General features: G+C 73.2%; 40 protein-coding genes, 1 tRNA gene and 1 pseudogene (2 of these 42 cut by a window edge). 15 read left to right on the top strand and 27 right to left on the bottom strand.

The genetic code is table 11. The features are described from left to right. From rsmA to rsmI, 5 genes are all read right to left on the bottom strand, one after another. Positions 1-448, bottom strand: the 5' portion of a protein-coding gene (gene rsmA / locus IH61_RS0118810) for a 16S rRNA (adenine(1518)-N(6)/adenine(1519)-N(6))-dimethyltransferase RsmA (RefSeq protein WP_031071205.1). The gene continues 434 nt to the left of window position 1, outside the view; 448 of the gene's 882 nt are visible here — the first part of the coding sequence; its start codon is at positions 446-448; the stop codon falls past the left edge of the window. Positions 449-499: 51 nt separating this feature from the next. Then, positions 500-1,378: a TatD family hydrolase gene (locus tag IH61_RS0118805; protein ID WP_031071202.1), complete on the bottom strand. Its 879-nt coding sequence runs from the start codon at positions 1,376-1,378 to the stop codon at positions 500-502. A 1-nt stretch (position 1,379) separates the two neighbouring features. Then, complete coding sequence (metG, locus tag IH61_RS0118800) at positions 1,380-2,999, bottom strand: methionine--tRNA ligase (RefSeq protein WP_031071200.1); 1,620 nt, start codon at positions 2,997-2,999, stop codon at positions 1,380-1,382. A gap of 83 nt (positions 3,000-3,082) precedes the next feature. Beyond that, positions 3,083-3,508: a hypothetical protein gene (locus IH61_RS47765; protein WP_199823347.1), complete on the bottom strand. Its 426-nt coding sequence runs from the start codon at positions 3,506-3,508 to the stop codon at positions 3,083-3,085. A gap of 235 nt (positions 3,509-3,743) precedes the next feature. Next, the gene (gene rsmI, locus IH61_RS0118790; RefSeq protein WP_031071197.1) at positions 3,744-4,601 is read right to left on the bottom strand and encodes a 16S rRNA (cytidine(1402)-2'-O)-methyltransferase; all 858 of its coding nucleotides are present in this window, start codon (positions 4,599-4,601) and stop codon (positions 3,744-3,746) included. A 96-nt stretch (positions 4,602-4,697) separates the two neighbouring features. Here rsmI and IH61_RS0118785 point away from each other — a divergent pair, with 96 nt between their 5' ends. Together IH61_RS0118785 and IH61_RS41025 are read left to right on the top strand one after the other, a co-directional pair. After that, positions 4,698-6,536 (top strand): dolichyl-phosphate-mannose--protein mannosyltransferase, encoded by a 1,839-nt coding sequence (locus IH61_RS0118785; RefSeq protein WP_420713958.1) that lies wholly within the window; start codon positions 4,698-4,700, stop codon positions 6,534-6,536. 176 nt (positions 6,537-6,712) lie between these two features. Next, positions 6,713-8,485 (top strand): penicillin-binding transpeptidase domain-containing protein, encoded by a 1,773-nt coding sequence (locus IH61_RS41025; protein ID WP_037972997.1) that lies wholly within the window; start codon positions 6,713-6,715, stop codon positions 8,483-8,485. 99 nt (positions 8,486-8,584) lie between these two features. Here IH61_RS41025 and IH61_RS0118775 read toward each other — a convergent pair whose 3' ends face one another. From IH61_RS0118775 to IH61_RS0118750, 6 genes are all read right to left on the bottom strand, one after another. Further along, positions 8,585-9,997 (bottom strand): glycosyltransferase 87 family protein, encoded by a 1,413-nt coding sequence (locus tag IH61_RS0118775; protein WP_051837393.1) that lies wholly within the window; start codon positions 9,995-9,997, stop codon positions 8,585-8,587. 138 nt (positions 9,998-10,135) lie between these two features. Continuing rightward, positions 10,136-11,626 (bottom strand): amino acid permease, encoded by a 1,491-nt coding sequence (locus tag IH61_RS0118770; protein WP_420713957.1) that lies wholly within the window; start codon positions 11,624-11,626, stop codon positions 10,136-10,138. Between the two features lie 218 nt (positions 11,627-11,844). Then, positions 11,845-13,350 carry a penicillin-binding transpeptidase domain-containing protein gene (locus IH61_RS0118765; protein WP_234327239.1) on the bottom strand — a complete coding sequence of 502 codons (1,506 nt, stop codon included), beginning with the start codon at positions 13,348-13,350 and terminating at the stop codon, positions 11,845-11,847. Beyond that, positions 13,347-14,687, bottom strand: coding sequence for an FtsW/RodA/SpoVE family cell cycle protein (locus IH61_RS0118760; protein WP_031071186.1), 1,341 nt, complete (start codon positions 14,685-14,687; stop codon positions 13,347-13,349). Before IH61_RS0118760 ends, IH61_RS0118765 begins: the two co-directional genes overlap by 4 nt. A gap of 178 nt (positions 14,688-14,865) precedes the next feature. Next, positions 14,866-15,573 carry a hypothetical protein gene (locus tag IH61_RS0118755; protein ID WP_031071184.1) on the bottom strand — a complete coding sequence of 236 codons (708 nt, stop codon included), beginning with the start codon at positions 15,571-15,573 and terminating at the stop codon, positions 14,866-14,868. Beyond that, entirely contained in the window at positions 15,570-16,421 is an 852-nt protein-coding gene (locus IH61_RS0118750) for an ABC transporter ATP-binding protein (protein ID WP_037972994.1), read from the bottom strand. The genes IH61_RS0118755 and IH61_RS0118750 overlap by 4 nt, the downstream gene beginning before the upstream one ends. A gap of 125 nt (positions 16,422-16,546) precedes the next feature. On the opposite strand from IH61_RS0118750, the gene IH61_RS0118745 reads away from it, so the two are divergent. Further along, entirely contained in the window at positions 16,547-17,878 is a 1,332-nt protein-coding gene (locus tag IH61_RS0118745) for a VWA domain-containing protein (protein WP_051837389.1), read from the top strand. A gap of 2 nt (positions 17,879-17,880) precedes the next feature. Continuing rightward, positions 17,881-18,756, top strand: a complete 876-nt coding sequence (locus IH61_RS0118740; protein ID WP_031071178.1) for a hypothetical protein — start codon at positions 17,881-17,883, stop codon at positions 18,754-18,756. Between the two features lie 121 nt (positions 18,757-18,877). Here IH61_RS0118740 and IH61_RS0118735 read toward each other — a convergent pair whose 3' ends face one another. The 10 genes from IH61_RS0118735 to IH61_RS0118690 form a co-directional block, all read right to left on the bottom strand. Further along, positions 18,878-20,521, bottom strand: a complete 1,644-nt coding sequence (locus IH61_RS0118735) for a DUF2079 domain-containing protein (RefSeq protein WP_078911218.1) — start codon at positions 20,519-20,521, stop codon at positions 18,878-18,880. A gap of 1 nt (position 20,522) precedes the next feature. After that, a complete protein-coding gene (locus tag IH61_RS0118730; protein ID WP_051837386.1) occupies positions 20,523-21,767 on the bottom strand; it encodes a glycosyltransferase 87 family protein in 1,245 nt (414 codons plus the stop codon). 242 nt (positions 21,768-22,009) lie between these two features. Beyond that, positions 22,010-22,083, bottom strand: a tRNA-Ala gene (locus tag IH61_RS0118725). A gap of 72 nt (positions 22,084-22,155) precedes the next feature. Then, the gene (locus IH61_RS0118720; protein ID WP_031071172.1) at positions 22,156-23,175 is read right to left on the bottom strand and encodes a hypothetical protein; all 1,020 of its coding nucleotides are present in this window, start codon (positions 23,173-23,175) and stop codon (positions 22,156-22,158) included. 150 nt (positions 23,176-23,325) lie between these two features. Further along, complete coding sequence (locus IH61_RS0118715) at positions 23,326-23,934, bottom strand: GNAT family N-acetyltransferase (RefSeq protein WP_031071171.1); 609 nt, start codon at positions 23,932-23,934, stop codon at positions 23,326-23,328. A gap of 20 nt (positions 23,935-23,954) precedes the next feature. Further along, complete coding sequence (locus tag IH61_RS0118710) at positions 23,955-24,500, bottom strand: MogA/MoaB family molybdenum cofactor biosynthesis protein (RefSeq protein ID WP_078911217.1); 546 nt, start codon at positions 24,498-24,500, stop codon at positions 23,955-23,957. Beyond that, entirely contained in the window at positions 24,497-24,937 is a 441-nt protein-coding gene (gene moaC / locus IH61_RS0118705; protein ID WP_051837402.1) for a cyclic pyranopterin monophosphate synthase MoaC, read from the bottom strand. Before moaC ends, IH61_RS0118710 begins: the two co-directional genes overlap by 4 nt. Positions 24,938-25,073: 136 nt before the next feature. Further along, positions 25,074-26,411: a gephyrin-like molybdotransferase Glp gene (gene glp / locus IH61_RS0118700; RefSeq protein WP_031071165.1), complete on the bottom strand. Its 1,338-nt coding sequence runs from the start codon at positions 26,409-26,411 to the stop codon at positions 25,074-25,076. Between the two features lie 27 nt (positions 26,412-26,438). Continuing rightward, a complete protein-coding gene (galU, locus tag IH61_RS0118695) occupies positions 26,439-27,359 on the bottom strand; it encodes a UTP--glucose-1-phosphate uridylyltransferase GalU (RefSeq protein WP_031071164.1) in 921 nt (306 codons plus the stop codon). Positions 27,360-27,410: 51 nt separating this feature from the next. After that, positions 27,411-28,289, bottom strand: coding sequence for a GGDEF domain-containing protein (locus IH61_RS0118690; protein ID WP_051837381.1), 879 nt, complete (start codon positions 28,287-28,289; stop codon positions 27,411-27,413). A gap of 63 nt (positions 28,290-28,352) precedes the next feature. Here IH61_RS0118690 and IH61_RS0118685 point away from each other — a divergent pair, with 63 nt between their 5' ends. Beyond that, the gene (locus tag IH61_RS0118685) at positions 28,353-28,928 is read left to right on the top strand and encodes a 5-formyltetrahydrofolate cyclo-ligase (protein ID WP_031071161.1); all 576 of its coding nucleotides are present in this window, start codon (positions 28,353-28,355) and stop codon (positions 28,926-28,928) included. Positions 28,929-29,024: 96 nt separating this feature from the next. Here IH61_RS0118685 and IH61_RS0118680 read toward each other — a convergent pair whose 3' ends face one another. Further along, on the bottom strand, positions 29,025-31,742 hold the full coding sequence (locus tag IH61_RS0118680) for a penicillin acylase family protein (RefSeq protein ID WP_031071159.1): 2,718 nt from the start codon (positions 31,740-31,742) through the stop codon (positions 29,025-29,027). Positions 31,743-32,029: 287 nt separating this feature from the next. Here IH61_RS0118680 and IH61_RS0118675 point away from each other — a divergent pair, with 287 nt between their 5' ends. From IH61_RS0118675 to mscL, 4 genes are all read left to right on the top strand, one after another. Beyond that, the gene (locus IH61_RS0118675) at positions 32,030-33,514 is read left to right on the top strand and encodes a potassium/proton antiporter (protein WP_031071157.1); all 1,485 of its coding nucleotides are present in this window, start codon (positions 32,030-32,032) and stop codon (positions 33,512-33,514) included. A 337-nt stretch (positions 33,515-33,851) separates the two neighbouring features. Then, on the top strand, positions 33,852-35,201 hold the full coding sequence (locus IH61_RS0118670) for an MFS transporter (protein WP_420713954.1): 1,350 nt from the start codon (positions 33,852-33,854) through the stop codon (positions 35,199-35,201). A gap of 68 nt (positions 35,202-35,269) precedes the next feature. Further along, a complete protein-coding gene (locus IH61_RS44645; RefSeq protein WP_078911215.1) occupies positions 35,270-35,575 on the top strand; it encodes an FmdB family zinc ribbon protein in 306 nt (101 codons plus the stop codon). A 575-nt stretch (positions 35,576-36,150) separates the two neighbouring features. Next, positions 36,151-36,567: a large conductance mechanosensitive channel protein MscL gene (gene mscL, locus IH61_RS0118660; protein WP_031071153.1), complete on the top strand. Its 417-nt coding sequence runs from the start codon at positions 36,151-36,153 to the stop codon at positions 36,565-36,567. 21 nt (positions 36,568-36,588) lie between these two features. On the opposite strand, the gene IH61_RS0118655 is transcribed toward mscL, so the two are convergent. Further along, positions 36,589-36,792: a hypothetical protein gene (locus tag IH61_RS0118655; protein WP_037972993.1), complete on the bottom strand. Its 204-nt coding sequence runs from the start codon at positions 36,790-36,792 to the stop codon at positions 36,589-36,591. 112 nt (positions 36,793-36,904) lie between these two features. Next, on the bottom strand, positions 36,905-37,876 hold the full coding sequence (locus IH61_RS0118650; protein WP_031071149.1) for a sigma-70 family RNA polymerase sigma factor: 972 nt from the start codon (positions 37,874-37,876) through the stop codon (positions 36,905-36,907). A 412-nt stretch (positions 37,877-38,288) separates the two neighbouring features. On the opposite strand from IH61_RS0118650, the gene IH61_RS47015 reads away from it, so the two are divergent. Then, the gene (locus IH61_RS47015) at positions 38,289-39,080 is read left to right on the top strand and encodes a phosphatase PAP2 family protein (protein WP_051837379.1); all 792 of its coding nucleotides are present in this window, start codon (positions 38,289-38,291) and stop codon (positions 39,078-39,080) included. A 124-nt stretch (positions 39,081-39,204) separates the two neighbouring features. Here the strand turns inward: IH61_RS47015 and IH61_RS0118640 are convergent, their stop codons facing one another. The 3 genes from IH61_RS0118640 to IH61_RS0118630 form a co-directional block, all read right to left on the bottom strand. Next, positions 39,205-39,756, bottom strand: coding sequence for a TetR/AcrR family transcriptional regulator (locus tag IH61_RS0118640; protein WP_267884032.1), 552 nt, complete (start codon positions 39,754-39,756; stop codon positions 39,205-39,207). Positions 39,757-39,848: 92 nt separating this feature from the next. Beyond that, positions 39,849-41,426 carry an MFS transporter gene (locus tag IH61_RS0118635; protein ID WP_031071142.1) on the bottom strand — a complete coding sequence of 526 codons (1,578 nt, stop codon included), beginning with the start codon at positions 41,424-41,426 and terminating at the stop codon, positions 39,849-39,851. 196 nt (positions 41,427-41,622) lie between these two features. Further along, positions 41,623-42,405 carry a thioesterase II family protein gene (locus tag IH61_RS0118630; protein WP_031071141.1) on the bottom strand — a complete coding sequence of 261 codons (783 nt, stop codon included), beginning with the start codon at positions 42,403-42,405 and terminating at the stop codon, positions 41,623-41,625. 343 nt (positions 42,406-42,748) lie between these two features. On the opposite strand from IH61_RS0118630, the pseudogene IH61_RS49970 reads away from it, so the two are divergent. The 5 genes and pseudogenes from IH61_RS49970 to IH61_RS0118605 all read left to right on the top strand — a co-directional run. Beyond that, positions 42,749-45,988: pseudogene (locus tag IH61_RS49970) on the top strand (type I polyketide synthase); the annotation flags it as partial. Positions 45,989-46,002: 14 nt separating this feature from the next. Further along, a complete protein-coding gene (locus IH61_RS0118620) occupies positions 46,003-54,510 on the top strand; it encodes a type I polyketide synthase (protein ID WP_063763225.1) in 8,508 nt (2,835 codons plus the stop codon). A gap of 120 nt (positions 54,511-54,630) precedes the next feature. Then, a complete protein-coding gene (locus IH61_RS0118615) occupies positions 54,631-55,791 on the top strand; it encodes an acyl-CoA dehydrogenase family protein (RefSeq protein ID WP_031071135.1) in 1,161 nt (386 codons plus the stop codon). Between the two features lie 223 nt (positions 55,792-56,014). Continuing rightward, entirely contained in the window at positions 56,015-56,848 is an 834-nt protein-coding gene (locus IH61_RS0118610) for a hypothetical protein (protein WP_031071133.1), read from the top strand. A gap of 31 nt (positions 56,849-56,879) precedes the next feature. Next, a protein-coding gene (locus tag IH61_RS0118605; RefSeq protein ID WP_031071130.1) for a non-ribosomal peptide synthetase crosses the window boundary here: on the top strand, positions 56,880-57,671 show its beginning. Its footprint extends 2,535 nt past the window's final position; only the first 792 of its 3,327 coding nucleotides appear in the window; its start codon is at positions 56,880-56,882; its stop codon lies off the right edge, out of view.

Genomic DNA, 57,671 nt, shown 5'->3' with positions numbered 1-57,671 from the left:
GGAAGGTCGCCAGCATGTGCAGCAGGACGGGCACGGCCACGTTGTACGGCAGGTTGGCCACCAGCGCGGTCGGCGCCGGCCCGGGCAGCTCGGTGACCTCCATGGCGTCGCTGAACACCAGGTCGAAGGCGTCCGCCTTGCCCGGCATCCGCCCGGCCACGGTGTCCGGCAGGTGGCGCGCCAGCACGGGGTCGATCTCGACCGCCGTCACGTGCCGCGCGACGTCCAGCAGCGCCAGCGTCAGCGACCCGAGCCCCGGCCCGACCTCCACCACCGCGTCCTGCTCCGTCACCTCGGCGGCACGGACGATCCGCCGCACGGTGTTGCCGTCGATGACGAAGTTCTGCCCGCGCTGCTTGGTCGGCTTCACGCCGAACGCGGCCGCCAGCTCCCGAATGTCGGCGGCGCCCAGCAGGTGGCTGTCAGGGGTGGGTTCGGTGGTGCTCACCCGCCAAGGATATCGGCGCGGAGGGTGTCGGCCCGACCGGAAGGCCCCGGCTCAGTAGCCGAAGGCCCGGGCCGTGTTCTCCGCGATGGCGGCGGACAGCTCGTCCTCGTGCAGCCCCAGGGTGGCAGCCATGGAGCGGACCGTCACCGGGATGAGGTACGGGGCGTTGGGGCGGCCGCGGTAGGGGTGGGGGGTGAGGAAGGGGGCGTCGGTCTCGACGAGGACGCGGTCGAGGGGGGTGGCGGTGAGGGCGTCGCGCAGGGGCTGGTTGGCCTTGAAGGTGACGGGGCCGGCGAAGGAGAGGTACCAGCCGTGTTCCGCGCAGGTCTTGGCCATCTCGGCGTCGCCGGAGTAGCAGTGGAAGACGGTGCGCTCGGGGGCGCCCTCCTCCAGCAGGAGGGCGATGACGTCCTCGTGGGCGTCGCGGTCGTGGATGACCAGGGCCTTGCCGTGCCGCTTGGCCATCTCGATGTGCCGGCGGAAGGACTCCTTCTGGATCTCCACGCCCTCGGGCCCGGTGCGGAAGTAGTCCAGGCCCGTCTCGCCCACGGCGCGGACGTGCGGCAGGGCGGCCAGCGCGTCGATCTCGGCGAGGGCGGCGTCCAGCGCGGCCGCGCCCCCGGCCTGGCGCTTCTGCCCGGACCAGCCGTCCGGATCCCCCAGGTGGATCCGCGGGGCCTCGTTGGGGTGGAGGGCGACGGCCGCGTGCACCTGCTCGAACCGGGCCGCCAGTTCGGCGGCCCAGTGCGAGCCGGGCACGTCGCACCCCACCTGGACGACGGTGGCGACGCCGACGGAGGCGGCGCGGGCCAGCCCCTCCTCCGGGGTGCCGGACTGCATGTCCAGGTGGGTGTGCGAGTCGGCCACCGCCACGGCCAGGGGTTCCGGCAGCGGCGGCGGGGTCGACCGGTCGTCGTCCTTCTTGGCCATGTCAGGCGGCCGGCTTCTCTTCGAGGCGGGGGAAGAGGATCTCGCCCTTGGTGACGGTGGCCCCGGCGGGCAGCCGGCCCCAGTCACCGGTGGTGGCGACGGTCTGCGAGGCGAGCGTGCCGAGGCCCTCGGCGGCGCCCAGCGAGTCCCACAGCTTCTCGGCGGTGGAGGGCATCACCGGGTTGAGCAGGACGGCGGTGCCGCGCAGCGCCTCGGCGGCGGTGTAGAGGATGGTGGCCAGGCGGGCCTGCCCCTCGGGCGACTCGTCCTTGGCGACCTTCCACGGCTCCTGCTCGGTGAGGTAGCCGTTGACCTGCTTGACGAAGTCGAAGATCGCCGCGATGCCGCCCGCGAAGTCCAGCTCCTCGCCGATCTTCACGTCGGCGATCGAGACGGCCTTGGCGAGCCCGTCCGCGATGGCCTGCTCGGCGTCACCGGCCGAAACGGAGGCCGGCAGCTTCCCGCCGAAGTACTTGCCGACCATCGCGGCGACCCGGGAGGCCAGGTTGCCGAAGTCGTTGGCGAGCTCGGAGGTGTACCGGGCGGTGAAGTCCTCCCAGGAGAACGAGCCGTCGGTGCCGAACGGGATCGCCCGCAGGAAGTAGTAGCGGTACGCGTCCACGCCGAAGTGCGAGGTGAGGTCGGTGGGCGCGATGCCGGTCAGGTTGGACTTGGACATCTTCTCGCCGCCGACCATCAGCCAGCCGTTGGCGACGACCCGCTTGGGCAGCGGCAGCCCGGCGGCCATCAGCATGGCGGGCCAGATGACGGCGTGGAAGCGCAGGATGTCCTTGCCGACCAGGTGGACGGAGGCGGGCCACAGCTCGGCGAAGCGCTCCGGGTCGCTGCCGTAGCCGGCGGCGGTGATGTAGTTCTGCAGCGCGTCGACCCACACGTACAGGACGTGCTTCTCGTCCCAGGGCAGCGGGACGCCCCAGTTGAAGGTGGAGCGGGAGATCGACAGGTCCTTGAGGTCCTGCTCGACGAAGCGCAGCACCTCGTTGCGGGCCGAGGCGGGCTGGATGAAGTCGGGGTTGGCCGCGTAGAACTCCAGCAGCTTCTCGGCGTAGGCGGAGAGGCGGAAGAAGTAGTTCTCCTCCTCCAGCCACTCGACGGGCCGCTTGTGCACGGCGCAGAGCTTCTCGTCCTCGGTGGCGCCGTCGAGCAGCTCGGAGGGGAGCTTGAACTCCTCGCAGCCGACGCAGTACGGGCCGGAGTAGCCGCCCTTGTAGATCTCGCCCTTGTCGAAGAGGTCCTGGACGAACTCCTGCACCCGGGCGGTGTGCCGATCCTCGGTGGTGCGGATGAAGTCGTCGTTGGCGATCTCCAGGTGCTGCCAGAGCGGCTTCCAAGCCTCCTCGACCAGCTTGTCGCACCACTCCTGCGGGCTGACGCCGTTGGCCTCGGCCGTGCGCATGATCTTCTGACCGTGCTCGTCGGTGCCGGTCAGGTACCACACCTTCTCGCCGCGCTGGCGGTGCCAGCGGGTGAGGACGTCGCCCGCCACGGTGGTGTACGCGTGGCCGAGGTGCGGGCGATCGTTGACGTAGTAGATCGGGGTGGAAACGTAGTACGTCGGGGCGTTCGCCCCGGTGGTGCTGTGGTCTGCTGTGGCCGCCATGGTCGGAAATCTTAGTCGCGTACGGGGGCCGTCCTCGACCGCGTTTCGCCCGCGGGAGGACGGCCCGCCTGCGCGCCCCGGCGTCAGCCGATCAGCCGCGACCAGAACCGGGCCCAGCGTCCGGCCGGCCTGACGGTTCCCTCCGCCGGGGGCGCCCCGGCCGGCTCGGCGTGCGCCGGGTAGCCGGGGGCGTGCTGCCAGGGCTGGTCGGCGACGGCGACCCGGCCCTCGCGCATGATGCGGACGGTGTGGCCGCCGCACCCCGGGCAGGTCGGCTTGAGCAGCGGGGACGGCACCCGGACACCGTTGGCGTGGTACTCGAACACGACGTGGCCGTCCTTGGACACGTGGTGCTCGATGTCGTACGCCTGCTCCCATCCGTACCCGCAGCGCAGGCACGCGAAGGAGTACGCCTCCCGCACGGTCTCGACGGGGGTGTGCGGTCGGCCGGCCAGGCCGGCGGTGCTCAGCGCGTTGCCCCCGAGGGGGCTGCCCACCATCTCGCTCATAGCCGTCTCCCAGCGCCCGCCGGACGCTCGCCCGGCTGGGTCTTTCCCTTCCAGGAAATGCCCGGACCGCCGCGGTGGACGCCCGTCTTGTGAAGTCTTGGAAGCGGATTGGAAGGCCCTATACAAAGGACGCGTTCCGAAGCGGAATCCGGTACCGAAACTTCAACTCAGTGGGCGTTTACCGGGGCCTTCCCTCCAAGGTACGACTCCCCTCGCGCCACGCAACCCCCGGAATTCACTGCTTTCCCGCGGCGTCCTTCTTCGCTGCCACGACGGCGTCGAACACCTCCCGCTTGGGCAGCCCCAGCTCCACGGCGACGGCCGCGATGGCCTCCTTGCGCCGCTCCCCGGCCTCCTCCCGCAGGGCCACCAGCCGGGCCAGGTCGGCCGGGGTGTGCTCCTGCGGCGCGGCGGGCGGGGCTCCGGCGACGACGACGGTGATCTCGCCCTTGACGCCGTCCGCCGCCCAGGCGGCCAGTTCGCCGATCGGGCCGCGCTTGACCTCCTCGTAGGTCTTGGTCAGCTCCCGGCAGACGGCGGCGGGGCGCTCGGGCCCGAAGGCTTCGGCCATCGCCGTCAGCGCCTCGGCGATGCGGTGCGGGGCCTCGAAGAAGACCATGGTGCGCGGCTCGGCGGCGACGGTGGCGAGCTGCCGGGCCCGGTCGCCGGTCTTGCGCGGCAGGAAGCCCTCGAAGGTGAAGCGGTCGACGGGCAGGCCGGAGAGGGCGAGCGCAGTGAGCACCGCGGAGGGCCCGGGCACGGCCGTGACCTTGACCTCGGCCTCGACGGCGGCCGCGACCAGCCGGTAGCCGGGGTCGGAGACGGAGGGCATCCCGGCGTCGGTGACCAGCAGCACCCGGGCCCCGCCGAGCAGTGCCTCGACCAGCTCCGGGGTGCGGCCCACCTCGTTGCCCTCGAAGTAGGAGACCACCCGCCCGGCCGGGGTCACCCCCAGCGCCTGGGTGAGGCGGCGCAGCCGCCGGGTGTCCTCGGCCGCGATCACGTCGGCCGTGGCCAGTTCGGTGAGCAGCCGGGGCGGGGCGTCCGAGACGTCGCCGATGGGGGTGCCTGCGAGAACGAGTACTCCTGTCACGGGCCCCATCCTTCCAGTTCCCGGACGGCGGGGCTTTTGGTGACGATTCGGTCAGCTTCCGAGGGAACGGACGCGCGTGCGAACCCCGCCCATACGATGTGGCGGATGAACGGAGACACGGCGGCTCGCACGCCCACTGGTACAGACCACACCGCGCAGGGCGGCGTCGGCCTGCCGGCCCCCCGTTCCCCGCAGGGTGCACCGGAGGACGGGCAGGCCCTCCAGGCCCCGCCGGGCGCCGGTACGGGCTGGACCGAACGGCTGGCCGCCTTCGGCTTCAGGGCCCGCCCGCAGGGCCCGGCCGCGCCCCTGACGGAGCGCCTGGTGCCGCCGATGCCGGACGGCCCCGGGGTGACGAAGCGCGACGTGGCGCAGTCCCCGCTGCTGCTGCGCCTGGGCCTGCGCCTGCCGCAGGGCCTCTGGTACTTCCTGTGCCGCTGGGCGGGCTGGCTGGGCCCGCTCGCGGTGGCGCTCTTCGCGGGCCTGCTGCGCTTCACCGACCTCGGCCAGCCGCACGCGATCATCTTCGACGAGACGTACTACGCCAAGGACGCCTACGCGCTCTGGCACGGCGGCTACGAGATCAACTGGCCCGAGGACGCCAACACCAAGATCATGACGCCGGGCGAGCCCGTGCCCTACCGCCCGATGGCCTCGTACGTGGTCCATCCGCCGGTGGGCAAGTGGATCATCGGCGTCGGCGAGCAGCTGTTCGGCATGAACCCCTTCGGCTGGCGCTTCTCGGTGGCCCTGCTGGGCACCCTGTCGGTGCTGATGCTGGCCCGGATCGCCCGCCGGATGTTCCGCTCCACCCTGCTGGGCTGCGTGGCGGGCCTGCTGCTCGCGGTGGACGGCCTGCACCTGGTGCTCAGCCGGGCGGCCCTGCTGGACCTGGTGGTGATGTTCTGGACCCTGGCCTCCTTCGGCTGCCTGGTGCTGGACCGCGACCACACCCGGGCCAGGCTGGCCGCGAAGCTCGGCGGCGTCGAGAACGCCGTCCTGGCGCAGCGGGTGAACCTGGGCTGGCGCCCGTGGCGGATCGCCGCCGGCGTCTGCATCGGCCTGACCTGCGCGACCAAGTGGAGCGGCCTGTACGTGGCGTTGTTCCTCGGCCTGATGGTGGTGCTCTGGGACGCGGGTGCCCGCCGGCTGGCCGGCGCCCCCCGCCCGTACGTGGCCGTGCTCACCCGGGACGTGCTGCCGGCCTTCGTCTCGATCATCCTGGTCGCGCTGGCCGTGTACATCACCTCGTGGTGGGGCTGGTTCGCCAGCAGCAACGCCCCCGGCCAGGGCGGCTGGGGCCGGGACTGGGCGGTCGGCCGCCCCACCGACTACCCGTGGATACCCGAGGGCCTGCGGGCCCTGTGGAACTACCACACGACGGTGTACCAGTTCCACACCAACCTGCACGACCCGCACACCTACCAGTCGAACCCGTGGTCCTGGCTGGTCCTGGGCCGGCCGGTGTCCTTCTACTACGGGTCCCCCAAGCTCGGCGAGGACGGCTGCACCGCCGCCAACTGCGCCCGCGAGGTGCTGGGCATCGGCACCCCGCTGCTGTGGTGGGCGGCCGTGGTGGCGCTGGTGTACTGCCTGTGGCGCTGGATCTTCCGCCGCGACTGGCGGGCCGGGGCGCTGCTGTGCGGCCTGGGCGCCGGCTACCTGCCCTGGTTCCTGTACCAGGAGCGGACGATCTTCCTCTTCTACGCGGTGGTGTTCGTCCCCTTCCTGGTGCTCGCGGTGACGATGCTGGTCGGCGCGCTGATCGGCCCGGCGACGGCCTCCCGGGACCGGCGGGCCATCGGTTCGGCGGCGGCCGGGCTGCTGGTGCTGATGATCGTCTGGAACTTCCTGTACTTCTATCCGCTCTTCACCGGGCAGACGATCCCGCTGGAGGACTGGCGCGCCCGGATGTGGTTCAACAGCTGGGTCTGACGGGGAATCCCGCACCCCAGCATCGTCCGTATGCGGTGCACGACACGTACCAGATCCGTCACAAGTCCCCGGCATTTCGTCGGCGCACCGACGGGCGCTGCCTAGGGTGGGGGGATAACCGCGTTTCCGGCCCGGCCGGCGGCGCCCGGCCGCGAGATCCCTGGGGGAGCTGCACCATGCGCAAAGGCGCCAAGATCGGCATCATCACCGGCGTTTCCGTCGCCGTCCTGGCGGGCGGGGGCTACGGCGCCTACAGCCTGATGGGCGGCTCGGACTCCACCTCCTCCGGCAAGAAGGCCCGTACGGTGGTCGCCGAGCCGCCCTCGGCCGAGCAGGCGGCCAGCGGCACCAAGGACTTCCTGGCGGCCTGGGCGGCCGGGGACCTCGCCAAGGCGGCCTCGCTGACGGACGACCCGGCCTCCGCCGAGAAGGCGCTGACGGCCTTCCGGGACGGGGTGAAGCCGAGCGCGCTGACCCTCTCCCCCGCGGGCCCGGCCACCCAGCAGGCGTTCGCCTCGGCCACCGGCTCCCCCTCCGCCGCGAAGCCCTCGGCCGGCGCCTCCGCCGGTGCCTCCGCAACGCCGTCCGCGGGTGCGACGCCCGCCGCCTCCGACTCGCCGTCCGCCGCCACCACGCCGGGGCCCACCGGCGTGCTGATGAGCTTCAAGGCGCGCGCCGAGTTCGCGGGCACCAGCCGGGTGTGGGACTACAACGGCTTCCTGAACGTCGTGAAGATGAGCGACGACACCCCGGCCGTGCACTGGGCGCCGACCGTGATCCACCCGCACCTGAACGCCACCGAGACCATCGCCGTCCAGCCGGTCTTCGCCCCGGCGGGCACCGTGGTGGACCGCAACGGCAAGCAGCTGCAGGGCGCCTCGCTCACCCCGGCGCTGCTCGGCGCCCTCCAGGACAACGCCCACAAGCTGCTGCCGCCGGACCCGGCCAAGGACCAGGACGCGGGCAGCGCGGTGGTGATCACCGACACCGCCGGCAAGGGCGCGACGGACAAGGTGTTCACCATCGTCGAGCCCAAGCCCGCCAAGCCGTTCAAGACGACCATCGACAACAACCTCCAGGCCGCGGCCGAGAAGGCGATGGCGGACCTGGGCGGCAAGCCCGGGTCGATCGTGGCGATCGAGCCCAGCACCGGCAACGTGCTGGCCTTCGCCAACTCCCCCTCCAGCGGCCAGAACCGGGCCTTCACGGGCCTGCTCGCGCCCGGCTCCACGATGAAGATCGTCACCTCGACGGCCCTGCTGGAGGCCGGGATCAACCCGGACACCGTGGTGGCCTGCCCGGAGAAGAGCAGCAACCCGGTCGCGATCCCGAACGACTTCCCGGGCGCTTTCCCGAACAACACCCTCCAGCAGGACTTCATGGTGTCCTGCAACACCGCCTTCATCAACCAGGGCCTGACCAGCCTGAAGCCCGAGTCGCTCTCCGGCACCGCCAAGGACGTCTACGGCATCGGCCTGGACTGGAAGACGGGCCTGGCGAGCGCCGACGGCAAGGTCCCGGCCACGCCGGGCAGCAAGGACGAGCAGGCCATGAACTACATCGGCCAGGGCAAGGTCCAGATGAACCCGCTGGCCATCGCCTCGATCACGGCGACCGTCCAGAGCGGCGCGTTCAAGCAGCCGATCCTGGTACCGGGCCTGCCGCAGCAGGCGGCGGCCCGGCCGATCTCGCCGGACGTCGCGGGCAAGCTGCGCGCGATGATGAACGCCACCGCCGTCAGCGGCACCGCCAGCCAGGTCATGGCCGGGATCACCGACAACGCGGGCGCCAAGACCGGCTCCGCCGAGGTCCAGGGCGCGTCCACCACCAACAGCTGGTTCACCGCCTTCCGCGGCAACCTCGCCGTCGCGGCCGAGGTCCAGGGCGGCGGCCACGGCGTCGACGCCGCCGGCCCGGCGGTGGCCTCGCTGCTCAAGGCGAACCGCTAGCAGTACGTACGACGGAGCCCGTCCCGCCTTCGAGAGGCGGGACGGGCTCCGTCGTATCCGTGGCCGGTCAGCCGATCAGCTGGTCAGCCGCTCAGACGCTCAGCCGCGCGGCAGGGCGGGCAGCGGGGCCTCCGCGGCCGCCCTGGGCGGCGGCACCGGGCGGCGGCTGCTCCAGCGCCGGGCGGCCAGCCGGGGCCAGATCAGCAGCACCGCGGGCAGCCCCAGGTACCCGAAGCGCCCGGCGGGGGCGAAGATGAACGCGATCGTGAGCCCGGCGGCGAGCAGGTCGGCGGCCGCGATCGCGGAGACCGGCGGACTGGCCAGCAGCCAGATGGCCACCCCGACGGCGCCCACGGTGACCAGCGCCAGCGAGATGCTGTGCCCGGTGGGCCCGAAGCCCGCCAGCACCTTGCCGGGCAGCGGGCTGCCGGCCGGAGTGCGGATCGCGGTGAGCCCGAGCGGGAAGCGGACGACCTGGTCGCGCAGCGCGTCCGACTGGCGCAGCCAGACGGGCACGATCACGGCGAGGCTGGCGCCGACCGCGATCAGGGTGGCCCGGGCGGCGGGCCTGCGGCCGTACAGGCGCCAGATCAGCAGGACGGCGACGGGCAGGGCGGGCCAGGCCGTCCACTTGAGGGTGCAGGCGAGGGCGAGCACCAGGCCCGCGCCGACCGGACGGTCCCGGTCGGCGAGTGCCATGGCCAGGCAGCAGACGCCGATCAGCGGCAGGTCGACCCCGCCGACGACCAGGGCCAGCGATATCAGCGGCGAGGCGGTGAGGACGGCCAGCGGCAGCAGCGGCGCACGGTCGCGCGAGGGGCGCAGCAGCCGCCAGGCGGCCAGCAGGCAGACGACGAAGGCGAGGGCGAACCAGATCCGGGCGTCCCCGGCGACCTGGGTGAAGGCGTTGGAGCTGCCGAGCAGTTGGCGCGGCATCCCGAACAGGGACATGGCCGGCAGGTACGGGTTGTAGTCGGTGACGACCGCCGTGTGCGGCAGGTAGGCGTCACCGGTGGTGAGCAGCAGGTGCGCGGAGCGTTCGACGACCATCACCTCGGACTGGTGGCGCCCGGTGAGGGCGAGCAGTGCGAGCGGGGCGAGGACGGCGCCGACGAGGGCCGCGGCGGCGGCCGCCCGGGATGCGACGCGGCGCGGCAGGGCGAGGCAGAGGAGCCCGGCGAGGAGGTAGGAGGGGGCGGCGATCAGGCCCCACAGCCGCTGGTTCTCCAGGTCGGAGACGAGCGGGAAGGCTGCCGCCCAGCCGGCCGCGACGAGGCAGCCGAGCAGTTGGACGGAGCGCATGGAGGCCAGGCGCGCGGGATTCAGCCGATCGGGCGTGGGCGGAAAGGTGCTCTCGCCACGCTGCCGGGGGAAGGGCCGGCCGGAGGAGCCGCGCGCGGGACGTCCGGGCCCGGTCGGCGCCTCGGGGTGGAGGATCTGGGCCGGCGTTCTGGCGCGGCCGGTGAAGCGGCCGCGCGGGCGGGAGTAGCCGGACGGGCGGGTGCTCACCATGGTGGAAGGTTAGGGCTGCCGGATGGGCCCTGTCGCCACTGCGCCGGGCACGGTTCGTGTCGTGACACGCGAAGGGCCGCCTGGTGTCGCCCAGTTCGGCGACGTTCGGCGACCCTTCACGATCGGGTAACGGCCGGGTCAACGCGCGTCGACCTCGACCGGCTCGCTCCGGGTCGTCCGCTCCAGCCGCGAGTGCTTGATGCTGTAGCCGAAGTAGACGGCCACGGCGACGGCGAGGGCGATGCCGCCGGCCCGGAAGGTGTCGGCGTGCAGGCCCTTGATCAGGTAGGCGCAGAAGCCGATGCTGAGCAGCGGGACGACGGGGTAGCCGGGCACCTTGAAGCCGCGCGGGAGGTCGGGCTGGGTGCGGCGCAGGATGATCACTCCGACGGCGACCACCGAGAAGGCGATGAGCGTGCCCAGCGAGGTGATGTCGGCCAGGACGTCCAGGGGGACGAAGGCCGCCAGCGCGCCCACGCCGACACCGACCACGATGGTGTTCCAGACCGGCGTGCCGGTGCGCGGGGAGAGCTCGGCGAAGCGCTTCGGGAGCATGCCGTCGCGGCCCATCGAGTACAGGATGCGGGTCTGGCCGTAGATCACCACGAGGGTGACGCTGAAGATCGAGATGATCGCGCCGATCGCGAAGATCATCGCGGGCCAGCTCTGGCCGGTGATGTCCTGCATGATCTGGGCGAGGCCCGCCTCCTGGTCCTTGAACCGGCCCCAGGGCTGGGCGCCGATGCCGGCCAGCGCGACCAGGATGTAGGTCAGGGTCACCACGACCAGCGAGATGATGATCGCCAGGGGCATCGTGCGGCGCGGGTTCTTGACCTCCTCACCGGCGGTGGACACCGCGTCCAGGCCGATGAACGAGAAGAAGATGCTGGACGCGGCCATCTGCACCCCGCCGATGCCCAGCGGCATGAACGGGGTCAGGTTGCCGGAGTGGAAGCCGGTGAGGGCGACGCCGACGAACAGCACCAGGATCACGATCTTGGTCGCGACCATGGCCGCGTTGACCTTCACCGACTCGCTGACGCCGCGCACCAGCAGGAAGCAGATCATCGCGACCAGCAGCAGCGCCGGCAGGTTGAACCAGTGGCCGCCGCCGGGGGCGCCGGACAGCTGCTCGGGGATCCTGAAGCCGAAGGCCAGGTCGAGGAACTTGTTCAGGTACTCGGCCCAGCTGACCGCGATCGCGGAGGCCGAGACGCCGTACTCCATCAGCAGGCAGATGCCGACGCCGAAGGCCACGCCCTCGCCGAGGGTGGCGTAGGCGTAGGAGTACGAGGAGCCGGAGACCGGGATCGCGGAGGCCATCTCGGCGTAGCAGAGCGCGGTGAGTCCGGCGGTGATCGCGGCGATCACGAAGGACAGGATGACGGCCGGGCCGGCCTGCGGCACCGCACTGCCGAGGACGAAGAAGATGCCGGTGCCGATGGTGGCGCCGATGCCGATCGAGGACAGCTGCCAGAGGCCGACGGTGCGGCGCAGGTGGATGCCGGAGCGCCCGCCCTCCTCGGGCGCGCCCGCCGGAAGGCCGTGGCCCTCACTCTCCGCGATCAGGGACGAGACGGGCTTGCGTCGCAGCAGGCGCGAGCCGAGGGTGTTGCCAGCCAAAACCACGGTCCTTCTGGGCGGGGGGAGGGTGTCCTAGGGGTCGGTCACCCGTGACGCCGGGGGGTGTCATCGGGGATCAACCGAACAAACATGGGACAGTACCCCGCGAAAGCGCCAGTGTCGTAAACAAACAATACCGATCGGCGCATTGGACGAATCGTCGTATGAGACGTCACGAACCGGACACTTCGCACACTGCCTAGCCCTCGAATCCGGCCGGGGGCTCAGCCGGCCAGCACCGCGCGCATCACCGAGCGGGCGATCGGCGCGGCCAGGGCGCCACCGCTCACGTCCGTCGCGTCACTGTCCGCGACCACCACCGCCACCGCCACCGGCGGCACCGCCGTCGACCCGGCGGGCCTGGCCCAGGCGATGAACCAGGCGTACGGCGTCCCGCTGTTGTCCACCCCGTGCTGGGCGGTGCCGGTCTTGCCGCCCACCACCGCGCCCGGGATCCGGGCGTTCCCGCCGGTGCCGTTCTCCACCACGTCCGTCATGAGCCTCTGCAGCTGCCCGGCCACCGCCGGAGTCACCGCCCGCCGGTAGACGGCCGGCTTCGTCCGCTGGACCACGGTGCCGTCGCCCTTCGTCAGTCTGTCCACAAGCTGTGGACGCATCACCGTGCCGTCGTTGGCGATCCCGGCCGCGACCATCGCCATCACCAGCGGCGTGGCCGCCGTGTCGAACTGGCCGATGGAGGAGAGCGCCAGCTGGGAGTCGTCCATCCGGGTGTCGAAGTTCGAGCGGGCGGGGCGCACCGGCATGTCCAGCCTCGGGTCGTTGAAGCCGAAGTTCCCGGCCGTCTCCGCCATCCGGTCCAGCCCCGTGCGCACCCCCAGGTAGCCGAAGACGCTGTTGCAGCTGGCCGTCATCGCGGCCGCCAACGAGCGGCCCGGCTGATCGCAGACGGCGGTGTCGTTGACCAGCGGGGTGGTGGTGCCGGGCAGGACGTACGGGAAGGGCGCGGCGGTCGGCGCGTCCGGGTCGGTGACCACCCCGGCGCTCAGCGCGGCGGCGGCCGTGACCACCTTGAAGGTCGAGCCCGGCGGGTAGGTCTGGCGCAGCGCCCGGTTGAGCATCGGCTGGTCGGCGTCGGTCCGCAGCCTGTTCCACGCCTCCTGGTCGGAGGCGCCGTAGCCGGCGAAGCTCCCCGGGTCGTAGGAGGGCGTGCTGGCCAGCGCCAGGATCCGGCCGGTGGCGGGCTCGATCGCCGCCACCGCGCCCTGCTGGCGGCCCAGGCCCCGCATCGCGGCCTCCTGGGCGGCCCGGTTGAGCGTGGTGTACACGTCCCCGCCGGGGTTCTGCCTGCGGGTGACCGCGTCCCGGAGCGACCAGCCGGCCAGTCGGCCGTCCGTGCCGGTCAGCAGGGCGTCCTCGGTGCCCTCCAGCTGGGTGTTGCCGTACGCCTGGGAGGAGTAGCCGGTGACGGCCGCGAAGGTGGGGCCGTCCGTGTAGCCGCGCTTGTAGGCGTACCGGCCGTGGGTGGGCACCGAGGTGGTGACGGGGTCGGAGCCGACCAGGATGTCGCCGCGCGGCTGGGCGTACCGCTCCAGGACGGGCCGCTGGTTGGCGGAGTTGCCGTTGAGCCCCTTGGCCTCGAACACCTGCACCCGGGTGGCCTGGACGCACAGCGCCGCGACGAGCAGCAGGCAGAAGGTCGCGGCCCGGCGGCCGGTGATCGAGATCCCCGGCAGGCCCTGCGGGCCGTTGCCCTTCAGCGCCTTCCTCACGCGGGCCTCCGCGCGATGTCACTCATGCGCACCAGCAGCGCCACGATGATCCAGTTGGTGACCACCGAGGACCCGCCCTGGGCGACGAACGGCAGGGTCATCCCGGTCAGCGGGATCAGCGCGAGCACCCCGCCCGCCACCACGAACACCTGCAGCCCCACGATCGCGGCCAGCCCGATCGCCAGCAGCCGCCCGAACGGGTCGCGCAGGGCGATGCCCGTCCGGAAGCCCCGGGAGATCAGCAGCGCGTACAGCAGGAAGACGGCGAACAGCCCGGTCAGGCCCAGCTCCTCGCCGATGGTGGCGAGGATGAAGTCCGACTTGGCGGCGAAGCCGATCAACACCGAGTGGCCGTTGCCCAGCCCGGTGCCAAGCTCCCCGCCCCAGGCGAAGGCGAAGAGCGACTGGGCGATCTGGTTGGCACCCCTGCCCGCCGCGATCGAGCCCAGCGGGTCCAGCCAGTCCGTCACCCGACTGTGCACGTGCGGGGAGAGCCAGCCCACCGTCACCGCCCCGACCGCGGCCAGGCCCAGCCCGATCGCGATCCAGCCGGTACGGGCGGTGGCGACGTAGAGCATCACCACGAACAGGCCGAAGAACAGCAGCGAGGTGCCGAGGTCGGTCTCCAGCACCAGCACCCCGACGAACGCCGCCCAGATCAGCAGCACCGGCCCCAGCACCCGCCCGCGCGGCAGCTGCCAGCGCCACACCCGACGGCCGGTCAGCGCCAGCGCGTCCCGGTGCACCGCCAGGTAGGCGGCGAAGAAGACGGCCAGCAGGATCTTGGCGAACTCCCCCGGCTGGAAGGACAGCGGCCCGATCACGATCCAGATCCGGGAGCCGTACACCGGGGGGAAGAAGACCGGCAGCACCAGCAGGACCAGCGCCACCAGCGCCCCGAGGTAGGCGTAGCGCTGCAGCCGCCGGTGGTCGCGCACCAGCAGCACCACAGCGATGAACAGCGCCACCCCCAGGCTCGACCAGAGCAGTTGGGTGGAAGCGGCGGCGGACCGGCCGGGGCCGGCCCGGTCCAGCCGGTAGATGACCACCAGCCCGATCCCGTTGAGCAGGACGGCGATCGGCAGCAGCAGCGGGTCCGCGTACCGGGCCCGCCACCGGACGACGGCGTGCGCCGCCAGCGCCAGCACCCCGAGCGCCCCGCCGTACTGCGCCGCGTCGGCGGGCACCTCACCGTCCAGGTTGACGCCGACCTCGACGTAGCCGAACACGGCGGCCAGGACGGCGGCCACCGTCAGCACGAGTTCGGTGGTGCGCCCGGGCCGCGTCGGCCGACCGGGCCCGGCGGCGGACCTCGTCACGGCGGAGGGTGTCGCCATGAGGTCCCTCCAGGGTGTCGGACGGGTGTCGGACAGGCCGGCCGGGGCCGGGCCGCCCCAATTTCGCACCCTAACGAGGGTTATCCATGGTTATCGGCTCTTCGCCCCGGTGTGTCCGCCATTGACCGCCCCTCAGCCGACCGCTCAGGCCCACCGCTCGCGGCGACCAGTCGGGCGACTACGCGGGCCGGCGCCCCGCCAGTGGCGCCACCACCGCTCCCACCAGGGCCAACAGGGCCAGGGCGAGCAGCAGTTCCGGCCACGGCGCCGCGACCAGCCCCGTCCGGGCCGCCGTCACCAGATCGCGCACCGCCGCGTTCGCCGGGGAGCCGGGCACCACCAGCGCGGCGGCCGAGAGCCCCAGCGTCGCCAGGATGGCGTACGGCGAGCGGAGCAGCACCGGCCGGTTGCCCAGCGCCCCCGCCAGCACCCCCGTCAGCACACAGACCACCGAGGCCCCCAGACCGGCCGTCAGTGCCCCGCTGAGACCCGGGGCGTTCCCGGCCCCCTTGTTCACCACCGGCCCGCTCACCGCCCACAGCACCGCCACCCCGGCCGCCGCCAGCAGCAGACCAGCCGACAGCGCCGCCAGCAGCGCCCCCAGGTGCACCCGCACCGCGCCCGCCGCCGCGACCAGGCAGGCCCGCGAGGCCGGCGGCTCGGCGTTCAGCGCGGCCCGCACGAACCAGGCGCTCACCGGCACCAGCACCCCCGCGCCGAACCCCAGCCCGCCCAGCAGCGGATCGCCCGGCTGCACCCCGATCACCATCAGCAGTGCGAAGACCAGGAAGGGCGGCAGCCAGGCGTGCGAGCGCACCAGCAGCTCCAGGTGGTACCGCGTCAGCGCCCCGACCGTGCGCACCGATCCCGCCCCCGCCGTCCTCATCGCTCCCCCTCGCGCCGCCGCACCGCCAGCACCCGCACCGCCGGACGGCCCACCAGCAGGCTGCGCAGCAGCGCGTCCGAGTGCGCGGAGGCCACCGCCAGCCGCACCACCGTCCCGCCGAGGGCGGACCGCTCCGGCGCGCCGGGCAGCCGCTCGGGCAGCGGGGAGCCGTCCGGCACGTCCACCTCGATCTCCATCACCGGGCCGCCCACCGGCTCTGCCTCCTGCGCCTCCTGCGTCTCCGGGCGCAACGCGCCGTCCGCGTCGACCCGGTAGACAGCCCCGGTGCGTCCGGCCAGCCGGGTCGGGTCGTGGTCCACGAACAGCACGGTGCCGCCCTGCCCCGCCCGTTCGGCGGCCGCCTCGTCCAGCACCGCCCGCGCCTGCGGGTCCAGCCCCGTCCAGGCTTCGTCCAGCAGCAGCACCCTCGGCTCGGCGATCAGCGCCTGAGCCACCGCCACCTTCTGGCAGCTGCCCTTCGACAGTCGGCTCAGCGGCGTGCCCGCCCGGTCCGCGATGCCGAACCGGTCCAGCCACAGCCCGGCCCGCCGCCGCGCCTCCCCGGCCGACAGCCCGTGCACCCGGCCCACCCTCAGCAGGTACGAGGCGGCGTCGAACGGCAGCGCCGGCGGAAAGCGTTCGGGTACGTACGCCACCGGCCCCGGCCGTGCGACCCTGCCGGTGCTGGGCCGCTCGATCCCGGCCGCCAGCCGCAGCAGCGTCGACTTGCCGCTCCCGTTCGTCCCGGAGATCCGCACCAACTCCCCGGGCCCGACCGCCAGATCGACCCCGCGCAGGATCCACCGGCCGCCCCGCCCGTACCGCTTGCCGACCGCCGTCAGCTCCATCGCGCCCCCGCCTCTCGCCCGTGGCGTACGCAGGCTAGCGGGGCTGCTGTGAAAGCGGCGTGAACTCCGCGTCCCGCGGCAGGCTCGTTTGGCCTTGGCGAACTGATGATCCCTAGGATCGCCGCGTGAATACCGGACGACGACCTCAGACCAGGTTCGGCAGCCTGCTGGCCGCCCTGGCGATAACCGGCGCCTCGCTGCTGCTGGGCGTGCCCGCGCATGCCGACGAACCGACAGCCGGCGCCACCCCCGCCGCCCCGAAGGAGGCTCCCAGGGTCGACCTGGTCCTGGATGTCAGCGGCTCGATGACCGCCACCGACATCCAGGGCAAGAGCCGCATCTCGGTGGCCCAGCAGTCGCTGAACGAGGTGATCGACGCCCTGCCCGCCGAGACCGAGTTCGGCATCCGCACCCTGGGCGCGACCTACCCCGGCAACGACAAGAACGTCGGCTGCCAGGACACCAAGGTGCTGTTCCCGGTCGGCAGGACCAACAAGGTCGAGGCCAAGACCGCCGTCGCCACCCTGCGCCCCACCGGCTGGACCCCGATGGGCCTGGCGCTGCGCGGCGCCGCGCAGGACCTCGGCAAGGGCGAGACCACCCGCCGCGTGGTGCTGATCACCGACGGCGAGGACACCTGCACCCCGCCCGACCCCTGCGACGTCGCCCGCGAGCTCGCCGCCCAGGGCATCCACCTGGTGGTCGACACCCTGGGCCTGGCGCACGACGACAAGACCCGCCAGCAGCTGCTCTGCATCGCCAACGCGACCGGCGGCACCTACACCGACGTCCGCACCCCGCAGCAGCTCACCGACAAGGTGAAGCAGCTGGTCGACCGCACCAACGACACCTACACGGTGGCCCCGGTCAAGACCGCGGGCACCGACAAGTGCGAGAACGCCCCGGTGCTCGCCCCCGGCGTCTACAGCGACCGTGAGAAGTTCTCCGAGCACCGCGTCTACAAGGTCCCGGTCAAGTCCGGCCAGGAGCTGCGCGCCTCCGTCAGCGTCTCCCTCGACCGCGCGGTGAACCGCGACTACGGCGTCCTGCTGCAGGCCACCAGTGCCGCCGGCCAGGAGCTGGTCCGCGGCACCGACGCGGGAAGCAGCCGCACCGACGTGGTCTCCACGGGCCTGCGCTGGTCCACCGACGACTCCAAGGGCTACGTCACCGCGAGCCCGAGCACCTCGACCAAGGACAAGGAGAAGCCGGACACCACTGTCTGCCTGGTCGTCAGCAACTCGGCGTCCCCGCAGACCGGCGTCCAGGCCGACCCCGGCATGCCGCTGGAGCTGACCGTCGACCTGACCGCCGCCTCGCCCTCCCCCGAGGGCGCCGCGATGGGCCTCGGCCGCGGCTGGATCCTGTTGCTCACCCTCACCCTGGCCGGCCTGCTCTTCGGCCTGGTCTTCGGCTGGATCGCCCGCTGGCGCATCTCCGTCTGGCGGGAGAACTGATCATGCGTAGGACCTTCCGCGGCGCCCTCGCCGCCCTCGCCCTGCTGCCCGCCCTCGCCCTCGGCGCCCCGGCGGCCTCCGCCGACTCGCCCTCGCCCTCCGCGAGCGCGACCGGCGGCACCCCCGCCCCGGCCACCAAGGCGGGGACCACCTTCCTGACGGCGGTGAACCTCTCCCCCGGCCAGGACGCCAAGGTGGCCGCCTCCACCGGCGACTACCTGTACTGGGCCTTCGGCGCCGCCGAGGGCCAGACCCCGTCGATCACCCTGGGCGTCGACCTGGCCCCCACCGCGGACCGGCACGGCCCGCAGACCTGGTCGGTCGAGGTCTTCGACGGGCTGCGCCGCCGCCAGGCGTGCACCGCCGGCACCCAGAACGCCACGGGCGCGAAGGAGGCGACCAGCCTCCAGCTCAGCTGCACCCTGCGCGAGGTCCGCACCTGGGCCGAGCCGTGGTCCGGCGACCCGCTGCCCGGCACGTACTACGTCCGGCTGTCGGTCACCGACGCCCCGCAGCCCGACCTGGGCCTGGCCGCCTCCGTCCAGCTGCACGTCGCCGCCAAGGGCAACGCCGACAACGCCCAGCCGGAGGGCGGGGAGCTGAAGGCCCCGCTCGTCCCGCCGGTGGGCGGCGGCGCCTCCACCGCCAAGGCCGCCGCCCCGGTGGCCGAGGAGGAGCACTGGTACACCGGCTGGTTCTCCGGCTGGAACAGCCGCTGGTACTGGACGATCGGCGGCGGCTTCCTGGCCGCGCTGGCGGGCGTCCTGGGCTACAGCCTCACCCGGCACCCCCGCGGCCACCGCCCTGGCCGCTACGGCTCGGTGCCGCCGCAGTCGGGCGCGCACCACCACCACGAGGGCCACGCCGAGCGCTACTGAGCCCCGCACGGCCCCGCACGCAAGGAACGAGGGCCCGGCCGGAGTCATCCGGCCGGGCCCTCGGCGCGTGTTCGCTCGGCGCGTGTTCGGGAGGGTGCTCAGCCCCGGACGAGGAGCGCGCTCAGCCCCGGAACAGGTCGTGCCCCACGTCCGAGGGCACCTCGTCCTGCACCGGCTTGCTGCCCGGCCCGGGCACGTGCTCGCCCGGGACCGGCTCGGAGCCCTCCCGGTGCAGCAGCACCACCCCGTCCTCGGCCCACACCTGCCGGTACCCGTGCGCCAGCAGCAGCTCGATCCGGGCGGCCTGCTCCTTGTCCGTCTTGAACGGGAAGGACCGCTTGTCCGAGCGGGTCAGCACGTACTCGCGCCCGCGCGGCGTGCCGTCCACCAGCACCACGTCCGTACGGGCCGTCAGCCGCGGCGCGATCTGGTTGTCCGCCTCGACGGAGGCGCCGTCCGGGATCAGCGCGGCGGCCCGCACCAGCGCGGCCTCGCTCGCCCGGGGCGCCCAGGAGGAGGGCACGGCCAGCTGCGCCAGCCCGATCGGCACGGCGGCGACCAGCGCGATCCCGGCCACGCCCAGGCCCATGAGCCGCGCCCGGCGTACGAGCGGCTCCGGCCGGTCGGCGGCGCTGAGGCGGCCCAGCACCTCGACGGCCGACACCAGCAGGACGGGCCACAGCATCGAGTCGTAGTGCCGGGCGACCGACCAGTGGTTGGGGTTGCTGGACAGGATGCGCTCGGCCAGCAGCGGCACCAGGCACAGCACGGTGGCCGAGCGCAGCGGCAGCAGCAGCACGGACCCGAAGAGCCAGAGCAGCAGCAGCGGCTTGAGCGGCTGGTCGAAGGCGGTCTGCACCAGCAGGAACGGGTTGTGCAGCAGGTGGCGCAGCGCGTCCCCGCCGTCCGTGCCGAGCGCCGTGTAGTTCCAGTAGTAGCCCGGCTCGCCGCCCATCGCGGGGATCAGCCACTTGATCGCCACCGCCGCCGCAAGGGGCCCGCCGATCAGCAGCCCGAGCCCGGTGAAGCGGCCCGCGCGGTCCTGCGTACGGCGGGTGCGCAGCAGCAGCACCAGCCCGTACGCCCCGACCATCAGGCCGAGGTCCTCCTTGGTGCAGCACAGCAGCAGGGCCGCGAGCACCACCGTGCCGTAGCGGCGGGCGAGGCCCCGCTCCAGCATCAGCAGGATCAGCGGGACGGCGAAGGCCACCTCGTGGAAGCCGACCCGGGCGGCGACGAGCAGCGGCCAGCCGAGCGCGTGGACGAGCCCGGCCAGGTCGGCGGCGCGACGGGCGGTGCGCGGCTCGGCGGCGGCGAAGCAGTGCGCGGTGATCCGCCGGATCAGCGGCACCCCGAGGGCGAACAGCAGCGACTGGCCGATGATCAGCGAGCGCGGGTCGTCCCAGATCCAGTACAGCGGCGCGAGCAGCGCCAGGACGGGCGAGAAGTGGTCGCCCAGCAGCGAGAACCCGGGCGGGAACTCGTGGTGGAAGCTCTTGAGCGTGGAGACCGGCAGCCCGAAGTGCGCGTAGCCGCGCACGCCCTGGTCGAAGATGCCGAGGTCGAAGCCACCGAGCCCGACCGACACCCAGCCCTGCATGCCGACCGCGAGCATGGTGGCGAAGCAGAGGGCCGTGAGCAGCAGGGTGCGCCGGCGCGGGGTGAGGGCGGCCTCCAGCCGCCGGGCCCGCCCGCCCGGTGCGGCCGGTGCGGCGTCGGCCGTCGGCGTGGCACCGGTTCGGGTCTCGGTGGTCTCGGTGGTCACGTCAGCCCTGTTTCGTCAGTGCGTCGTGGTGGTCGAGTGCGGAGGCGGGCAGCGCCCAGGTGCCGTCCTCCCCGGCGGCCCGGCGCCGCACCCGGTACAGGCGCAGGCCGATGACCACCAGGATCGCGATGCCGATCGGCGGGTAGATCGAGCCGGGCAGCTGCCAGTTCCAGCCGACCTCCCGGCCCCACCGGTGCGGCACCAGCCACATGATGTGCGAGAGGAACACCGCCGCCGTCACACCGAGCAGCACCCGGCGGGCGGTCGTCCTGGCCTCGGCCGCCAGCAGGGCGAGCAGGGGCAGGCACCAGACCCAGTGGTGGGTCCAGCTGATCGGGGAGACCAGCAGTGCGGTGAGCGCGGTGCACACCCCGCCCCAGGCGTCGGCCCGGCGCAGCACCCGCACGGAGCGCCCGGCCAGGACGGCCACCCCGATCCCGAGGGAGGCGACGAGCGCCGAGGCGATCAGCCCGACCGTGCCGGGGTCGTTGACGTCGAGCAGCCGGCAGACCGCCCCGCGCAGCGACTGGTTGTCCACCAGGACGGTCACGCCGACCCGGCTCGGGTCCCACAGGTACTTCGTCCAGAAGCCGTACGAGGCGTCCGGCAGCGCGGCCCAGCCGATCAGCGTGGCCGCCAGGAAGGTGGCACCGGAGACCATAGCGGCGCGCACGCGGCCGGTCAGCAGCAGGTAGACGGCGAACAGGCCGGGGGTGATCTTGATCGCGGTGGCCAGGCCGATGCCCACGCCCTTGAGCGGGGAGCGGTCCGGGCGGGTGAGGTCCCACAGCACCAGGCAGAGGATGGCCAGGTTCACCTGGCCGTACTGGAAGGTGGTGTAGACCGGCTCCAGCCAGACCCCGATGCCCATGGCCACCAGCACGGCGGCCGGGCGGTTGCGCTCGGCGGGCCAGCCGGCGAGCCGGAAGGACAGGTACGCGGCCAGGGCCAGCAGCGCGTAGTTGAGGAGCATCACCAGGATGCGCAGGGTGCTCACGTCGAACCAGGTGCTCGGCACGAACAGCATCGCCGCGAACGGCGGGTAGGTGGCCGGCAGGTCCCATCCGGGCAGTCGCATCGCGTAGAGGTCGTCGCCGTTCACGACGGCCTGGCCCTCCGCCCGGTAGACCAGCATGTCGACCATGCTCGCCCCGTGCTGGTGCCGCTGGAACGCGAACACCGCGATCGACACCGCCGCGAGGACGGCCGCCCCGATGGTCCAGGCTTTCGAACCGAACTCGCGCACCGCGATGGCACCCCGTTGAGTTAGACCAGATCGTTCCGGCGTCAGCGTCTGGGCCCAACCACCATAACCGACCCCCCTGAGCCCCAAACCGCGTCAGAAACGCTCCCCTGACGCCGCTGTGACGCCCGCCACAGCATCCCCGCACGCACCGCCGGGCCCGGGCACCTCGCAGCCCCGGAAATGCGATGGCCCGGAAATGCGAAGTCCCGCCGGGAGTTACCTCCCGGCGGGACTTCGTTGGGTGGAGCTGAGGGGATTCGAACCCCTGACCCCCTCGATGCGAACGAGGTGCGCTACCGGACTGCGCCACAGCCCCAACGAGAAGAAACTCTAGCACCTTTCGGAGGGGGTCCGTGACCACCCCCCTGGTCGGGGGCGGTCACCCCTCTCATTCGTTGGCGGCGCGGGGGCGGGACTCCGGGGCGGGGGCCTCGGCGTACTGGTCGAACAGCGGGGTGTTGCGGGGCTCGGCCGGGCGCCCGGCGTTCCAGGTGCCGGGGGCGGAGAGGTCGAGGCCCCGGGAGACCCGGGGGGCGACCGGCGCGGTGACGTAGGTCGGTAGCGGGACGGGCACCGGCTCCCAGGAGTCCGGGCCAGCTGCGCCGCGCTCGCGCATGCCGTCGACCCACTCCTCGTGCTCGGTGACCTCCGCGACGGCGGAGGCGGTCGACCCCGAGGGGGTGGCCCGCTCCGGGTCGGCGGCCAGCCGCAGGTGCGGGCGGCGGGCGACGCGCTCCTCGACGGGCGCCGCCTGGGCGGCGGGCTCCTCGGCGGGCCGGTGCTCGGTGACGGCCTCCGTGCTCGCCGCGCGCCGCTGCTCGCGCTTGCGCAGCCGCTCGGCGGCCTGGACGGCCCGGTCGCGGTCCAGCTTCACCTCGTACCGCTGGCGCTCCAGTCGGCGCAGGTGGCCGATGTACAGGGTGAGGAGGGCCGCCGGCACGGCCGGGACCCAGAGGAAGGCGAGGCCGAAGACCGCGGCGAAGACGGCGCCGAGGGCGAAGACGAGGAAGAGGACGGTGACCATCCGGCGCCGGCGGGCCAGCAGCCGCGCCCTGCGCTCCGCACCGCCGGGGACCACCGGGGCAGGCGCCGGGGCCGCGGCCGGAACGTGCGCCGGGGCGGGCCACTCGGCCGGGGGTTCGGGCTCCCGCGCGTCGGGGTCGCCGGGGGCGGCCTCCTCCTGCACGGAGGGGCCGTCGGTGTTCTTCTCGTCACGCGATTCGTCGCCCAGGGCCCGGGCTGCCCGCCGCTCCAGCGCCGAACGCCCGGCCAGCAGGCGGATGGCGGTGCTGAAGCGTTCCGTCGGGCGCGCCTCGTTGAGTTCGTCCTGCCTGCGGAGCCACATCGGCACCAGATAGGCGGCCCAGGCCCCTACGATGACGGCGTAGATAAGGCCGCTACTGCTCACGATTCACACCGTACGGGCGGTGGCGAAGGCGCGGCAGCAATTTGGCGCGGCGTGTCGTGTGATCAAGCTGATTCTCCGACTATTTTGCCGGTATTTGTGCCGGTCCGGCGCGGCGTCGATGCCATATCGATATTTCTTTCGAACATATATTCAATTATTCGGCTCGTGGCCGGAACTGAGCGCACGCCAGCGCGCCAGCATCCCCTCCGGAACCTCCTCGGCGGTCAGTGCGTAGACCAGGTGGTCGCGCCAGTCGCCGTCGATGTGGAGATATCGCGGGCGGATTCCCTCCGAGCGGAAGCCGAGCTTTTCCACCACCCGGCGGCTCGGGCCGTTCTCCGGACGGATGCAGACCTCGATCCGGTGCAGCCCCATGGTGCGGAAACAGTGGTCCACCGAAAGCGCCACGGCGGTCGGCATGATGCCCCGGCCGGCCACCGCCTCGTCGATCCAGTAACCGACGTTCGCCGCGCACATCGAGCCCCAGGTGATCCCGCCGACCGTCAACTGCCCCACCATCTGGCCCTTGTGGACCACGACGAAGGGCAGCATCCGGCCGGCCGCCGCCTCGTTGCGCAGGAAGCGGACCATCTGCCGGTACGTCGGGCGGGGGCCGGCGGCCTGACCGGCCGGTCCCGGGGGGACGGTGGCCTCCCAGCGGCGCAGCCAGTCGCGGTTGCGGCGGCTGATGTCCTGCCACTCGCCCTGGTCGCGGCGCCGGATCGGGCGCAGCACGACCTCGCCCTCCTGGAGCTCCACCGGCCAGCCGGCGCCGGCGTTCAGTGCGCTCTCCCCGAGTCCGAGTCGGAGTCGGAGTCGGAGTCGGAGGCCGAGTCCGAGTCCGGGGCGTCGGGCCGGGGGTGGTCCCCGCCGCGCAGCTGGTCCACGGCGTGGGCGAGCAGCGGTTCCAGGACGGCCAGTCCGTCCCTGACGCCGCCGGTCGAGCCCGGCAGGTTGACGATCAGGGTGCGCCCGGCGAGCCCGGCGAGCCCGCGGGAGAGCGCCGAGGTGGGCACCCGGTCGCGGCCGTACGCGCGGACGGACTCGGCGATGCCGGGGACCTCGCGGTCGATCACCCGGGCGGTCATCTCGGGGGTGAGGTCCATCGGCGAGATGCCGGTGCCGCCGGTGGTCAGCACCACGTCGTAACCGGCCGCGACGGCCTCGCGCAGCACGGCCTCCACCGGTTCGCCGTCCGGGACGACGCGGGGGCCGTCGGCGGCGAAGCCCATCGCGGTCAGACCGGCGACCAGCAGCGGGCCGCCCTTGTCCTCGTACACCCCGGCCGAGGCGCGGTTGGAGACGGTGACCGCAAGTGCCTTCACGCCTCCACCTCCGGGGCGAACCAGTCGCCGCTCTTGCCGCCGGTCTTGCTCAGGACCCGGACGGACTCGATGGTGGCGCCCTTGTCCACGGCCTTGACCATGTCGATGACGGTCAGCGCGGCCACAGTCACCGAGGTCAGCGCCTCCATCTCGACGCCGGTGCGGTCGGCGGTCCTCACGGTGGCGGTGATCTCGACGGCGTCGTCGGCCACGGCGAGGTCGACCTTGACGCCGGAGACGGCGATCGGGTGGCAGAGCGGGATCAGGTCGGGGGTGCGCTTGGCGCCCATGATCCCAGCGATGCGGGCCACGGCGAGGGCGTCGCCCTTGGGCACGCCCTCGCCGCGCAACAGCTCGACCACCTTCGGGGAGACCCTGACCCGCCCGGCCGCGACGGCGGTGCGCGCGGTGGTGGCCTTCTCGGACACGTCGACCATCCGGGCCGCGCCCTGCTCGTCGACGTGGGTCAGGCGGTCGCCTGGGGGCGGTGTCGTCACGGAGAACTCCAGGGGCGCGCGGGCGGAATACCGCGCTACCGTACAGCGCCGTGACCGCCCGCTCGCCTCCGGGCGCTCAGGAGTCGAGCAACACCACGTCGACCTCGCTGCCGGCGGGCAGGTCGGTGACGGCCTCGGGGACGGTGATCAGGCAGTCGGCCCGGGCGAGGGCCCCGACCAGGTGGGAGTCGGCGCCGCCGACCGGACGGACGGTGCCCTCCGCGGGCGAGTAGGCGCCGCGCAGGAACTGGCGGCGGCCGGCCGGGGAGCGCAGCGCCACGGGGCACAGGGCGCGCACCACCGGGCGGTGCACGTCGGAGGCGCCGAGCATGGTGCGGATGACCGGGCGGACGAACAACTCGAAGGAGATGTACGCGCTCACCGGGTTGCCGGGCAGGGCGAGCAGCGGCACCCCGGTGCGCCCGCCGATCCGGCCGAAGCCCTGCGGCTTGCCGGGCTGCATCCGCAGGCGCCGGAAGTCCACTCCCCCGTAGGACTCGAAGACCTCCTTGACCACGTCGTACGCGCCGACGCTGACGCCGCCGCTGGTGACGATCAGGTCGGCGCGGCCGAGCTGGTCCTCCAGGACGGCGCGCAGCACCCCGGCGTCGTCGGGGACGGCGCCGACGCGGAAGGCGATGGCGCCGGCCTCCTGGGCGGCCGCGGTGAGGGTGAAGCTGTTGGAGTCGGTGATCCGGCCGGGGCCGAGGGGCTCGCCGGGCTGGACCAGCTCGCTGCCGGTGGACAGCACCACGACCCTCGGGCGCGGGCGGACCTTGACGGTGGCCCGGCCGATCGCGGCGAGCAGGCCGAGCTGGGCGGGGCCGAGCCGGGTACCGGCGCTCAGGACGGTCTCGCCGGCGGTGACGTCGCTGCCGCGGCGGCGGATGTGCGCGCCCTCGGCGACCGGGCGCAGCACCCGGACCTCCTCGCCTTCCACGGGGGCGGTCATCGCGGCGGCGGGCGTGCCGGTGCCGGTGCCGCCGTCCGTCCACTCGACGGGGGCGACGGCCTGGGCGCCGGGCGGCAGGGGGGCGCCGGTCATGATCCGGGCGGCCTGGCCGGGGCCGACCTTGGGCAGCTCGCCCGCCCCGGCGGCGATGTCGCCGACCACCGAGAGCACCGAGGGATAGGTGTCGGTGGCGCCGGTGGTGTCGGCGGTGCGCAGGGCGTAGCCGTCCATCGAGCTGTTGTCGAAGGGCGGCAGGTCCCCGCCCGCGCGGACGTCCTCCTCCAGGCGGCAGCCCTGGGCGTCCAGGAGCTGGAGCTCGATGGGCGGCAGGGGGCCGATCGCGGCGAGGACGTCGGTGAGGTGCTCGTCGACGCTCCACAGGCGAGGAGCCGCCGGTGCCCGGTCCCCGGAGGCGTCACAGCAGGCGGAAGGCGTGGTGTGGTGCTGCGGGGACCCGGTCATCGGCGGCTCACTCTTTCTGTCGGGGTGTCAGTCCTGCAGTTCGGTGGCGACGAAGCCGCGCAGCCAGGAGCGGAACTCCGGGCCGAGGTCCTCGCGCTCGGCGGCGAGGCGGACGATGGCGCGCAGGTAGTCGGCGCGGTCGCCGGTGTCGTAGCGGCGGCCCTTGAAGAGGACGCCGTGGACCTTGCCGCCCTCGGCGGCGTCGCGGGTGGTGAGCTCACGCAGGGCGTCGGTGAGCTGGATCTCGCCGCCGCGGCCGGGCTTGGTCTCGCGCAGCACGTCGAAGACCAGCGGGTCGAGGACGTAGCGGCCGATGACGGCGTAGTTGGAGGGGGCCTCGCCCGGCTCGGGCTTCTCGACCAGGTCGGTGACCTCGAAGACGTCCTCGCCGAAGCCGTTGGCCTTGACGGCGGCGCAGCCGTAGAGGTGGATCTGGGAGGGCTCGACCTCCATAAGGGCGACGACGGAGCCGCCGAACTCCTGCTGGACCTCGATCATGCGGGAGAGCAGCGGGTCGCGCGGGTCGATCAGGTCGTCGCCGAGCAGGACGGCGAAGGGCTGACCGGCGACGTGCTGCTCCGCGACGGAGACGGCGTGGCCGAGGCCCTTCGGGTCGCCCTGGCGGACGTAGTGCATGTTGGCCAGCTCGACGGACTCCCGGACGCGGCGCAGGCGGTCCTCGTCGCCCTTGCGGACGAGCAGCTCCTCCAGCTCGTAGGCGCGGTCGAAGTGGTCCTCCAGTGCGCGCTTGTTGCGGCCGGTGACCATGAGTATGTCGGACAGGCCCGCGGCGGAAGCCTCCTCGACCACGTACTGGATGGCCGGCTTGTCGACGACCGGCAGCATCTCCTTCGGCGTCGCTTTGGTGGCCGGGAGGAAGCGGGTGCCCAGGCCGGCCGCGGGGACCACGGCCTTGGTGACCGGAATTCGGGAGCTGGTCGTCGTCATGCGTTTACCTTACTCAGGCATGTTTTCACCCGGCCGGGCGCGGTCGCCCCACTAGGGCAGCAGGTCGCGGGGCCCGGCCACGGTGGCAGGCGAATGGGAGGCGACGGGCGGGGCGAGGGGCTCCCGTCCGGCACAGGCGGACAGACTACCCGCCTTTCCCGAACGGTTACGTTCGGGAGTCGGGCCGCCCTCCGCGGCGGGAGCGGCCCGGTCGGTCGTACTCCTCCAGCAGTCGCCCCCGGCGGCGCGGGCCGCGGCGAGGGCCCGGTCGGCGGCCCGCAGCAGGACGGCGGCGTGGGTGCCGTCCTCGGGCAGGACGGCGACGCCGACGGCGGCGGTCAGGCCGTTGCCGTGCGCGGGGCGGGGCTCGCGCGGGCCGGAGGACCAGTCGAGCAGCAGGTGGCGGCGCACGGACCAGACGAGCCGCTCGGCGACCTGGGCGGCGCCCTCGGCCCCGGTGTCCGGCAGGACGACCAGGAACTCCTCACCGCTGTAGCGGCCGAGGGTGTCGGCGCGGCGGATCTCCATCGCGAGGCGCTGGGCGAGGTCGCGCAGCACGGCGCCCGCCCGGGCGCGGCCGTGCTCGGCGACGACGGCGTCGAACCCGGCGATCTCCAGCAGCAGGACGGCCAACGGGCGCGGGCCCTCGCCCTGTTCGCTGTGCTCGGCGCGGCGGGAGCGTTCGATCTCGCGGTCCAGGGTGAGCTGCAGGTGGCGGTAGTTCCAGACGCCGGTGAGCGGGTCGCAGGAGGCGGTGCGTTCCAGTTCGGCGCAGCGGGCCTCCAGTTCGGCGGTCCGCTCGTTCAGCCGGGCCTCCCGGGCGGACGCCCCGGCGGTGCGGCGGCGCAGCCTGAGCCCGAGCACGGTGGTGCCGGCCAGGGAGGGGACGCTCAGGGCGGCCAGCGCCTGGACCAGCAGCGGCGTGGACAATCGCGGGGGCCTTTCCCGTGACAGGCTCGGCGGACGTGGAGGGTGCGTGACGTGGAGGATCTGATGCACAACGAGAAGAGCGGCCTGAGGACACGGCTCCTGGCCGAGCGTCGCGCCCTGTCGGCCGAGGAGCGGGAGGCGGCGGCCCGGGGGCTGGCCGGGCACGCCGGGGAGTTGGCGGAGCCGGGGGCCACCGTGGCGGCGTACGTCTCGGTGGGCGCGGAGCCGGGGACGCGGCCGCTGCTGGACGCGCTGCGCTCGCGCGGGGTGCGGGTGCTGCTGCCCGTCCTGCTGCCGGACAACGACCTGGACTGGGCCGAGTACGCGGGGCCGCAGGCACTGGAGCCGGCCGGGCGGGGGCTGCTGGAGCCGTCGGGGCCGAGGCTGGGACCGGAGGCGGTGACGGGGGCGTCGGTGGTGCTGCTGCCGGGGCTGGCGGTGGACCGGCAGGGGCTGCGGCTGGGGCGCGGCGGGGGCAGCTACGACCGGGTGCTGGCGCGGCTGGAGCGGGCGGGGGCGCGGCCGGTGCTGGCGGTGCTGCTGTACGGGTCGGAGCTGCTGGAGCGGGTGCCGGCGGAGGGGCACGACCGGGCGGTGGACCTGGCGGTGACGCCGGGCGGGGTGCACCGGCTGGGGTGAGAGGGCCGGGGTGAGAGGGCTGCGGTGAGAAAGCTGCGGTGAGAAGGCTGCGGCCCCGCTCCCCCGGAGGGGAGCGGGGCCGCGTCGGTCGGCGGGTCAGCCGTTGGTCAGCACCAGCTTGTGCTTGGTGGCCTTCTCGACCGCGTCCGGGCTGTACGCCCAGGTCAGCAGCTTGCCCTTGAGCCAGAGGTCGGTCTGGTCGTTGTAGTTGGCGTGGAAGGCGTGGCCGGAGGCGCCGCCGACGTTGATCCAGCGCGAGGAGTTGAGGTCGCCCAGGTCGACGACCATGCGCATCGAGGGGATCCAGTCGACCTGGTAGCCGGCCGCCGCGTTCCAGCCCGCCGCGTCGACGGCGGCCGAGCCGCCGGAGAGGCGGTACGGACCCCGGTTGAGCAGCTTGTGGACGACGCCGGAGGCGATCGAGGAGTCGTCGGTGCCCATGGTCTGCTCGCGCAGCTCCAGCTTGTGCAGCCGGCCCCAGCTCCAGGTGGAGACGTCCTTGCTCAGGCGGGTGGTGAGGTCCTGGCGGGCGTTCTTCATGGCCTCCTTGAGGAGGTTGTCCAGGCCCTTCTGCTCCTTGTGCTCGGAGTCGATGTACGTCCACCAGGTGCTGTCGGGCTTGTCGAGCTGCTGGCGCACGACCTCCGTCCAGCGGTCGCCGCCGTCCGGCTGGGCCTTGCCCGGGGCGCGGGTGCCGCACTCGGTGACGATCTTGGCGGGGCTGTCCGGCTTGGTCGGGTCGTCCTGGCGGCGGGCGAGCAGGCAGTTGTCCTTGGCGCGCAGGTCGGCCGGGAACTTCTGGCCGAAGGCGAGGCTGAGCAGGTTGCGCCAGACGCCGTTGTAGTAGGCGGCGGCGGCCGAGTCGGCGTCCTGGTGGTAGTTCCAGTCCTTGAGCAGGTCCTGGGCCTCGCGCACGTACGGGTCGTCGATCTGCTGCTTGAGCAGCATCGGGACGAGGGTCTTGGCCATGATGCTGGTGTTGTCCAGCTGGAGGGTCTGCAGGTCGTCCGGCGAGATCTTGCCGTTGTTCTTGAGCAGGCCCTCGATCTGGTCGGTGATCTCCTTGGCCCGCGTGCCGTACTCCCAGTCCTTGGTGAGGAGGGGCTTGTAACCCTGGTCCACCACGGCCTGGTTGGCGGTGACGATGTAGCCGGCGGCCGGATCGAGGCTGTACGGAAGGGCGTTGAAGGGGATCGAGCCCTTCCACTGGTAGGCGGAGTCCCAGCCGGGGGCGGGCATGGTGCCGTCGCCCTTGCCGCGGACCGGGATGTCGCCGGGGGCCTGGTAGCCGATGTGCTTGGCGTCGGCGTAGATCAGGTTCTGCGCGGGGACGGCGAAGTCCTTGGCGGCGTTGCGGAACTCGTCCCAGTTCTTGGCCCGGTCGAGCTCGAAGACGGCGTCCATGGTCCTGCCGGGGTTGAGCGCCGTCCACTGGAGGGCGACGCCGTAGCCGCTGGTGCCGCGGTCGGGGGCGGAGGGGCCGTTGGGGGCGTACTTGCCGACGTTCTGCTGCTCGGTGCTCTGGTCGGAGATGAGCGGGGCGCCGGTCCTGGTGGTGCGGACGGTGATGGTGCGGTCGTCCCCGCCGGCGACCTTGATGGTCTCCTTGCGGAGGTCGAACTTCTCGTCCTTGCCGTCGACCTGGTAGGTGTCCGGGCCGGTGACCTTCTCCAGGAAGAGGTCGGTGACGTCGGCGCCGAGGTTGGTGAAGCCCCAGGCGATGTCCTTGTTGTGACCGATCACCACGCCGGGCATGCCGGCGAACGTGAAGCCGGTGACGTCGTACTGGCAGGCCGGGGAGGCCGTGCGGCAGTGCAGGCCCATCTGGTACCAGACCGAGGGCAGGCCCGGGCCGAGGTGGGGGTCGTTGGCCAGCAGCGGCTTGCCGGTGGTGGTGCGGGAGCCCGCGACGACCCAGGAGTTGGAGCCGATGCCCTGGCCGGGGCGGCCGAGCAGCTGCGGCATCTTGTCCACGCGGTCGGTGACGCCCTGGAGCAGCGCCTTGGTGGTGGCGGCGCCCTGGGTGGTGGCACCGGTCTGCGGGGCGCCGGGCTGCGGGGCGCCGTCCGCGGGGCGGTAGGTGTCGCCGACGACGGTGCCGGTCTTCACGATGGTGCCGTTGCGGGCGTACGGGTACTCCGGGTACAGCTCGGCGATCTTGTCCGGGCCGAAGTCCTGGGCCAGCAGCGAGCGGTCGACCTCCTCCTGGAGGTTGCCGGAGAGGTTCCAGGCCATCGCCTTGAGCCAGGCGACGGAGTCCACCGGGGACCACTGCTCGGGCTTGTAGTCGCCGTTGACGACGCCGAGCAGCGAGTACTCCAGGGACGCCTTCTCGCCGCCGGGGTGCTCGGAGAGCCAGGCGTTGACGCCGTCCGCGTACGCCTGAAGGTTCTTCTTGGTGTCGGCGGACAGCTTGGTGTCGAACTCCTTCTGCGCCACCTGCCGCCAGCCCATGGTGCGGATGAACGAGTCGGTGTCGACCTGGGAGTCGCCGAACATCTCGGAGAGGCGGCCGGCGGTGATGTGCCGGCGCACGTCCATCTCCCAGAAGCGGTCCTGGGCCTGGACGTAGCCCTGGGCCCGGAAGAGGTCCTCGGAGGTGTCGGCGTACAGCTGCGGGATGCCGTTGGCGTCGCGCTTGACGTCGACCGGCGCGCTCAGGCCCCCGACCTTCACACTGCCGTCGACCTCCGGGAAGGAGGCACGGACCGCGGTGACCCCGCGGTAGCCGCCGTAGCCGACTCCGGCCACCAGCAGCACGACCAGCACGATCACGATCAGACGGGCGCGCCGGAACTTCTTCGAGCGGGGCATCTGGGTCCTTGCGGTCCTGACTTCGGGGCGGGCGGGCGTGTCCAGGGCCTGCGGCCGTGACAGGGCACCACATTAGGCCGAGTCGGCCGGGCTCCGTGAATGGGGGACCAAGCTAAAGATATGGCAAAATGTTAGACTGAGTAACGATCCGCAAGGGGAGCATTGACGACTTCTTAACGGGGCGCCCCGCGGCGACCTCGGCGGATCGCCCGCGGCCCCCTTCGACGGGCCGCACCACAGCACCACCAGACACCCCGTCCGCCCATGCCTGCCCGAGGTGCCACTGCGTGAACGTCTCCCATCTGAACCAGCTGCTCCTCGAGTCCTCCGTGATCCTGCTGTTCGCGGTGGTCGCCGTGCGGTTCTCCACCCGATCAGGACTGCCCAGTCTGCTGATCTACCTGGGGATCGGAGTCGCGCTGGGCCAGAACGGGATCGGCGTCACCTTCAACAACGCCGAGCTCACCCAGGTACTCGGCTACGCGGCCCTGGTCGTGATCCTGGCCGAGGGCGGCCTCAAGACGAACTGGCGCGAGGTCAAGCCGGTGATGCCGGCGGCCACCGTGCTCGCCACGCTCGGCGTCGGGGTCAGCGTGTTCGTCACCGCCGCAGGGGCGCACTGGCTGGTCGGCCTGGAGTGGCGGACCTCACTGCTGCTGGGCGCCATAGTCTCCTCCACCGACGCCGCGGCAGTGTTCTCCGTGCTGCGGATGGTCCCGCTGCCGCAGCGGCTCACCGGACTGCTCGAGGCCGAGTCCGGCTTCAACGACGCGCCCGTGGTCATCCTGGTCGTCGCCTTCGCCACCGCCGGGGAGATGGACTCCTGGTACCTCCTGCTCGGCACGATCTTCGCCGAGCTGGCGATCGGCGCCGTCGTCGGCCTCGCCGTCGGCAAGCTCGGCGCCTACGCCGTCAAGCACGTCGCCCTGCCCTCCTCCGGCCTGTACCCGATCGCCGTGATGGCGCTGACCGTGCTCGCGTACGCGGGCGGCGCGCTGCTGCACGGCTCCGGCTTCCTCGCCGTCTACATCTGCGCGGTGGTCCTCGGGAACTCCAAGCTGCCGCACGGCCCGGCCGTGCGCGGCTTCGCGGACGGGCTGGCCTGGATCGGGCAGATCGGGATGTTCGTGCTGCTCGGGCTGCTGTCCGTGCCCGAGAGCATGGGCTCGGCGATACTCCCGGCGCTGGTGATCGGCGCGGTGCTGGTCTTCCTGGCGCGGCCGCTGTCGGTGTTCCTCACACTCACCCCGTTCAAGGTGCCCGTCCGCGAGCAGGCGCTGCTGAGCTGGGCCGGGCTGCGCGGCGCGGTTCCCATCGTGCTGGCCACCATCCCGGTGGTCTCGGGCGCGCACCGGGCGGAGGACGTGTTCAACATCGTCTTCATCCTGGTCGTCGTCTTCACCCTGCTCCAGGGGCCGACCCTGCCGTGGGTGGCCAAGCGGCTGCGGATCGGCGAGGGCGCGATGGGCCAGGACCTCGACATCGAGTCCGCGCCGCTGGAGAAGCTGCACGGGCACCTGCTCTCCGTCACGCTCTCGCCGGACTCGAAGATGTCCGGGGTGGAGATCAGCGAGCTGCGGCTGCCCAAGGGGGCGGCGGTCACGCTGGTCGTGCGGGAGGGGAGCTCATTCGTGCCGGACAAGGCGACCATGCTGCGCGGCGGGGACGAGCTGCTGGTGGTCACCACCGACGAGGTCGGCGAGGCGGCGGAGCGGCGGCTGCGGGCCGTGGACAAGGGCGGCAAGCTCGCGGGGTGGCTGAACGGGCGGTGACGCCCAGGGCGTGAGCCGAAGGACACGCCCTGGCCCTCGGCCGGCCCGGCTCCTGTTCAGGTGTTCGTCGACGGGGCCGGGTCGCCCGACCTGGCAGGTCTACGCGCGTAACTGTATGCTGGGAGGGATCTTACGTACACGACAACCGCTAGACCACACCCAGCATCTGTCTGAAGCAGAGTTGGCGCGACCGCTCGGCGGCCGCGGTCCGGACCCCCGCCCACCAGGCCGGGCCGACCCGGTATCTACCCCGGTCGACGCGCGAGAGGACGACTCTCGGCGCCGTCGGGGCTCTTTCATGCCCTGCCGCGCTACCAGGCAGCAGGAAGGACCGACCGTGACGGCCACCCGAACGGTCGACGACCCCACCACCGCGCCCGCGGCTCCCCAGGCCACCTCGGCCCCCGCCGCGCCCGCCGCCCCGGCCCGCGTCGGGTACGGCGAGCTGCTGCGCACCCCGGGCGCCTGGAGGTTCCTGACCCCCGCGCTCGTCGCCCGGCTCCCCTACGCCATGCTCAGCATGGGCATCCTGCTGCTGGTCACGCAGACCCACGGCTCGTACGGCACCGCCGGTACCGTCACCGCCGTCGCCGCCGTGGCGCAGGCGCTGATCGGGCCGCAGACCGGGCGGCTGGCCGACCGGTACGGCCAGGCCGCGGTGCTGGTGCCGGCCGTCCTGGTGCACGCGGCCTCGGTGGGCCTGCTGATCGCGCTGGCGCTCGGCCACGCCCCGGCCTGGAGCCTGTTCCTGGCCGCCGTCCCGGCCGGCGGCAGCGTGCCGCAGGTCGGCGCGATGGTCCGGGCCCGGTGGGTTGCCACCTTCGGCGCGGAGGGCGCGACCGATGCCTCGGCCGCCAAGGTCTCCACCGCCTTCGCCTTCGAGTCCGTGACGGACGAGTTCACCTTCGTGATCGGCCCGATCCTGGCCTCCGGCATCGCGGCCTTCGCCAACCCGGCCGCCGCGCTGATCGCCGAAGCCTCGCTGACGCTGGTCGGCGGCCTGGCCTTCGCCGCCCAGCGGCGCACCGCCCCCGCCCGGATCGTCCCCGAGCCCGGGGTGCGGCGCGCCTCCGCGCTGGCCTCCCCGGGCGTGCGGCTGCTGGCCGGGGCCTTCCTCGGGGTCGGCACGGTGTTCGGCGGCATGCAGGTCTCGGTCAACGCCTTCGCCGACTCCGTCGGGCAGCACGACGCCGGCGGCACCGTGTACGGGATCTTCGCCGGCGGCTCGATGCTGGCCGGTGTGCTGTACGGCGTGATCGCCTGGCGGCAGCCGGTGGCACAGCGGATGGTCGCCAGCTACTCGATGCTGGTGCTGGGCGCCTCGGTGCTGTGGGCGATGCCCAACCTCGTCGCGCTGACCGTGGCCGGGCTGGTCTGCGGCCTGGCCATCGCCCCGACCCTGATCAGCGGCTACACCCTGGTCGAGTCACTGGTCCCGGACGGCGCGAAGACGGAAGCCTTCACCTGGCTGACCGGCGCGATCGGGCTGGGGCTGGCGGTCGGCTCGATGGTGGCCGGCAAGCTGATCGACGGGCACGGGCCCTCGGTCGGGTTCCTGGTGCCGGTGATCGGCGCCGGGCTGGGGCTGGCGGCGCTGGTGTCGATGCGGCACCTGCTGAGCCCGGGCTCCGCGCGGCCCCGCCGAATCCTTGTGCGGGCCCATCTCACACCGGAGTCGCTGGACTGATCCCGCGGAATACCGCATCATTGACCATCGTTAGCACTCATCAGGCGAGAGTGCCAGGAGGAAGACAAGTGCCCACGTACCAGTACCAGTGCACCGAGTGCGGCAACGGCCTGGAGGCGGTGCAGAAGTTCACCGACGAGGCGCTGACCACGTGCCCCGACTGCCAGGGACGGCTCCGCAAGGTCTTCTCCGCGGTGGGCGTCGTGTTCAAGGGCTCCGGTTTCTACCGGACCGACAGCCGCTCGTCCTCGAGCAGCTCGGTGGGGTCGTCGTCGTCGTCCGCTTCGACGCCGTCCACCTCGTCCTCGACCTCCACCTCGTCGACGAGCTCCTCGACCTCCGCGCCCTCCTCGCCGGCTCCGGCCGCGAGCTGAGGACTTCGGGAAGACTTCGAAAGGCCCGTTCACCCCGCTTCGTACGGGGTGGACGGGCCTTTTTGCGTATCGGGTTCATCCGGGTTCCATGCCTTCGGGGCGGCGGATTACCCCGTTCGGGGGGATGAGGTTTCGGGTGGGGGCGGGTTGTCCACAGGCGGTGGGAAAAGGCTGTCGCCGGACGGGATTCGCGCGCATCGTGTGGGCACCAGCGAGTCCCCGTACGAAGCCGTACGGGTTCGCACGAATCCGTCGAGTCCGGAGGTGCCCCCGTGACCGCCATGAGCTTCACCGTCCCCCTGCCCGCCCCCGCCGTGCCACCCCGGCGGGAGGTGCCGAGCTTTCCGCCGATCCGGCGGGGCTGCGGCGGCCGGCACCGCTGGCGCAGCGTCGTACGGACTCGGGGCTGCGTGCCCGCGCTGGTGCTGCTCGCGGTGGCGGCGGCGCTCGCCTCCGGGGCGGCGCGGGCCGGTCTGCCGCCGCCCGCGGGCGGTGAGGTGGGCCGAACGGGTTGTCAATCTGCGGCTTCCGAAGATCACCCGTGACGCGGGAACGACTTCGTCGTTCGAGGCGGCATGAAAGGCTTCAAGGAATTCCTGCTGCGTGGAAACGTCGTCGAGCTCGCCGTCGCCGTGGTCATCGGCGCCGCATTCACCAACATCGTCAACGCCTTCGTCAAGGGCGTGATCAATCCGATCGTCGGTGTGTTCGGGACGAAGGACCTCGCGTCCTACAGTTCCTGCCTCAAGGGGCCCTGCGAGATGAGCGCCACCGGGGAGGTCACGCACGGAATCCTCATCCTGTGGGGGTCGGTGCTCAGTGCCGCGCTGTCGTTCCTCATCACCGCGGCCGTCGTCTACTTCGCCCTGATCATTCCCATGAACCGCATGGCCGCCAAGCGCAAGAGCGTCGCCGAGGTGGCGGCCGAGGCCGAGGCCAAGGAGGTCCAACTGCTCACCGAGATCCGGGACGCGCTGGTCGCGCAGCGCTGACCGCTCCCCTGCTCCTCGCCTTCAGCCGCCGTGGTGGGGCGGGCGCTGGCTCAGGTACCAGTCCAGCCCCCGCCCGCTGCTCTCCCCCGCACCGGGGCGGCCGCCCCAGCCGGCGTCGGTGTCGTCCCGGGAGGGCTGGTCCAGCGGGTCGCCGAAGATCAGGCGGGCCTTGGCCTTGGCCTGCGCCTCCTGGTCCGTTTCCGGTTCCTGTCCCTGTTCGCTCACGCTGTTCTCCCCGTGGTCGTCCCTGCCTGCTGTCCTTCCAGCCTAAGAGTTCCGCGGCGTGCCGCGGCCCCGGTGCGGAGCGCTCCGTACCGGGGCCGGCGGGAAGGACCTGTCAGGCGGCTTCGAAGCCCGCGTGGTCGGCGATCTTCTTGAGCTCGGCCAGGGCGTGCTTCTCGATCTGGCGGATGCGCTCGCGCGTGAGGCCGTGCTGCTTGCCCACCTCGGTGAGGGTGCGCTCGCGGCCGTCCTCCATCCCGTAGCGGGAGCGGATGATCGAGGCGGTGCGGTCGTCCAGCCGGCCGATGAGGTCGTCCAGTTCCTCGCGGCGCAGCATGACCATCACGGCGTCCTCGGGAGAGGTGGCGCCGGTGTCCTCGACGAGGTCGCCGAACTGGGTCTCGCCCTCGTCGTCGACCGCCATGTTGAGGCTGACCGGGTCCCGGGCCCAGTCCAGCACGTCCTTGATCCGGGCCTCGGTGGTGTCCAGTTCGGCCGCGATCTCGGCCGGCTCGGCCTCGCGGCCCAGTTCCTTGGACTTCTCGCGCTGCACCCGGCGGATGCGGCCGAGCTCCTCGACCAGGTGGACGGGCAGGCGGATCGTGCGGGACTGGTCGGCGATCGAGCGGGTGATCGCCTGCCGGATCCACCACGTCGCGTAGGTGGAGAACTTGAAGCCCTTGGCGTAGTCGAACTTCTCGACCGCGCGGACCAGGCCCGCGTTGCCCTCCTGGATGAGGTCCAGCAGCGGGAGGCCGCTGCGCGGGTACCGGCGGGCGACCGCCACCACGAGACGGAGGTTGGAACGGATGAAGACGTCCTTGGCGCGCTCGGCGTCCGCGGCTATCGTCTCGAGCTCCTCGCGCGTGACGCCGCTGGGGAGTTCGCCCCCGTCCAGCAGGTGCTGGGCGTACACGCCGGCCTCGATCCGAAGCGAGAGCTCGACCTCCTCGGCGGCATCGAGCAGGGGCGTCCTGGCGATCTCGTCGAGGTACATGCCGACAAGGTCGCGGTCGGCTTCGAAGTTGGTCGGGCGGGCCGCGCGAGTCCGGTCGGCCCTGTCGCGAACGACGGCACGGGTGGCCATGCTTGCTCCCTTTGCTGGTGTTGCCGAGGTCTGCCTGCCTGCCCCGGGAGGACAAGAAGTGTGGGCCCTCGGGCCCTCACACGTAACGATCCAACGAACAGAATCCGGACAACATTCCCAAGTCACTCAGATTCTTCCGCGTCATGGAGTATCCTGCCGGTTTTCCCCGCATCCATGGCGTTCGGCGACCGAACAGGCACCCTCTGCGACCGTCGCCGCGGCGGGAGTTCGGCCCGCGCGACGGACGCGCGGCCCTCTTCCGGTGAACCCCGGCAGGGGCGCGTACGTTCCCGTGCGCCCCGGTTTCCGCCCGCGCCCACACCCCGGCGTCCGCAGGTCCTCCCCAGAACCGATGCCGAATCGCTATCACCCGGGCCCCTGTGGAGGTCAGGACACTGGGAAGGTGTCAGACATGCACCTGACCAACAGCTGGACGTCCGTCACCGCGCGTCACCGCCGCCTCCTGCGGGACGCGGCGCTCGCGCTGGGATGTACCGGGCTGTTCGGCCTCCTGGCGGCCCTGGTGACCGGGCACTGGCACCCGCTCGAGCGCTTCGACCAGGTCTGGTCCGGGGAGTTGCACGTCTACGCCCGGGACCACCGGATCTGGACGGCCGCGGTGCAGACGCTCTCCGACATCGGCGGCACGGTGACGATGCGCGTCCTGCTCGCCATCGCGGCGGGCTGGCTCTGGCTGGTCGGCGCCCGGGTGCTGGCGGGCTGGGTGGCCGCGTGCGCGCTGGCCGGCTGGGGCGCCCAGTGGGCGCTCAAGGCGGCCGTCGACCGGCGGCGGCCCTCCTTCAACGACCCGGTCTCGCACGCCGACGGCTCCTCCTTCCCGTCCGGGCACGCGATGGCCTCGGCGATCACCTGCGCGGTGCTGGTGGGCCTGCTCTGGTACCGGGTCCAGCGGCGGGGGCGGATCGCCGCGTGCTCCGTGGCCGGTGCGACGGTGCTGACCATCGGCTGGACCAGGATCGCGCTCGGGGTGCACTGGCCCAGCGACGTGGTGGCCGGCTGGCTGGCGGCGGGGATCGTGCTCGGCGCCGTCACCGCCCTCACCGAGCTCTGGCGGCCCCGGGCGCTGGCCCGGGACGTACGGAAGGTCAACTGGCTGACCAGGCCCAGGGTCCAGCGGGTCTTCGCACCGCCCGTCGGGCAACCGCTGGGCGAGGACGACCGGTTCGACGGGTCGGTGCGTTAGAAGGACTGCCGGGCGGGGTTGTTGCGCGGACACCTCTGACGCGGGAGCCCGGGAACGGCTGGAGCCCGGCGGGGTCCGCCGGGCTCCGGTGTGTCGTCGTCTTCTTCCCCCGTGACCGGGTGGGTCACCTGGGCGCCAACCCGTCCAGTACCGCGTCGACCAGTTCCGCCGGGTCCAGCTCCGAGTAGCTCGGATCGGTCGGGTCCGCCCCCGAGGACCGGAACGAGCGGATCAGCACCGGTCCGAGGAGCAGGTCCATCGCGAGGCGCAGGTTCGCGTCCTTGCGGATCGACCCCTCGGCCACTCCCTGCTGGAGGACCTGGAGGACGATGTCCCGCCGGGGGGCGATGGCCTGGTTGACGTACTGGCGGTAGAGCTCCGGATGGAGGTCGGCCACCCCGTACAGACGGGGCACCAGCCGGAGGTACCGCGGGTCGTCGTGCATCTGCTGCATGCCCTTGACGCATTCCAGCAGGGCCTCGCGCAGGTCCGTCGAGGTCGGGAGTCCGGGCATCTCGCCCCGGAGCGAACAGATCGCGGCGACCAGGAGTTCGTCCTTGGTCTTCCATCGCCGGTAGATGGTGGTCTTGGCGACGGCCGCACGAGTCGCTACGGTCTCCATCGAGAGGACTTCCGAGCCGACCTCGGCGAGCAGGGAGAGCGTGGCGTCGAGGATCGCCCGCTCGGCCTCCTCACTCCGAGGCCGGCCCGCACGGACCTTGGTGGTTCGCTGGGTTGACGCACTCGTGGTTGGGATGGTGGGGCCTCCTATTCGGTGCGAGGATTCCGACTGGGCATTGCCAGGAAGACCGCCACCGCGCCGAGGAGCGCGATCCCGCCGGCGACGATCGACGTGACGTGCATCGACGAGATGAAGGCGTCCTGGGCCTTGTCGAACAGCCCGTGCAGATTGGCGAGCGCGGACTGGGGAACGCTACCCGACTGTACCTGGGCGACCAGTCGTTCGGCCTCGGTTCCGGTTCCGACGATCGACTCGGCCGCGTTGTGCCGCATGGACTCCGGGAAGGCCGCGTCGACGGCGTCGGTGATCTCGTCGCGGTAGGCGGCCGAGAGGACCGAGCCGAGGGCCGCGATGCCGAGCGCGCCGGCCATCTGCCGGACGGTGTTGGTGACGGCCGAGCCGGCGCCGGCCTTGGTGACCGGGACGGCGGACATGGCGAGCGAGGTGGCCGGGGCGAACACGTTGCCCATGCCCAGGCCGAAGATCAGGCTGAAGAAGACCATGTACCAGACGGTGGTGTCCTGGTCGACGACCACCCAGGCGATCAGCGAGACGCCCATCAGGGCCAGACCGGAGGAGACCGGGCCGCGGTGGCCGAACTTGGCCGTCAGGCCGGAACTCTTGCCCGCGCCGATCATCATGCCGACGGCGACCGGCACCGCGAACAGGCCCGCCTTGAGGGCGTCGTAGCCGCGGGCGGCCTGCCAGTAGTAGGCCATGAAGACCAGGGCGCCCATCAGCGCGAACATGGTCACGGACAGGGCCAGGGTGCCGCTGGAGAAGAGCCGGTTGCGGAACAGGTTGACGTCCAGGGCCGGCGCGGAGCTGCGCGTCTGCATCCAGACGAAGAGCGCGAGGACGGCGACGCCCGCGGCCACGGGGGCCAGGACGCCCGCCGAGAACCAGTCGTTGGTCTCGCCGCCCTTGATGATCCCGTAGACCACGCCGATGACGCCCGCGGTGCTGAGGACGACGCCGAGCGGGTCGAGCCGGCTGGGCTTCGGGTCACGCGACTCGGGCACGACCATGAGCACCGCGACGGCGCCGACGATCACGACCGGGATGTTGACCAGGAAGAGCGAGCCCCACCAGAAGCCCTTGAGCAGCGCACCGCCGGTGACGGGGCCGATGGCGATGGCGATGCCGGAGAACGAGGACCAGATCGCGATCGCCTTGCCGCGCTCGCTCGGCGGGAAGACGTTCTGGATGATCGAGAGCGTCTGGGGCTGGACCATCGCGGCGCCCAGGCCCATCCCGGCGCGGGCCAGGATCAGCGGCACGGACTCGGAGGACATCGCGGCAACCACCGAGGTGACGCCGAACAGGACCAGACCGATGATCAGCAGCAGCTTGCGGCCGAAGCGGTCGCCGAGGACGCCGAAGGTGAACATCAGCCCGGCGAAGATCAGGATGTAGGAGTCGAGCACCCACTCCATCTCGCTCTGCGTGGCGTTCAGGTCGTGCTGGATGGTGCGAAGACCGACGTTGAGGATCGTGTTGTCGATGAGGATCACCAGCAGGCTGGTGACGAGAACGCCGAGGATCAGCCAACGGCGCGGATGCCCAGCCTGGGGCTGGACTTCGGGGATCGTGGTCTGTGTCATGGCCCTGGACTGTAGGGGATTTCGATACGCAACGGGAGCGTATCGCTATGATCCTGATTTGTGATCCGCGTCACACTCTTCGGTGCTGACGCGCGAGGGCGCGCGGGGGCCGCACGCGTGGCCGGTCGGGGCTGTCCGACAGCCCCGACCGGCCACTCGCGAAACGCCCGGAATTCACCGGCCGGGCGCGCCGGATTCACCTCACTCCGGCCAGTTCGCGATTCGCTCCGATGAATTCGGCGATCGTCGGGATGATCGCCAGCGCGTGGTCGTTCAGGAAGAAGTGACCGCCCGGGAAAACCCGCCGGGAGAAATCCCCGGAGGTGTGTTCCGACCAGGCCGCCGCCTCCGGATCCGTGACATGGGGATCGGCGTCACCGGTGAGCACCAGAATGGGCGCCTGAACGGAATCCGCGCCCGGCCGGGAACGGTAGAGTTCCGCCGCCTTGTAGTCGCTGCGGATGTACGGAAGGATCATCGCGAGAATTTCCGGATCGCGGAGCATCTTCGGATCCGTCCCGCTCAGCCGCTCCAGGTCCCGGATCAGCGCCCGGTCGTCCAGCAGGTGCACCCGCTCCTCGCGGTGGCGCGAGGGCGCCCGCCGGCCGGAGGCGACCACGCCCCGCACCTCGATGCCCGCCCGCTCCAGCCGCACGGCCGTCTCGAAGGCGAGGGAGGCGCCCAGGCTGTGGCCGAAGAGCGTGAACGGCCTGTCCGCCCAGGGCTCCAGCTCGCGCACCAGGAGGTCGGCGAGCTCGTGCACGTCCTCCACGCAGGGCTCGCCCGAGCGGTCCTGGCGGCCCGGGTACTGCACCGCCAGCACGTCCACCGAGGTCGGCATCGCCCGGGCGACCGGCAGGAAGTACCCCGCCGAGCCGCCCGCGTGCGACAGGCAGACCAGCTGCGAGGGCGCCGCCGGAGCCGGCTGGAAACGCCGGATCCACAGATTGCTCCGGTCGCGGGCCGTTGACTCGTACATTCTGATTCCCGTCCTCTCCGACGATTCCGGTCGTTAGCATTCAAGCGGCGGCGGCCCCCGGGCTGCCACCCGCAGAACCCCCCTCATGGCCACCCCGACACCCCTACCCGGCAATAGGGGTGCCCCCTGCCCGCAGGCCGCCCCGCCCGGCGCGCAAAGGGCCCGCGGGCGCCGCATTAGGGGGCCGTCGGGGGTTGAGCCGGAATTGCGCGAATGGCTAGGGTCGGCGCGTCCCGCCCGCTGCCCTGCGCGGGAATTCACCGGGCCGTCCGTTCTTCACGACGAGGAGAAAGACGTTCGCATGTCCACGAACGAGGAAAAGCTCCGGGAATACCTGAGGCGGACCACCACGGCCCTGCACCAGGCGCAGCAGCGGCTCACCGAACTGGCCGAGCGGGAACAGGAGCCGATCGCGATCGTCGGCATGGCCTGCCGCTACCCCGGGGACGTCTCCTCCCCCGAGGACCTGTGGCGCCTGGTCGCCGAAGGCACGGACGCCATCGGCGAGTTCCCCGAGGACCGCGGCTGGCCCGTGGCCGACCTGTACGACCCGGACCCGCGGGCCAGTGGCAGGACGTACTCGACGCTCGGCGGATTCCTGTACGGCGCGGGCGAGTTCGACGCCGGGTTCTTCGGCCTGCCGCCGCGCGAGGCCGTGGCGGTCGACCCGCAGCAGCGGCTGCTGCTGGAGACCTCCTGGGAGGCGTTCGAGCGGGCCGGGATCGTGCCCGACACCCTGCGCGGGGAGCGGGTCGGCGTCTTCACCGGCGTCATGTACCAGGACTACGCCTACAGTTGCACCCCCACACCGACCGAGGTCGAGGGCCTGATCGGGATCGGCAGCGCCGGTAGCGTCGCCTCCGGCCGCCTCTCCTACACCTTCGGCTTCGAGGGCCCGGCGATCACCGTGGACACCGCCTGCTCCTCCTCCCTCGTCACCCTCCACCTCGCCGCCCAGTCGCTGCGGCGCGGCGAGTGCACCCTGGCCCTCGCCGGCGGGGCCACGGTGATGGCCACTCCGGGCGTCTTCGTCGAGTTCAGCCGCCAGCGCGGCCTCGCCCCGGACGGGCGCTGCAAGGCGTTCGCGCAGTCCGCGGACGGCACCGGCTGGTCCGAGGGCGTCGGGCTGCTGGTGCTGGAGCGCCTCTCCGACGCCCGGGCCAACGGGCACCCCGTCCTCGCCCTGATCCGCGGCTCGGCCGTCAACCAGGACGGCGCCAGCAACGGCATGACCGCCCCCAACGGCCCCTCCCAGGAGCGCGTCATCCGCCAGGCCCTCGCCGAGGCGGGCCTCTCCCCCGCCGAGGTCGACGCCGTCGAGGCGCACGGCACCGGCACGGCGCTCGGCGACCCGATCGAGGCGCAGGCGCTGCTGGCCGTCTACGGGCAGGAGCGCGAGGAGCCGCTCTGGCTGGGCTCGCTGAAGTCCAACATCGGGCACGCGCAGGCCGCGGCCGGCGTCGGCGGGGTCATCAAGACCGTGCAGGCGCTCCGGCACGGCGTGCTGCCGCGGACCCTGCACGTGGACGAGCCCACCCGGCACGTGGACTGGACGGCGGGCTCGGTACGGCTGCTCACCGAGCAGCGGGAGTGGCCGGCTGTGGACCGGCCGCGCCGGGCGGCGGTGTCCTCCTTCGGGATCAGCGGCACCAACGCCCACGTCATCCTCGAACAGGCCGAACAGGCCGAACAGGCCGAACCGCGGGCCGGTGAGAGCGCCGAACTCCCCGGTGGACGGGCCGGGTTGGTGCCGCTGGCGCTGAGCGCCCGCAGCCCCCGGGCGCTGCGCGGGCAGGCCCAGCGGCTGCACGCCCACCTCGTCGCCCGTCCGGAGGCCGACCCGGGCGCGGTGGCCGCCGCCCTGCTCGCCGGCCGGACCGGCTTCGAGCACCGCGCCGTCGTCCTCGGCGCCGGCCGGGAGGCGACGGTGGCCGGGCTCGCCGCGCTGGCCTCCGGGGGCGGCGACCCCTCCGTGGTGCAGGGCCGCGCCGCCGCGCCGGGGCCGATCGCCGTCCTGTTCACCGGGCAGGGCGCCCAGCGGGTGGGCATGGGACGGGAGTTGTGCGAGCGCTTCCCGGTGTTCGCGGCCGCCTTCGAGGAGGTGTGCGCGGCCTTCGACCCGCTGCTGGGGCGCTCGCTGCGCGAACTGTGCTTCGAGGCTTCCGACTCGGACGACCTGGACCGGACGCAGTACACCCAGCCGGCGCTGTTCGCCGTCGAGGTGGCGCTCTACCGGCTGCTGGAGGACTTCGGCGTCCGCCCCGACTACCTGCTCGGGCACTCCATCGGCGAGCTGGCCGCCGCCCACGTCGCCGGAGTGTTCGACCTGGCGGACGCGGCCGTGCTGGTCACCGCCCGCGCCCGGCTGATGCAGAGCGTGCCCGCCGGCGGCGCCATGGTCGCCGTCCAGGCCGGGGAGGAGGAGGTGCTCGCCGCGCTGCGGCCGTACGGCGACCGGGTCTGTGTCGCCGCCGTCAACGGCCCCGCCGCCGTCGTCCTCTCGGGCGACGAGGACGCCGTCACCGAGGTGGCCGCCGCACTGGCCGCCACCGGCCGGCGCACCAAGCGCCTCCAGGTCGGCCACGCCTTCCACTCCGCCCACATGGACCCGGTGCTCGCCGAGTTCGCGGCCGTCGCCGAGCGGATCACCTACCGGGAGCCCGCCGTCCCCGTGGTCTCCGACGTCACCGGCGCGCTCGCCGAGCCCGGGCGGCTCACCGACCCCAAGTACTGGGTGGGCCAGATCCGCGAGGCCGTCCGCTTCGCCGACGGCGTCGCCGCGCTGCGGGCCGAGGGCGTCGGCGTCTTCGTCGAGGTCGGGCCGGACGCGATCCTCACCGCGATGGCCCGCGAGAGCCTCGCCGCCCACACCGCCGACGCCACCGTGCTCCCCGCGCTGCGCCGCGACCGGCCCGAGGCCACCGCCCTGCTCGGCGCGCTCGCCGGGCTGTACGTCGGCGGCCACCGCGTCGACCTGGCCCGCGCCGTCGCCGCCGACCCGGCCGCACCGGGCGAGCTGCCGACGTACGCGTTCCAGCGCAAGCGCTACTGGCTGGAGGCCACCGGGGAGGCGCCCGCGGCCGCCGCCCGGGTCGGCACCGTCGAGGGCCGGTTCTGGCAGGCCGTCGACACCGGGGACGGCGCCGAGCTGCTCGCCCTGCTCGGCGGCGCCACCGAGCACCAGGAGCCCCTGGACCGGCTGCTGCCGCTGCTCACCGCCTGGTGGCACGAGCAGCGCCCCGCCGGTACCGAGGACGTGGAGGAGGAGGCGGAGAGCGCGCCCACCCTCCTCGAGCGGCTGCGCGGACTGGACGAGGCCGCCCTCGTCGAGGAGCTGTGCCGCTTCGTGCGCGACGAGTGCGCCGGCGCCCTCGGCCACAGCTCCGGCGCGGAGATCGAGCCCGACGCCGACTTCCTCGACCTCGGCTTCACCTCGCTGTCCGCCGTCGACTTCGGAAACCGGCTGCGCGACGAGACCGGTCTGGAGCTGTCCCTCAGCGCCGTCTACGAGTACCCGACTCCCCTGGCTCTGGCCGAGTTCCTGGCCGCCGAGCTGCTGACCACCGCTCCCGAACTCTCCTGAAGCTGGATGGGGTTATGTCCAAGCGCGCCATGAACCACCACACCACCGACGAGCCGCTCGCCCAGGCGGTCAGCGAGCCGGTCAGCGAGCCGGTCGCGGTCATCGGCCTGGCCTGCCGGCTGCCGCAGGCCACCGGCCCGGACGCCTTCTGGCACCTGCTGCGCGAGGGCCGCGACGCCGTCACCGAGGCGCCCGCCGGCCGCTGGTCCGACGAGCACGGCCCCCGCACCTCCTGGCCGCGCGGCGCCTTCCTCGACTCCGTCGACGAGTTCGACGCCGCGTTCTTCGGCATCTCGCCCCGCGAGGCCGTCGCGATGGACCCGCACCAGCGGCTCGCCCTCGAACTCGGCTGGCACGCCCTGGAGGACGCCCGCCTCGCCGCCGACCGGCTCACCGGCCGGCCCGCCGGCGTCTTCCTCGGCGTCATCACCGACGACTACGCCGCCCTCACCGGGCAGCTCGGCCCCGAGGCCGTCACCCCGCACACCATGACCGGGCTGCACCGCAGCCTCATCGCCAACCGGCTCTCGTACGTGCTCGGGCTGCGCGGCCCCAGCCTCACCGTGGACACCGGGCAGTCCTCCTCCCTGGTCTCCGTCCACCTCGCCTGCGAGAGTCTGCGCCGCGGCGAGAGCGACCTCGCGCTGGCCGGCGGCGTCAACCTCAACCTGATCCCGGAGACCACCGAGCGCATCGGCGCCTTCGGCGCGCTCTCCCCGGACGGGCGCTGCCACACCTTCGACGCCCGCGCCAACGGGTACGTGCGCGGCGAGGGCGGCGCGGTCGTCGTCCTCAAGCTCCTCTCCAGGGCTGTCGCGGACGGCGACCCGATCCGGGGCCTGCTGCTCGGCAGCGCCGTCAACAACGACGGCGGCGGCGCCACCCTCACCTCCCCGGACCGCGAGGCCCAGGAGCAGGTCGTCCGGCTCGCCCACCGGCGGGCGGGGACGGACGCCGCCTACGTCCAGTACGTCGAGATGCACGGCACCGGCACGCCGGTCGGCGACCCGATCGAGGCGGCGGCCCTCGGCGGCGCGCTCGGCACGGCGGACGGGCGGATGCGCCCGCTGGTCGTCGGCTCGGTGAAGACCAACGTGGGGCACCTGGAGGGCGCGGCCGGGATCACGGGCCTGCTCAAGGTGCTGCTGAGCGTGCAGCACCGGGAGCTGCCCGGCACGCTCAACCACGAGACGCCCAACCCGGACATCCCGCTCGCCGAGCTGGGCCTGGAGGTCCGCACCGAGCTCGGGCCCTGGCCGCAGGCCGACCGGCCGCTGCTGGCGGGCGTGTCCGCGTTCGGCATGGGCGGCACCAACTGCCATGTGGTGGTGGCCGAGTGGACGGGCCGGACGGCGGGCGAGACCGCCGGGCCTACGGGCCCCGCGCTGCTGACCGGCGAGGTGCCGGTGCCGCTGCCGGTCTCCGGGGCCGACCGGGCCGGGCTGCGGGCGCAGGCCGCGCAGGTCGCCGTGGCGGCCGCCGCCTCGGGGCTCGGGCAGGGGCTGGCGGACCTCGGCCGCTCGCTGGCGCTGACGCGCTCGGCGCTCGAGGAGCGCGCGGTGGTCGTGGCCGCCGACCGCGTCGGGGCGCTGGCCGGGCTGGCCGCACTGGCCGACCGGCAGCCCGCGCCCGCGCTGGTGACCGGGCGGGCGGACGTGAGCGGCAAGGTCGCCTTCGTCTTCCCCGGCCAGGGTTCGCAGTGGGCCGGAATGGCCGCCGAACTCCTGGACTCCTCCCCCGTGTTCGCCGCCCGGCTGGCCGAGTGCGACGCGGCGCTGGGCGAGCACCTCGACTGGTCGGTGGTGGACGTCGTGCGCGGCGGCCCGGACGCGGCCCCGCTGGAGGACGTGGTCGTCGTCCAGTGCGCCCTGTGGGCGGTGATGGTCTCGCTGGCCGCCGTCTGGCGGGCCGCCGGGGTCGAGCCGGACGCCGTGGTCGGCCACAGCCAGGGCGAGATCGCCGCGGCGACCGTCGCCGGGGCGCTGAGCGTGCGCGACGGCGCCCGGGTGGTCGCGCTGCGCGCCCGGGCCATCAAGGAGCGGCTGTCGGGCCTGGGCGGCATGGTCTCGCTGGCCCTGCCCGCCGAGCGGACGGTGGAGCTGCTGGCCCGCTGGGGCGAGCGGATCTCCCTGGCCTCCGTCAACGGCGCCGCCTCCAGCGTCGTCTCCGGGGAGCCGGAGGCGCTGGAGGAACTGCTCGCCGCCTGCGAGGCGGACGGCGTGCGGGCCCGCCGGATCGCCGTGGACTACGCCTCGCACGGCGCGCAGGTGGAGCTCATCGAGCGCGAGGTGATCGAGGCGCTGACCGGCATCGAGCCGCGCGGCAGCGAGATCCCGTTCTACTCCTCCGTCACCGGCGCCCCCTTCGACACCGCCGGGCTGGACGCCACGTACTGGTACACCAACCTGCGCCGCACCGTCCGCTTCGCCGACGCCGTACGGGCGCTGCTCGACGACGGGCACGCCTTCTTCGTCGAGTCCAGCGCGCACCCGGTGCTCGCCGTCTCCGTGCAGGAGAGCGCCGAGGCCGCCGGGGCGAACGCGCTGGCGCTCGGCACGCTGCGCCGCGAGGAGGGCGGCGCCGAGCGCTTCCTGACCTCGCTCGCCGAGGGGCACGTACGGGGCCTGCCGGTGGACTGGTCGGCGGTGTTCGCGCCGCTGGGCGGCGAGCGGATCGCCCTGCCCGGGTACCCGTTCCAGCGGCAGCGGTACTGGCTGGACGGCGAGGTCGCCGCGGCCCGCCCGGCGCTGCGGACGGTCGGTGTCGAGGAGCCCGAACAGGCCCCCGCCTCGGCGCTGCGGCGGGAGCTGGAGCCGCTGTCCGAGGAGGGCCGGCGGGCCGCGCTGCTGCGCCTGGTGGTCGCGCACACGGCCGCCGCGCTGGGGCACTCCGATCCGCAGGCAGTCCAGGAGGACCGGACGTTCAAGGACCTCGGGGTGGACTCGCACCTGTCGGTGCAGATCCGCAACACCCTCGGCGGCGAGTGCGAACTCACCCTGCCCGCCACGGTGTTGTTCGAGCACCCGACCCCGGCGGCGCTGGCCCGGCACCTGCGGGAGGCCGTCCTCGGTACGGCGGACGGCTCCCCTGAGGCCGTCACCGCGTTCACCGCCGTGGACGAGGACCCGATCGCCATCGTCGGCATGGCCTGCCGCTACCCCGGCGGGGTCGCCTCCCCCGAGGACCTGTGGCGCCTCGTCGCCGAGGGCCGCGACGGCATCACCGGCTTCCCCGAGGACCGCGGCTGGGACCTGGAGGGCCTCTACCACCCGGACCCGGAGCACTCCGGCACCAGCTACGTCACCCAGGGCGGCTTCCTGCACGACGCGGGCCGCTTCGACGCCGCGTTCTTCGGCATCTCCCCGCGCGAGGCCGCCGCCACCGACCCGCAGCAGCGGCTGCTGCTGGAGACCTCCTGGGAGGCCGTCGAGCAGGCGGGCATCGACCCGACCGCGCTGCGCGGCTCCCGCACCGGCGTCTTCGCCGGTGTCATGGCCCCCGACTACGGGCCCCGGCTGCACGAGGCGCCCGAGGGCGCCGAGGGCTACCTGCTGACCGGCATGGCGGGCAGCGTGGTGTCCGGCCGGATCGCCTACTCCTTCGGCTTCGAGGGCCCAGCGGTGACGGTGGACACCGCCTGTTCCTCCTCGCTGGTCGCCCTGCACCTGGCCGCGCAGTCGCTGCGGCTCGGCGAGTGCGACCTCGCCCTCGCGGGCGGTGTGACGGTCATGGCCACCCCGGGCATGTTCCTGGAGTTCAGCCGCCAGCGCGGACTGGCGACGGACGGGCGCTGCAAGTCCTTCTCCTCCTCCGCCGACGGCACCTCCTGGGCCGAGGGCGTGGGCGTCCTGGTGCTGGAGCGGCTCTCCGTCGCCCAGGCCGAGGGGCACCGGGTACTGGCGGTCGTCCGGGGTTCGGCGATCAACCAGGACGGGGCCAGCAACGGGCTGACCGCCCCCAACGGGCTCTCCCAGGAGCGCGTCATCCGCCAGGCCCTCGGCCGGGCCGGACTGTCCGGTTCCGACGTGGACGCCGTGGAGGCGCACGGCACCGGCACCGCGCTCGGCGACCCGATCGAGGCGCGGGCGCTGCTGGCTACGTACGGGCAGGAGCGCGAAGAGCCGCTCTGGCTGGGCTCGTTGAAGTCCAACCTGGGGCACACCCAGGCGGCGGCGGGCGTGGGCGGCGTCATCAAGATGGTGATGGCGATGCGGCACGGCGTGCTGCCGCGCACGCTCAACGTGGACGAGCCGACTCCGCACGTGGACTGGACGGCGGGCTCGATGGAGCTGCTGACCGAGCAGCGGGACTGGCCGGCGGTGGACCGTCCGCGCCGGGCGGCCGTCTCGTCCTTCGGGATCAGCGGGACCAACGCGCACGTGGTGCTGGAACAGGCCGAGCCTTCGCCGGAGGAGTCGGAGACCGGGGAGCAGGCCGGGGAGCAGGCCGGGCCGGTGGCGTGGCCGCTCTCCGCCCGGACGGCGGACGGGCTGCGCGGGCAGGCAGCGCGGCTGGCCGCGTTCGTGGCGCAGCGGGGCGAGTTGAGCCCGGCTGCCGTCGCCGCAGCGCTGAGCGGGCGGACGGCGTTCGAGCACCGGGCCGTGGTCGTCGGCGCCTCCTCGGAGGAGCTGGCGGGCGCCCTGGCCGATCCGGCCGTGACCGGGGTGGCGCACGGACTGCCCGGCGTGGGCGTGCTGTTCACCGGGCAGGGCGCCCAGCGGGCAGGGATGGGACGGGAGTTGAGCGAGCGCTTCCCGGTGTTCGCGGCCGCCTTCGAGGAGGTGTGCGCGGCCTTCGACCCGCTGCTCGGGCGGTCGCTGCGCGACCTGTGCTTCGAGGCTTCCGATGCGGAGGAGTTGGACCGGACGCGGTACACCCAGCCGGCCCTGTTCGCCTTCGAGGTGGCCTCCTTCCGGCTGCTGGAGGCGTTCGGCGTCCAGCCCTCGGTGCTGGTCGGGCACTCCATCGGTGAGCTGGCCGCCGCCCACGTCGCCGGGGTGTTCTCGCTGACGGACGCGGCCCGGCTGGTCGAGGCGCGCGGGCGGCTGATGCAGGAACTGCCCGAGGGCGGCGCGATGATCGCCGTCCGGGCGGGCGAGGCGGAGGTGCTGCCGCTGCTCGTCGGGTACGAGGACAGGGCGGCCGTCGCCGCCGTCAACGCGCCGACCTCGGTGGTGGTTTCGGGCGAGGAGGAGGTCGTCGAGGCCATCGCCGAGCAGCTGGCCGCCGAGGGGCGCAAGACGCAGCGGCTGCGCGTCAGCCACGCCTTCCACTCGCCGCTGATGGACGCGATGCTGGAGGAGTTCCGCACGGTCGCCGCCTCCGTCGCCTACGGTGAGCCGACGATCCCCGTCGTCTCCAACGTGACCGGGGAGATGGCGACTTCGGGCCAGCTCACCGACCCCGAGTACTGGGTGCGCCACGTCCGCGAGGCCGTCCGCTTCGCCGACGGCCTCACCGCCGCCCGAGAGCAGGGCGTCACCGTCTTCGTCGAGACCGGCCCGGACGGGATCCTCACGGCGCTGACCAGGCAGATCCTCGCCGAGGACGCGCAGGTCACCGCCGTCCCCGTCGCCCGGAGGAACCGCGACGAGGCCCGCACCGCCGTCGAGGCGCTGGCCGCGCTGTGGACGCGCGGCGCGGCGATCGACTGGCCCACGCTGCTCCCCGCCGCCGCCCCGGTGGACCTGCCCACGTACGCCTTCGAGCGGCAGCACTACTGGATGCAGGCCCGGCCCGCCGCCTCCGGGGACCTGAGCGCCACGGGCCTGGCCGCCGTCGGGCACCCGCTGCTCGCCGCCGCCACCGAACTGGCGGGCAGCGACCAGCTGGTGCTCTCCGGCCGCCTCTCCCTGGCCACCCACCCGTGGCTGGCCGACCACGCCGTGCACGGCACGGTGGTCGTCCCGGGCACGGCCTTCGTGGAGCTGGCGCTCCAGGCCGCCGCCCGTACCGGGACCACGGGCCTGGGCGAACTCACCCTCCAGGCGCCGCTGGTGCTCACCGAGCAGGGCGCCCGGCTGCTCCAGGTGACCGTCGCCGCCCCGGACGAGGAGGACGGCTCGCGGGCCGTCACCGTCCACTCCCGCCCGGAGGACGCGGACCTCGGCGCCTGGACCCTGCACGCCGCCGGGCGCCTCTCCGCCCAGCCCGCCGCCCCGGACCCCTCCCCCGCCTCCTCCCCCGCAGCCGACCTGACGGCCTGGCCTCCGCCGGGCGCCCGGCCGGCCGCGCTGGAGGAGGCGTACCGGCTGCTGGCCGAGCGCGGGTACGACTACGGCCCGGCGTTCCAGGGCCTGCGCGCCGCCTGGCGCTCGGGCGACAGCGTGTACGCCGAGGTCGAACTGCCCGAGGAGGCCAGGGCCGACGCCACGGCGTTCGCCCTGCACCCGGCGCTGTTCGACGCCGCCCTGCACATGGTGCTGGAGCCCGACCGCGCGGACACCGCCGAGGCGCCGGTGCTGCTGCCCTTCGCCTGGTCGGGTGTCGCGCTGCACGCCTCCGCCGCCACCGCGCTGCGGGTGCGGATCACCGTCCGGAGCCCGCAGGAGGTCGCGCTGCACCTGGCGGACGCGGCCGGGGCACCCGTGCTGACCGTGGACGCGCTGGACCTGCGCCCGGCCTCCGCCGAACAGCTGACGGCCGCGCTCGCCGGGGCCTCGGCGGGCTCGCTGCTGGCCGTGGAGTGGAGCGAGGTGCCCGCGCCCAGCGCCCCTGCGGCAGTGGCCGCGCTGGGTGCCGGGCTGCCGTCCGGCTGGACGGGCTTCGCCGACCTGGCGGCGCTGCGGGCCGCGAAGCCCGTACCGGACACCGTGGCGACACTGTTCACCCCCACCGGGAGCGAGGCTCGGGAAACCGTCCACCGGGCGCTGGAGCTGGTACGGGAGTGGCTGGCCGAGCCCGCCTTCGAGGGCGCGCGGCTGGCCCTGGTGACCAGGGGCGCGGTGGCCGCCGAGGCGGGGGCCACCCCCGATCCGGCGCTGGCCGCCGCCTGGGGCCTGGTCCGCTCGGCGCGGGCCGAGCACCCCGGCCGGTTCGTCCTGGTCGACCTGGACGGGGCGCCGGAGAGCGTCGAGGCCCTGCCCGCCGCCCTCGCGACGGACGAGCCCGAACTGGCCGTCCGGCAGGGCCGCCTGCTGGCACCCCGGCTCGAACGGGCCACGGCCTCCGGCACCACGGCGAGCGCCTGGGACCCGGACGGCACGGTGCTGGTCACCGGCGGCACCGGGGGCCTCGGTGCGCTGGTCGCCCGCCGGCTGGTCGCCGAACACGGCGTCCGCCGCCTGGTGCTGGCCGGACGCCGGGGCGCGGACGCGCCGGGCGCCGAGAAGCTCGCCGCCGAACTCGCCGAGCTGGGCGCCGAGACCGTCCTCGCCGCCTGCGACGTCACCGACCGGTCGGCCCTCGCCGCGCTGGTCGCCGCGCACCCCCCGACCGCCGTCGTCCACCTGGCCGGGGTGCTGGCGGACGGCCCGGTCACCGCGCTGACCGAGGACCGCCTCGACCGGGTGTTCCGGCCCAAGGCGGACGCCGCCCGGCACCTGCACGAGCTGACCCGCGAGCTGCCGCTGACGGCCTTCGTCACCTACTCCTCGATCGCCGGCACCCTCGGCACCGCCGGCCAGGCCAACTACGCCGCCGCCAACGCCTACCTCGACGCGCTCGCCGAGCTGCGCCGCTCGCAGGGCCTTCCGGCCGCCTCGCTGGCCTGGGGCCTGTGGGACCTGGGAACGGCGGCGGGCGGCGGCATGGGTGACGGGCTCGGCCAGGCGGACCTGGCCCGGTTCCGCCGCCTGGGCGTCGCCCCGCTCACCGAGGCGGACGGCATGCCGCTGTTCGACCTGGCGCTCGGCCTCGGCCGGGCCGTGACCGTGCCCGCCCGCCTCGACCTGGCCGCGCTGCGCGAGCGCGACGAGGTGCCCGCGCTGCTGCGCCGGCTCGTCCGGCCGAGGGCCCGGCAGGCGGCGCAGGCGGCCGCCGTGCCGGAGCAGAACGGGCAGCCCGCCCTGTCGGCCTTCGCGGCGCGCCTGGTCGGTCTGCCGACGCCGGAGCAGGAGCGGGAGCTGCTGGAGGTCATCCGCGACACCATCGCGGACGTCCTGGACTACCCGTCGCCCGACGAGGTGGACACCGACTACACCTTCAAGGAGCTGGGCTTCGACTCGCTGAGCGGCGTCGAGTTCCGCAACCGGCTCAACAAGGTGGTCGGCGTGCAGGTCCCGACGACGGTGGTCTTCGACTACCCGACGCCGGGCGCCCTCTCCGGTCACGTCCGGGACCTGCTGTTCCCCGAGGAGGAGGCCCCCGAGGAGGACCGGGGCCCCTGCGACGAGGAGGTGCGCCGGATGCTCGCCGCCGTGCCCGTCCAGCAGCTGCGCGAGGCCGGGCTGCTGGACGCCCTGCTGCGGCTCACCGAGGGCGGCGGCCCCGCGGCGGAGGACGAGGACCGTCCGGACGACCAGGACATCGACAGCATGCAGGTCGACGACCTCATCCAGCTCGCGATGCAGACCGACGCGTGACCCTCTCGACGTCTGCCCTCTCGACGTCTGCCCGCTCGACGCGTACCCCCTCGACGCGTACCCCCTCGACGCCTGCCCCGCCCGTACCGACACCCAGATACCGAGAAAGAGGAGCACCGCATGGTGGCGCCCGACCTCAGGAAAGCCGTCCGCGGCTTCGTCGCCCAGGAGTTGAAGGACCGGCACGCCCAGCTCGACACCCGGGACGAGATGCCGCTGCCGCTGTACGGAAGGTTCGCGGAGACCGGGCTCGCCAACTGGTGGCTGCCCAAGGAGAGCGGGGGCCGGGGCCTGCCGCTGGCCGACGGCGTGGACCTGGTCAACGAACTCTCCTACGGCGACGCCGGGGTGGCGTTCACCCTGTTCATCTCCGTGCTCGGCACCAGCATCGTGTCGTTGTACGGCTCGGAGGAGCTCAAGGAGCGCTACCTGCGCCCGATGGCCGAGCGCGGCGGCTACTGCGCCACGCTCGGCAGCGAGCGCGAGGCGGGCAGCGAGCTGGGCCGCACCGCGACCACCGCGGCCCGCGAGGGCGACGAACTCGTGCTGACCGGCGAGAAGTTCTTCTCCACCAACTCCGGCTTCGCCGACTTCCTGGTGGTCGTCGCCCGCTCCGCCGAGGACCCGAGCGACCACATGGCCGTCGTCGTGCCCCGGGACACCCCCGGGCTGACGGTCGTGCGCCGCTGGGAGATGATCGGGCTGCGCACCTCCGGCACGTACGAGGTGCACTTCGACGGCTGCCGGGTGCCCGCCGCCAACCGGCTGGAGGGCAACGGCCTTCGGCTGCTGGAGATCGGCCTCAACGCCAGCCGCATCCTGATCGCCACCACCGCCCTCGGCATCGCCCGGCGCATCCGCGACCTGTGCATGGAGTACGCGAGGACCAAGCGCTTCCGGGACGGCACGCTGACCGACAGCCCGGTGTTCGCGGCCAAGCTCGGGCAGATGGAGATGCTGATCGACGTCATGAAGAGCCAGTGCCGCCAGGCGGCGCGGGACTACGACGAGATCATGGAGGGCGCGGACCCGGCCGCCGTCTTCAACCGGCAGGGCACCCTCAAGTCCGCGCTGACGGCCAAGATGTTCTGCGGCCAGGCCGGCTGGGAGGTGGCCACGGTCGGCTCCGAGATGTTCGGCGGCCTCGGCTACACCGACGACCTGCCCATCGGAAAGCTGATGCGCGACATGCGCTACGTGTCGATCGTCGAGGGCGGGGACGACGTGCTGCGCGACCTCGTCTTCAGCCGGTACGTGATCCCCGTGCCGAGGCGCTCCTGACACCCCCGGGCGCCTCATGAGGACCCCGTACGGCACACCCCCTGCCGTACGGGGTCCGCGTCGTACCCGAACCGGGACAGGGCCCCCCACCTCGCGCTTTAGGGGTCCTTAGGGGTGGGTCGGGGTGGTCCGGGGCGACTAGCGTCACCGGCGACCAGTCACCACGCCCGTCATCACACCCGTCATCACACCTGTGCCCGCGTGACATTTCCGAGGGGGAACCATGAGCGTCCCGACGCCCAGCTGGACGAGGATCACCGAGGGGACGACCGGAGAGGTCCTCCTCGCCGTCGACTTCCCGGCCACCGGTCGCCTCCAGGCGGACTTCTCCGAGCTCGCCGCCCGCCTCACCGGCGGCCACGCGTTCTGGCGCAGCATCGTCGCCCCCGCCGAGATCGGCATCACCGACCACGACGCCTACCTCCAGCCCTGGCTGGACGACGTGCGCGCGGCCGGGCTGCCGGTGCGGGCCGTGTTCGGCTTCTGCGTCGGCGGCGTGCACGCGGCCCTGCTGGCCGAGAAGATCGGCGAACTCCAGGGCAGCAAGCCAGCGTTGATCCTCTTCGACCCGGAGCTGGTCGACGCCGGCACGGTGTACTGGCAGTTCGCGATGTTCGTGGAGAGCCTGCACCAGTTCCTCGCCGCCGAGGAGATCGAGGAGCTGCGCGAGGCCGGACGCGAGGCCCACGAGCGGATCACCGACCCGGGCGAGCTCGCCCTGGTGCTGATCGAGCGCTTCCGCGCCGCGATCGCCCTCGCCTGCGAACGTACCGGGCTGGACGAGGAGTTCGTGGTCGAGGTGGTCGAGGCGTTCACCTCCTTCATGGCCTACCTGGCGATCGCCGACGCCGCCGAGCCGCTGCCGCGCTGGGCCGCCGCGACCGCACTGTCCTCCTCCAGCGCGGAGAACGGCCTCAGCCGGGTGCGCAACGACATCCTGCACCGCGACGGGCCGTTCGTCGCCGAGGAGATCGCCTTCCCCGGCCTCGTCCACGCCGACCTGCTGCGCGGCGACGAGGTGGCCAAGACCGTCGACGGGCTGCTGGCCGCCGAGTAGGCGCGAGGGGCGAGGGACGAGGGACGACCCGATGACGATGACGACCGGAGGCACCGAGATGGAGCACACCAGCGGGGCCGTCGCCGACGGCACGTCCGCGAGAACGCCCGCCGGCACCGCGGGGACGCCCGCCAGCAGCAAGGAGCGGGCGCTCTGGCTGCTGGAGGACCTCGTCCCCGGCGCCGGGGTGAACAACCTGACCTTCACCTTCCAGGCGGACGGCGCGCTCGACCACGAGGTGCTGCGCCAGGCGCTGACCGCGCTGGTGCGCCGCCACGAGGTGCTCCGGACCGTCTTCCGGGCCACCGAGGGCGAGGGCGGCTCCGAGCTTCTGCGCGGGACCGTCCCCGCCGAGCGGGCCGCCGTCCCGCTCTCGCACAGCCGACCTGGGCCGGGCACCGACGTGTTGGCGGAGCTGATGGCGTTCACCGCCACCCCGTTCCGCGCCGACGGCAGCCCGCTGCTGCGCGCCCGCCACGTCCAACTTCCGCCCGGCTCCGGGCCGGTGGGCGACCAGAGCGACGGCGGGCAGGTCGGCGGCGACGTTTTCTGCCTGGTGCTGCACCACAGCGTCTACGACGGCATGTCGACCGGCGTGGTGGTGGAGGAGTTCCGCGACCTCTACGACGCCTTCGACTCCGGGGAGCCCACCCCGGAGCAGCTGACCGGCGAGGCGCCGCGCTGGACGGAGCCCCAACCTGACGACCGCAGCCGGGAGTTCTGGCAGCGGCAGGTGGCGGGCCTGACCACCTCCGGGCTCGACCTCGGCAACGACCGCCCGCTACCCGCCCGCACCACCCTGGAGGGCGACTGGGTCACCCGC

The organism is Streptomyces sp. NRRL WC-3742, from assembly GCF_000720635.1.
Classification (GTDB): Bacteria; Actinomycetota; Actinomycetes; order Streptomycetales; family Streptomycetaceae; genus Kitasatospora.
The sequence above is the reverse complement of the archived record's forward strand: the minus strand, read 5'-3'. Positions and strand labels throughout refer to the sequence as shown.

Bases quoted from the DNA above. Each gene is read 5' to 3' on its own strand.
- IH61_RS0118805 (WP_031071202.1), bottom strand. From the start codon at position 1,378: ATGGCCAAGAAGGACGACGACCGGTCGACCCCGCCGCCGCTGCCGGAA.
- metG (WP_031071200.1), bottom strand. From the start codon at position 2,999: ATGGCGGCCACAGCAGACCACAGCACCACCGGGGCGAACGCCCCGACG.
- IH61_RS47765 (WP_199823347.1), bottom strand. From the start codon at position 3,508: ATGAGCGAGATGGTGGGCAGCCCCCTCGGGGGCAACGCGCTGAGCACC.
- IH61_RS0118785 (WP_420713958.1), top strand. From the start codon at position 4,698: ATGTGGCGGATGAACGGAGACACGGCGGCTCGCACGCCCACTGGTACA.
- IH61_RS41025 (WP_037972997.1), top strand. From the start codon at position 6,713: ATGCGCAAAGGCGCCAAGATCGGCATCATCACCGGCGTTTCCGTCGCC.
- IH61_RS0118775 (WP_051837393.1), bottom strand. From the start codon at position 9,997: ATGGTGAGCACCCGCCCGTCCGGCTACTCCCGCCCGCGCGGCCGCTTC.
- IH61_RS0118760 (WP_031071186.1), bottom strand. From the start codon at position 14,687: ATGGCGACACCCTCCGCCGTGACGAGGTCCGCCGCCGGGCCCGGTCGG.
- IH61_RS0118755 (WP_031071184.1), bottom strand. From the start codon at position 15,573: ATGAGGACGGCGGGGGCGGGATCGGTGCGCACGGTCGGGGCGCTGACG.
- IH61_RS0118750 (WP_037972994.1), bottom strand. From the start codon at position 16,421: ATGGAGCTGACGGCGGTCGGCAAGCGGTACGGGCGGGGCGGCCGGTGG.
- IH61_RS0118740 (WP_031071178.1), top strand. From the start codon at position 17,881: ATGCGTAGGACCTTCCGCGGCGCCCTCGCCGCCCTCGCCCTGCTGCCC.
- moaC (WP_051837402.1), bottom strand. From the start codon at position 24,937: ATGGTCGACGTGTCCGAGAAGGCCACCACCGCGCGCACCGCCGTCGCG.
- glp (WP_031071165.1), bottom strand. From the start codon at position 26,411: ATGACCGGGTCCCCGCAGCACCACACCACGCCTTCCGCCTGCTGTGAC.
- galU (WP_031071164.1), bottom strand. From the start codon at position 27,359: ATGACGACGACCAGCTCCCGAATTCCGGTCACCAAGGCCGTGGTCCCC.
- IH61_RS0118685 (WP_031071161.1), top strand. From the start codon at position 28,353: ATGCACAACGAGAAGAGCGGCCTGAGGACACGGCTCCTGGCCGAGCGT.
- IH61_RS0118680 (WP_031071159.1), bottom strand. From the start codon at position 31,742: ATGCCCCGCTCGAAGAAGTTCCGGCGCGCCCGTCTGATCGTGATCGTG.
- mscL (WP_031071153.1), top strand. From the start codon at position 36,151: ATGAAAGGCTTCAAGGAATTCCTGCTGCGTGGAAACGTCGTCGAGCTC.
- IH61_RS0118650 (WP_031071149.1), bottom strand. From the start codon at position 37,876: ATGGCCACCCGTGCCGTCGTTCGCGACAGGGCCGACCGGACTCGCGCG.
- IH61_RS47015 (WP_051837379.1), top strand. From the start codon at position 38,289: ATGCACCTGACCAACAGCTGGACGTCCGTCACCGCGCGTCACCGCCGC.
- IH61_RS0118635 (WP_031071142.1), bottom strand. From the start codon at position 41,426: ATGACACAGACCACGATCCCCGAAGTCCAGCCCCAGGCTGGGCATCCG.
- IH61_RS0118630 (WP_031071141.1), bottom strand. From the start codon at position 42,405: ATGTACGAGTCAACGGCCCGCGACCGGAGCAATCTGTGGATCCGGCGT.
- IH61_RS0118620 (WP_063763225.1), top strand. From the start codon at position 46,003: ATGTCCAAGCGCGCCATGAACCACCACACCACCGACGAGCCGCTCGCC.
- IH61_RS0118615 (WP_031071135.1), top strand. From the start codon at position 54,631: ATGGTGGCGCCCGACCTCAGGAAAGCCGTCCGCGGCTTCGTCGCCCAG.
- IH61_RS0118610 (WP_031071133.1), top strand. From the start codon at position 56,015: ATGAGCGTCCCGACGCCCAGCTGGACGAGGATCACCGAGGGGACGACC.